Raw genomic sequence first — 57,671 nt, forward strand, 5'->3', positions numbered from 1 at the left:
TTCGACTTCCCGGAAAACGATCTGCGTATGGCGCAGTACTGCACCGGAAAAGTGGCGGAAATTGCTAAAACCATGAATCCGCGCCAGATCGTTTCCAAGCCGACCAGCGGCCATTGGAACAGCGTGCCCTATCAGTCTTCCCACGTTTGCGGCGGCTTTGTAATGGGTGCCGATCCGTCGAACAGCTCGGTGAACAAGCATCTGCAGGTCTGGGACGTGCCGAATCTGTTTGTAGTCGGTGCGTCTGCCTTCCCGCAAAACCCGGGATATAACCCTACTGGCACCGTCGGCGCGTTGGCCTTTAAGGCCGCGCACGACATTCGCCAGTACTATCTGAAACGTCCAGGGGAGATGATTACCGCATGAAAAAGCGCACGCTTTTCGCACTGGCTGCGATCTCACTCGCGGTGCTCGGCGTTTCTGAAGCCTGGGCACAGCCGGAATACGATCAGATTGAACGTGGCCGCTACATCGCCACGCTGGGTGACTGTACCGCCTGCCATACCGTCGATCCGAAAAAACCGTTCGCCGGTGGCGTTGGCCTGAACACGCCTTTCGGTAAACTGGTTGGTGCCAACATTACTCCCGATCGTGAAACCGGTATCGGCAACTGGAGTTTTGATGACTTCCAGCGCGCCATGTCCGAAGGGATTGGCCACGGTGGCAAGCGGCTATACGGCGCCATGCCGTTCACCGCCTATACCAAAGTCTCCCGCCAGGATAACGCTGACCTGTGGGCGTATTTGCAGAGCCTGCAACCTATCCATCAGGAAATTGAGTCCAACCAGCTGCCCTTTCCGTTTAACGTCCGTACCAGTCTGATTGTCTGGAACTGGATGAACTTCGATAAGGGCGAATTCAAGCCGGATATGAGCAAATCGGCGGAGTGGAACCGTGGCGCTTACCTGGTTGAAGGGTTAGGCCACTGCGGAACCTGCCATACGCCGAAAAACATCCTCGGCGGTGACAAGAACAGCGCGTTCCTGTCCGGCGCGGTGGTCGAAGGCTGGTGGGCACCGAATCTGACCAGCGATGAGCATGCCGGTTTAGGCAAATGGACGCAGGAAGATATCGTCAGCTATCTGCGTACCGGCGTAAACCGGTATGACATCGCGTCCGGGCCGATGGCGGATGCGGTGAAGAACTCGACGCAATACTGGCGCGACGAGGATCTGAAAGCGGTCGCCACCTACCTGAAAGCCACGCCAAAACAGGGCGATGACAAGCCGAGAGCACTGGCCGCAGACGACAGTCGGATGAAAACCGGTGCAACGATTTATGAAGCGAAATGTTCTGCCTGCCATGCGCCTCAGGGCCAGGGCGGTAAGAATATCTTCCCTCAGCTGGCCAATAACCCGCTGGTGAATGCGCCGAACGCCACCTCGCTGATCCATGTGGTGGTTGCGGGCAGCCGTGGCGTGGATACGGATACCCGTCCAACCGCGCCAGCGATGCCTTCGTTTGCCGGCACCCTAAGCAATGAGGAAATGGCCGATGTCATTACCTACGTTCGCAACAGCTGGGGTAATGCCGCATCACCGGTCAGCGCTGGCGATGTGGAGGACCTGAAGGAAGAACTGCGTAAATAGCGTGCCCCGGATGCTTGCTGCAGGGTTAAAACCTGCACGGTAAACCGGCTAAGCCGATTGCAGGGTTCGCAATAAGAGCAGCGTGAGTGATTGCGCTGCTCTTTCATTTTTATTCCGCTTTGCTGACCGGAATATAGAGCTCGATATCCCATTCGCCGCTCTGCGAACCGTCGTTCAGGTAGTGATCAAAACAGGGCCCTTCCGCCATCACATACCCGCTGTCCGGCAGCCACTCATCAAAGAAGGCATACCAGGGTTTGGTGAAATCACCGTCGTTCACATGCACCAGATTCATCGCATAGGTTCCGGCGGGAATGATGCTGAGCCTGGCGCCCTCACTCCCTTCAGGCAGCTCGAAGTCGGTCGGCACGCCGATCACCGTTTCAATTTTCAGCTCTTCCGCTGGCACCGCCCGCGGATTACCGTGATACACGCCCATCCATGGGCCCATCACATTATGCTTGCTGGTCCAGGCCACCAGTTTGTCAAAGCCTTCGGGCGCGGTGACTTCCCACGGGCCCACAAGATGAAAACCGGCTGTTTTGCTCTCTTCACGCTCAACGATTTCAACATTCATCTTCTTGTTCCTCATTAGGATAACTGGTTAAACATACAGTCAGAAGTGTAGATGATCGAGCAAAAAAGCCGCTGAAATGTTGTTTTGCGAGCCAGCCAGCAAAAGACTTTAGTCGGGCCGGGTCAGGCTGAAATCCTGCCACTGCTGGGCGAGCGCCTCGCGCAGATAGTCGACAAACAGCCGCACGCGCGGAGGCTGTTGCTTGCCATTCAACCAGATCGCATGCAGTGGCGCGGCGGGAAGAGGATGGTCAGTGAGAACCTGCACCAGCTTGCCGGATTTGAGGTCGTCTGCCACATCCCAGACAGATTTCACCACGATCCCGGCACCGTGCAGTGCCAGGCCGTGTGCAGCCTCACCGGTATTGACGTGAAAACGGGCGTTGATCTGTACGCTGCGCTGAGATTCCCCGGCGCCAAAGGTCCACTCGGTGACCGGGTTATCGCCAGAGATAATGCAGCTGTGCGCGCTTAACTCCTCCAGTGACAGAGGCTCACCGGCCTGCTGCAGATACGCAGGAGACGCGCAGAGCACGCGCTGATTTGGCACCAGTTCCCGAGCGACCAGCCGGGAATCCGCCAGCGCGCCGTAGCGTATTGCCAAATCGTAGCCGCTGGCCGCCAGATCGATCACCCTGTCGCTCAGGTGAAGATGCAGTTTGACGCTCTGATGCTGTTGCATAAATCGGGTGACAATCGGCGACAGCCAGCGCTGGCCCATACTGTGCGAAGAGGTAATGCGCAAGGTGCCGCTGGCTTTGCCCTGCCTTGATGAGAGCGCACTCTCAATCGAGTCCAGCTCCTGCTGCAGCCGCAGAGCATGTTCGGTAAACACCAACCCTTCGTCGGTCAGCGAGACATGCCGCGTGGTGCGATGAAACAGACGCACGCCAAGCTGCTGCTCCATTTGCGTCAGCCTTTTGCTGACCACAGCCAGCGATAATCCCAGCTGTCGCCCGGCCGCAGAGAGTGAACCACAGGCGACGATGGCGTTGAATAAGGCGATGTCACGGATATCTTTCAGCATAGCGATTCTCAATGTAGCGGCAACAATCCCTTGCAAGTGTTGCATATTCCGTCAAGAAAGCGAGAGGCATAAGCTTGAGGAAAACCTGAGGAGAAGATGATGACTTTTAAACAACAGCAAGTATTAGTGGTCGGCGGCAGTTCCGGGATCGGTGAAGCCATCGCGGCGGCATTCGTGGCTGAAGGTGCCAGGGTGACCATTGCCTCACGCAGTCTGGATAAGCTGCAGGCAGCCGCAGCACGACTGGGAGAGGTCGAAGTTGCCGTGCTGGATACCGCCGACAATCAGCAGATTGAACAGTTCTTTGCTGCGCATCCGGCCTGGGATCATATTGCGATTTCCGCAGCGCAGACGCCGGGCGGACCGGTGAAAAGTCTGCCGCTGGACAGCGCTTACAGCGCAATGGAAAGTAAGTTTTGGGGAGCCTACAGGGTTGCCCGGGCGGCCAAAATTGCTGAACGCGGCTCGCTGACCTTTGTGTCGGGATTTTTGAGCGTTCGTCCGGGCAAAACGGTGTTGCAGGGCGCCATCAACGCGGCGCTGGAGTCATTAGGACGTGGTCTGGCGCTGGAGCTTTCGCCGGTGCGGGTAAATACCGTTTCCCCTGGCGTGATTGAGACGCCGCTATGGGCTGGCATGGAGGACGTCGCCCGGGAGCAACTCTTTGCCACCCTGCGCGAATCGTTACCCGCCAAAACGCTGGGGCAGCCGGAAGATGTGGCGCGCGCGGTGCTGTTTCTGGCCGGAAATGCCTACACCACCGGTTCAACCGTGCTGGTGGATGGCGGTGGTGCCATCAAGCCTTAAGCAGCAGGCGGCCCATTGCGGGCCGCCTGTTTCACTTACAGCTTCTGTTTGATGTAGTCTTCGATGCGGGTAATGATGCCTGCTTCCTTCACTTCCTGCAGGGCAACCAGCTGATAAGACGCCAGCGTCTTGTCGCCATCAACCAGTTGAATCGAACCCACCTGCTCATGGGCTTTCAGTGGCGCTTCCAGATCTTTGCGATCGATAACGTATTTCGCTTTAATCTTTTTCACTTCATCACGCGGCAGGGCCAGATAAACATCTTTATCGCTGCCGACGGAGACCTGATGCGGATTGCCGTACCAGACGTTTTCGTGACCAATTTCTTTGCCGGCATGGAACAGCTGCACGGTATCGAAATTGTTCTGGCCCCAGGTCAGCAGTTTACGCGCCTGCTCTTCACGCCCTTTGGTACTTTTTCCGCCCATGATCACCGCAATCAGACGACGCTGTCCGTCGACGCTGGAAGCAATGATATTAAAACCGGCGCTTTCGGTGTGACCGGTTTTCAGACCGTCGACGTGCAGGGTTTTATCCCATAACAAACCGTTACGATTCTGCTGGGTGATGCCGTTCCAGGTGAGGGATTTTTCGCCATACATCTGATAAAAATCGGGCTCGCCGGAGATAATCGCCCGGGAAAGCTTCGCCAAATCCCCGGCGGTCGTGAACTGACCTGGCGCATCCAGACCGTGAACGGTTTCGAAATGGGTATTGGTCAGGCCCAGCTTGGTGACGTACTGGTTCATCTGATCAACAAAAGCTGACTGGCTGCCCGCGACATAATCGGCCAGCGCAACACAGGCATCGTTACCGGAGTCAATGATCACGCCACGGCTCAGATCGCGGACGGAGACTTTCTCGCCCGGCTTCAGAAACATTAACGACGATCCTTTAAACACCGGATTGCCCGCGCCCCATGCATCCTGCCCTATCGTTACCATGTCATCACGCGTGATGCGCTTGGCATCAATCGCACGGTCGACCACATATCCCGTCATCAGCTTGGTGAGGCTGGCTGGATTGCGACGCTCATCGGCGTTGCCCTGGGTTAACACCTGGCCGGTAGTGGCATCCATCAATACCCAGGAAGCGGCATCGACAGAAGGAGGCGTCATAGGAAAGGCCAACGGATTGTCATCGGCATGAGCCAGGGAGGCAAAAGCCAAAACCACACTTATACTTGCAAGCTGACGCTTCTTCAACGGAACACCCTCAATAATCTGCTGTGTAAAAAAACCAGCCTGTTTTACGGGATCCTGTGCATCATTGTATGAATAAATTGCAAGAAAATATTAATTTTCAGTCGATTAGATTGGTGATTAGTTGAGCGAAAGTTATCAACGGCACAACCAGCCATTAACAAAAGCCCAGGGATATTCTGATAAATTTTACTTTAGGAACAACAGACCTTGTTTCAGCTGACATGTCCTTTACGCTTGGCTTACGAAAATTTACACAAGTATGAGGATTTACTATGTCTGCCACACGAGGCTGGTCTACAGAACTTGAGGGGCTGCGAGGCATCGCGTCACTCTGGGTTCTGGTTGGTCATATCAGTTTACTGATTCATTGCCATATCACGCTGATCTCCTCACCTGGCATTGGTGTGGATCTCTTTATTCTTCTCTCTGGCTACCTGATGGCCAAAAACTATGTTGAGCGCCAACATAAAGAGCCGTGGCAAAGCGCCAGCACCATCAAGACCTTCTGGACGCGCCGTTTTTTCCGTATCGCCCCGCTCTACTATTTACTGCTGATTATCGCACTGGTATATGGTCCGTGGTTTGGTGAAATGCGCGACACCATCGCCCACTTCTATTCCGGCACGGCAACCGAGTCATCGCGCTACTCGGATCAGTCGCTGGCAAATATCCTGACCCATTTCAGCTTCCTGTTCGGCCTGTTGCCGGCTTACGGCTTTAATACCGTGCTGCCAGACTGGAGTATCGGACTGGAGATGCAGTTCTATCTGTTGTTCCCGTTCATCATGCTGGTGACCATGCGCTTTGGCTACGCCACCTCGCTGATTGGCTTTATGGTGCTGTGCTGCGTGGGCCGCTATGTGCTGGCGGATTACTATGAAGCGTTCGAAATGCCTTCAATGATCCTGATAAAGCTGAATATGTTCCTGTCCGGCATGCTGCTGGCTGAAGCCGTGCGCCGTAAAGCGCTGCTGTATGTCGCCTTTGCGCTGCTGGGTCCGGTTGCCAGTAAGGTGATTGGTCTGGAAGCCATTCCGCTGCAGCTGGTGATGGAAGTGCTGATGATTGTCGGCATGGCTGCGATCCTCTGGCAATACGCCGAAGGCAGCCTGATGACCAAAGTCATTGCCCTGCCCCGCAAACTGTTGAACAACCGCGTCAGCACCTGGTTGGGCGATGTGTCCTTCTCGGTCTATCTGCTGCATCTGTTGATTGTGATCCCAGCCATTGCGCTGCTGCTGACCCACACCGGTCTGGGCGGTAAGAGCGACATTATGCGATTCGTCACGGTCTGTGCCATCTGCATCCCGATTACCTATGCGTTAGGATCGTTGCTCTATCGCTACGTTGAAAAGCCTGGGATTCTGATTGGGAAGAAGGTGCTGGGACAACGGCCTGTGGTGAGGGATGTTGCGGGTTAAATTCTTTCAGTGGGAGAGCCATTCTCCCACTCCCTTCTTCGTTAGCCGACACGAGTTTCGTTGCCTCGGAACCCTCATTCCAACTTAAATTTTCCTTCTCTTCATGATGTTCTGGTTATGGTTTACCATGTAAGTCTGAGTCTGATCCTAAACCAGCCAACCAAGCAGTGGAAAATCCCCAGTGAAAGAGAACAAGCCCCAGCCCACCTTCCTGTTCCATGACTATGAGACCTTCGGCAAAAGCCCGTCGCTGGACCGCCCTGCGCAGTTCGCCGGGATCCGAACCGACATGGACTTCAACATCATCGGTGAGCCTGAGGTGTTCTACTGTCAGCCTGCGGATGACTACCTGCCACAGCCGGAAGCGGTGATGATCACCGGGATTACCCCTCAGTTGGCGAAAGCTAAAGGGATCTCCGAGGCTGCTTTCACCAAACGTATTCATGCGCTGTTCAGCGAGCCTAATACCTGCATCGTTGGCTATAACAATGTGCGGTTTGATGATGAGGTCACGCGCAACCTGCTTTATCGCAACTTTTACGATCCCTATGGCTGGGCCTGGCAGCACGGTAATAGCCGCTGGGATTTGCTGGATGTGATGCGAGCCTGCTACGCATTGCGTCCTGAAGGGATCGCGTGGCCAGAAAATGATGACGGTTTGCCGAGTTTCCGTCTGGAGCATCTCACTAAAGCCAACGGCGTTTCCCATGAGAATGCGCATGATGCGATGTCTGATGTATACGCGACTATCGCTATGGCAAAGCTGGTGAAAGAGAAGCAGCCGCGCCTGTATGACTTCCTGTTCACCCATCGCAATAAGAACAAGATCACTGCGTTGATTGATATTCCGCAGATGAAGCCGCTGGTGCATATCTCCGGAATGTTTGGCGCGTTTCGTGGCAACACCAGCTGGATTGCCCCGCTGGCGTGGCACCCGGTCAATAAAAATGCGTTGATTACCTGTGATTTGGCCGGGGATATCACTCCCCTGCTGGAGTTGGATGCGGATACCCTGCGTGAGCGTTTGTATACCCGCCGTGAGGAACTGGGTGATAACGCGCCGGTGCCGGTCAAGCTAATGCATATCAACAAATGCCCGGTGGTGGCGCCGGCCAATACGCTGCGTCCTGAAGATGCTGAACGTTTGGGGATCGATCGCAAGCGTTGCCTGGATAACCTCGCGATACTGCGTCAGCATCCGGAAGTGCGGGAAAAAGTGGTGGCGTTATTCGCTGAAGCCGAGCCTTTCGCCGGCTCCAGCGACGTAGATGCCCAGCTGTATGACGGCTTCTTCAGCGATGCCGACCGCAATACCATGAACATTATTCAGCAGACACTGCCGGAGAATTTACCGGCGCTGGACCTGACATTTAACGATGCACGCATTGAAAAACTGTTGTTCCGCTTCCGCGCCCGTAACTATCCCGGCACGCTGGATGAAGCCGAACAGACACGCTGGTTGCAGCATCGTCGCGAAGCCTTGAACCCAGAGCGAGTGCAAAGCTATGTGCAGGAGCTGGAAATGCTGTTCAATCAGTATGAAGGTGATATCGGAAAAGAAAAAGATTTAAAAATGTTATTTCAGTATGTCCAAAATCTAACTAGTTAGGGAGGATGAAGTGCGCATAAAGGAATAAAATATCATCAAATAAATTTGAAAATAATGTTAATATACTGTCAAAAAAATGAGTAAACATTCAAGATGGCCGTTATGAATTCGACTTTTATAAAATATGTATTAGTAGGCATTCTTAACACTGCTATCCACTGGTCTGCCATGGGTTGCTGTGTTTATTTATTGAAAATCAATCAGGCAGCGAGTAATTTTATTGGATTTAGCCTTGCCGTGACCTTCAGTTTTTTTGTAAATGCAACATGGACTTTTGAATCGAAGACTTCATTAAAACGTTACTTTCTGTTTGTTGGATTCATGGGATTACTCGCTTATAGTTTCGGATGGATGGGCGACAAGCTTTCTCTTGAACCACTTCTGACAGCCGCTTTCTTCTCGGCATTTAGCTTGGTTTGCGGCTATCTATATTCCAAATTCATTATATTTTCCGTCAAAAACACTTAATCTTGATAAGCTAGACTTAAAGGATCTTGTATGGTTTCAGTAAATGATACACAAATAAGTCATAATGAAAAATTAAAAAATAAACTAATATGTTTATTATTTTTGATCTTCGTAGCATTTTCTTTTTCATGGGTGTTGCATGTTAAGCCCCCCTTTACTTCTCCAGATGAAGTGGCGCATCTTTCCCGCGCTGACGCTTTAAGAAATGGCTACGTTTATCTGGTTTCACCTGATTCGAAGATAAATTCTGGTGGAAATATTGATAAATCATTGGATATATTCAGGACGCAATACGATAGAGTGATTAGAAACCATGATCCTTCTCTTCCTAATGAGTTAAAAAATAAAATGAGATCGCTCCACTGGAGCGGTGAAAATAAATTCTTTTCGATGGCGAATACAGCATTTTATTTCCCACTGGTTTATTCACCTCAAGCATTAGGTTTTAGTCTTGGTCATTTATTTAATTTGAATGTTTTTACCACATATAAATTAGTCAGCGCATTAAACTTAATAACGATCACAATATTAGTTATTTTCGCATGGAGGTTGCATCCTATTCCTGGTCCAGCACTAGTAATTATGTTGCTACCAATGAGTGTGTTTCAATTTTTCTCACCCACCATCGATGGATTAACTTTCGCGTTAGCAGCTTTTCTAATGTCTCTTTTTTGTAATCTTCTAAAAAATGAGAAAAACTCGCATTCATACGCGAAAATGATATTACTTTGCATAACAGCATTTATCCTAAGTAGTAGTCGGGCAAATTTACTACCGCTATTGTTATTTCCTCTGTGGCTATTTATCAAAACTAAAGAACGCTCATATCTATATGGCTTCATAGTTACATCATTATTAGTATTATTCTGGACTTATTTTTCCATTAAAACTGTTCATGATAATGGAATACATCATCCGGGAATTGAACAAATCGATGTACTTAAACATTATATCAAGCATCCGTTGGAAGTGTTTTCAATTATCTGGAATACAATTTCTAATTACGGCACCATAAAATCTTATGTTCTGAGTTTTATTGGGGTTTTGGGATGGCTGGATGCACCACTGACAGACTTTGCATATTGGTATTTTGGTCTTTTCATCTATACAATATTTGTCATTAATATATTTTCGAAAAATATACTGCAGAGAAAATCCGAAACAATTTTACTGGCACTCTTTTCCGTAGCTGTAATCACGTTAACATTCTGCGCGCTGTTAGTACAATGGTCGACCTTCCCTGCTACACGAGTAGACGGTGTGCAGGGACGATACTTTATCATCCCAATGATCATTTTGGGCTACGCGATCATGGACAAGCCCGAACTTAGAAAGTTATCACTTATTTTATCCGCTATCATGGCAGTAGCGTCAGTATATTCAGTGCATTTGGCACTTGAAACACGTTACTTCTGATAAGTATGTTGGAGCTATCAATGAATACACTGTATCGAAACCTAAAAATTGCTGTCATTGTTCCTTGTTACAATGAAGAAATGTCTGTGGCAACCGTTATAAGCCAGTTTCGTCAATACCTACCTGAGGCCGATATTTATATTTTTGATAATAATTCTAAAGATAAAACTGCGTTTATTGCTAAAGAACAGGGAGCACATGTTCATTTAGTACAATTAAAGGGAAAAGGCAACGTGGTTCGCCGGATGTTCTCTGATGTAGAAGCTGATGTATATGTCATGGTCGATGGCGATGCTACCTATGACGCAACTGCGGCGAAAGTCATGATCGATAAACTGGTGGATGACAGGCTGGATATGGTTGTTGGGTGTCGTAAAGAAAATGGTGATGCGGCAACTTATCGACAGGGACATAGGCTGGGAAATAAGATGCTAACTGGCACGGTAACGACCATTTTTAAAGGCCAGTTTACCGATATGCTGTCTGGTTACCGGGCATTTACACGACGCTATGTTAAATCATTCCCGTGTTTGTCTCGCGGATTTGAAATTGAAACAGAATTGACCATACATGCTTTGGAACTTAGAATGCGCTATGGTGAAGTTGAGACCAGTTACGGTGAACGGCCAGAGGGGTCAGTCAGTAAACTGTCAACTTACAAAGATGGCGTTAAAATCCTAAAGACAATTGTAAAGTTGTATATGACCGAAAGGCCATTTTATTTCTTCCTTCTTATTAGCTCATTACTCGTGTTAATTTCATTATTTCTTGGACTACCCATTTTATGGGAATATGAAAATACAGGGTTAGTCCCAAGATTTCCTACAGCAATCCTTTCGTCGGCAGTTATGACTATAGCCATAATCTCATTCGTATGCGGAATTATTTTAGAATCTGTAACTATGGGCAGAAGAGAAATGAAAGCGCTGTTCTATCTCAATGCGGGTAACGGCATAGATAATAATAAATAACCTTAAAATTTGAGCTTGCAGATCAAGCCTGCAAGCTCAAAATTATTTTATTTATAAATCCTCATTGTAAAAGTTCCTTTTATTTTATCGCCATCAACAAATGATAATCCTTCCAGATAGCGATTGCCCTTCAAATCTTGTGGACCATACGCCGTTCCCAAAAATTCAGGATGCTCTTTGAATTCACCCAGCGCCCACCATGTAACAGCATTTCCTGCTTCACTGCCGTCAGCTTTGACTTTTAAGGCGTAAGTCTTACCATGTTCAAGAATAAGGTTATCGAATTTAAAAGACACCCAGCTATTATCACTTATTGAATTTATCTGAATTCTACTATCAGCAAGTAGCTTGGTGTCAGAATATAAATCCATTTGCAGTGTTCCTGAGTTATGTCTTTGATAAGTTCCGATAAAAATATCAATCCGCTTTAAAATATCTGATTGTGCAGTAAATGTTTGTTCAAAAACCCTACCTTTTGTTAGCTCACCATAATTACTGTTAAAAGTATCTTGCCCATAATAGTCTTTAAAAAATGCAGCATAGGATGGATAAAAGGAGAGAAGTAGCGTTAAAGTAAGGAGCGAAAAAACTAAATACCTAAAGAATCTGTTTACTAGACAGTCAACCGCATGGGCAAAGAACACAATAAAAAAAGGTATAAAGCCATAGAAATATCTGGACTGCATAGCTCCTGGATATCCGGTAGCATGATTAAGCGCATGTATCTCACAAAAATATAAGATCATGAAAATCACATAACCGAAAAAGAAGATCAAGAATAACTGCACGAATTTATTATTTTCACTTTTCAACTTAATGAATGAAATCATCAAAAAAACAGGCATCATCACTAATACAAATGCATCAAGCTTTTCTCTTATTAAGATGTCATCAAATATTTGATGACCGTAAGGATCTAGCAAAGTATATACATTAGAATTATAAAATGCGACCAAATGTTCAAGTAACCCCATACGTGGCGCATTGGGAACAGTTAATTTGTACCAAATGCTCGGATTCTCTTGCGCTGAGGGGAAAAAATGCCCAAATTTATAATAGGTGAAAGAATAGTAAATTATGACTATTAAAGCAGCAAGGATAATCCATAACCAGTCATAAAATTTTAATTTACTCAACGTCTGGACAATTTTTTTATTTTGAAAAATTAAGTATACTGAAATGATACATACAATCGCCAGTGCCCCTGTAGCTTTAGTCAGGGCTGTTATTACACATCCCAGAAGAAAATACCTAATGAAATAGGTAAGATTATCATCCTTATCGTAAAAAAGAACAAATGAATAAAAAACCAAAGTGCACCCTAAAATCATCAAAGGATCATTATTATACGAAGCACTCAACATAATAAACATAGGGATACTGAGTAGTGGAAAGAATGCGAAGAATATGGATATCTTCCTCACATTCATCACCAATAATGATTTATAAATATATATAATTGTCAGTGCTGATATAAAGTAATTCACGAGTCGAAATGATTTATAAGATACATCCACCATGAGCAAAGTTAATTTTGAAATATATCCTGTTAAAAGATAGTACAATGCTGGGTGCTCGAGATAGTTTAACTTGTTTGATTCAAATCCATATCCATTTACATAGTCAGGAAAACCAGATTTAATAACATTAATGACGAAGCCAAGATGTTGTGTCTCGTCAGGAAATAATCCTAACCTGGTTGATATGTTATATCCAATGCATAGAAGGAAAAGCAACATCAAGATGCTATACAACCCCGCGTGCGATGTTAAATTAGAATATATAATTTTCTTACCATCTTCACTAACATTCATTATTTAATGCTCTTGAGTTAATTTAAATGATTTATTTAGGTACGCTGATACAAAAAATAATATATCGCCTATAACGGTGACTATTCTTCCTAACAAAACGGCCAATAGCAGCTCTGCATTGGGTATGTACTCACTTAAAAAATAGACTACGACTAATTCTCTAATGCCAATGCCAGCAGGTGCGCCTGGCATCACTAACCCCGCTAACCAGGCAATCGTATAGACACCTAAAGTAGTGCATATCACTGAAATATCTAAAACCCGCCCATGGGCTAAAAGGGTGAGGATAGTGGTAAAAATGAAAGCTGATGAGAGCAAAAATAAGAATTGATAGATAATCGCTTTACTTAAGGATAGACTAAAATAAAATCTGGCAATTAGAATAACCCCAATATAGCTACAGAACAAAAGTGTCAAAGCCATAATCAGGGACAGGTTGGGAAAAAGTACAGAGAGAACAATCCATCCCATCAATGCTCCTCCACACGATATCATAATCAACTCGAGAAGGTTTGACTTCAGTACTAATTTCCCCGGTAAACCTGCAGCCATAGCTAAAGCTTGTCTTCCCGCTATATGGAAAATATTACCTGGTACATACTTTGCTAATTGTGAAATACCATAAGCTTGGAAAGCCCAACGTGATGAAACTCTCATGTTGTAATGTTCAAGTATATTTTTCCATGCAACCACTAAAAATATGTTAGCGCCCGCATAGCAAACACTTAACACACCAATCGCCATCCATGAAATAATACTAACATGGTTGATGCTATCTGCTTGCCAATATTGTTTTAACTTTAGAGAAACAAAAACAACTCCAGCTATCGCAAGCAGGGTCCCAATATAGTTAATGCAGGTTTTTAAAACCTTTATTATCCTGTTTTTCGACGACATAATACCATTGTCCAAGGTAATGGGCTTTTGACTTCTACAACATCAAAGTAAGTTGATACCATTTTAATAAATCCTGGTTTCGACCAATGTTGCAAATGACCTGGAGTATTACCCATATCTAAACAATATTTCCCTCTGGCAAAGTTTAATATGCGCCATAGCGGTTCCCTGGGTACGCTGAGAAGGATATAATTTTGAGTGACTCTCTGCAGAGCGCGCAGGCCTTCTTCAGGATCCTCTAAATGTTCAAGTACTTCACAACAAACAATAAGGTCAGCTGCATCTTCCTCTGCGTCAAGGTCATAGATACTCCTGGTGCTGAACTGTTCGATTGAAACGCCAACCTGTTTAGCATTGTCTCGCGCAATTTCAATCACTTGATGAGAGAAATCACACCCACGAGCTTCAATGCCGCTCTGATTCCATTTAGTCACCCAATACCCTTCACCACATCCTATTTCATGTATAGTGCAAGGGTTAGCTTTGGAAGACAAAGTCATCAGTGACTCCTCAAAGCCTTTCATCATCCATCTCACGATAGGATTACGTGCGCCATATTTATCATAGGTGTTACCCACAACAATGCCGTCTTCAGTCTTGCCACCTGCAATTTTCATACTCATTTAATCATCTCAAATGTTCATCAATTGTGTTATAGCTATCTTCAACTTTTTTAATTACAGAGCTCTGAATAAGCTTATTTATTTTTTCCATTTTCTTGTGCAGATTTGAACCTTAGATCTTCCAACAACTTTCTGTTTGCTGAAAGCAAATCTGCAATGAAGGCTATTAATATTGTTTGAAAGCCCATACCCAAGAGCACAGATGCCAAAATCAGGGATTGAATATGCCCAGTCCCTTCACCATTAATATAATTAAAAACAAATCTCAGGCCTATTAAAAAACCCGCAGAAAATAGCACTAGCCCAATCGTGCCGAAAAAACGGAATGGGCGATAAATGACAAAAATCCTGATTATAGTTATTATACTTCGATTGATGTATGAAAAAATACTTTTCACTAACTTAGAGGGCCTAAGATCTTCATTAACTCGAATTGGGACAGAAGTGATCGCGATATTTTTTTGTCCAGCCTGAATAATCGTTTCTAATGTGTAAGTATAGTCACTGAAAACAATTAGCTTCTGAGCTGTTTCCCTGCTCATAGCCCGAAAGCCACTTGGTGCATCTGGAATATCGGTTTTACTGGCTAAGCGCACAACCCAACTACCCAGCCTTTGTAAAACTTTCTTAACCGGTGAGAAATGCTCAATAGTTTGTACTGGACGTGCACCGATAACGAATTCAGCTCTACCATTCAGAATTGGCTGTGTGAGCGAAGGGATATCGTCAGCTTCGTATTGGTTATCTGCATCCGTATTGACAATGACATCAGCGCCTGCGTCAAGACAGGCATTAACTCCGGTCATGAACGCTCTGGCAAGCCCCTTATTGACGGGATGCTTAACAATATGGTCAACACCACAAGCTTGAGCCACTGCTACAGTGTTGTCGCTACTGCCATCGTCGATAATTAACCATTCAACTTTTTCAAATCCTTCTACGCTACGCGGTAGAGCCTGTAGGGCAATAGCGAGTGTTTGACCTTCATTAAAGCAGGGTATTTGTATGATTAGTTTCACTACAAAAGCTCTCAATGTTATCTAGTTTCTACTCAGAAACAGATGCTGTGCCAACCTGCATTTTAAAGGACTTTTTACAGGACATTAACAGCAATACTAACAAATTATGCTAATAGTAAAAGAGAAGTATTTCAAAAGACTCAAATGTTATTAATCTATTAAAGAAAAGGGCGCCGAAGCGCCCTTTCCTTTTGCAACATCGCCAGAAATTACATCGGCTCTTCAGTGCACTGCGGCACCGGGTTGCGGAAGCTGCGGGTGACGAAGGCCAGATAAATCAGACCAATCGTGCCCCACACCAGACCCAGAATCATCGAGCTCTCTTCCAGGTTGATCCACAACGCACCTACCGTTAACGCACCGCACAGCGGCAACAGCAGGAAGTTGACGTTATCTTTCAGCGTCTTGTTACGGCCTTCGCGGATCCAGAACTGCGAAATCACCGACAGGTTAACAAAGGTAAACGCCACCAGCGCACCAAAGTTAATCAACGCCGTCGCGGTCACCAAATCAAAGGTGATAGACGACAGGGCGATTGCGCCAACCAGCAGCACGTTCAACGCCGGGGTACGCCATTTCGGATGGATATAACCGAAGAAGCGCTCCGGGAAGACGCCGTCACGGCCCATCACATACATCAGGCGGGATACGCCAGCATGTGCCGCCATACCGGACGCCAGAACGGTGACACAGGAGAAGATCAGAATGCCGAACTGGAAGGCCTTGCCTGCCACGTAAAGCATGATCTCTGGCTGTGACGCATCAGGATCCTTGAAGCGTGAAATGTCCGGGAAGTAAAGTTGCAGGAAGTACGACACCACCACAAAAATCACCCCACCGATCAGTGCCGTCAGGAAGATGGCTTTAGGGATGACGCGCTCTGCATCTTTGGTCTCTTCAGACAGCGAACTGATGCCGTCGAAGCCCAGGAACGAGAAGCACAATATGGTCGCACCGGTGATCATCGGTACCACGTGCGCATTCTCAGACCAGAATGGTTTGCTGCTGACCAGCGTGCCGGCACCTTCGCCGTGCGCTACGCCATACACCACCATTGCCATAATGGCGACCATCACCACCACCTGCAGCACCACGATCACGCTGTTGAAGTTGGCGACGGTTTTGATGCCTTTCAGGTTGGAAAGGGTCATAAAGCCGACCAGCATCACCACGAAGATCCATGACGGGATACCCGGCACCAGGGCTTCGAAGTAAATTTTAGCCAGCAGAATGTTGATCATCGGCATGAACAGGTAGTCCAGCAGCGATGACCAGCCCACCATAAAACCGACGTGTGGGCTGATAGCTTTCTGAGCGTAGGTATAGGCCGAACCCGCGGATGGGAAGCGACGGACCAACTTGCCATAGCTCAGCGCTGTAAACAGAATGGCGATTAACGCGAACGCGTAAGCCGTGGCCACGTGACCATCGGTCAGGCCAGAGACAATGCCGAAGGTATCAAACAGGGTCATTGGCTGCATATAGGCCAACCCCATCATTACCACAGGCAATAATGTCAGCGTTTTTTTCAGTTGTGGACGGGACGTTTGAGGATTAAGCGACATGATTCAGCCTCCCCATAGCATCAACCGTTCTGGGTTGAACCACAGGGAAACTTCGCGCATTGCGAGAGCTGTTCTTACATTGGGAAACGGACTGGCAGGAGTGGGTGAAAGTGGTGCCTGCCGCGGCGCCGTAGTCATCACGCTGGCGAATACCGGCGTGAACTGGAGTAATAAAGTGTAGCCCCATCAATCTTATCCTCAACATAGCACGTCCGTGCGTGCTAAAAGCGACTATCTATCCGGTTCTGGACCGGCCTCTTAAATGCGAATGTGTTTTCTGCAAAAAAATAACCGGCGCATAAGCGTCGGTTATAGATTCATTTTGCAGGGCGCATATTCTGCACCAGACGGAGGCAGGATGACAAGAGGTTAAGGCCTTCAGTGACAATTTCTTTGCTTGTGGGTGGTTTGCGTCATCTTAGTGGCTCTCCCGTCAGGCGTTTTTCAGCATCCAGTCAATTTCCGTTGACGTAATCAGGCGCTCGAAGTGCATTAGTTCATGGTGTTTGCAGCTGTGCCAGACAAACCCAAAGCGCTCACCCAGCAACTTTTGCAGCGGAGTGCTTTGTTCAAACTCATACAACGCGTCGCTCTGGCGGATTGGCAACGGATTGCCGTCGGCTTCGTGACCATTTCCGGTGATCGCCGGCGGTAATGGCAGCTGATTATCAATACCGTGCAGCATACCGGCCAGAATCGCCGCCATTACCAGATAGGGATTGGCGTCCGCCCCGGCAACACGGTATTCAATACGGTGGCTATCGATATCTCCGCAGGGAATACGCAGCGCAACGGTGCGATTGTTATGGCCCCAGGAAGCCTGCAACGGCACAAAGGCATCGGGCAGAAAACGGCGATAGGCATTGACGTTCGGCGCTAACAGCGCCATTGAGGCGGGCATCAGGTCGATCATTCCGGCCAGCGCACGCTTCAATAGCGGCGAGTTGCTGCCGTCATCGCAGGCGAAGGCATTATGATCGGCGGCATCCAGCACGCTGATATGCACATGCATCCCGCTGCCGGCGTATTCCTCATAAGGCTTGGCCATAAAGGTGGCGGTCATACCGTGGTTTTCAGCCACCTGGCGCACCAGGCGTTTCAGCTGAACCGCATGATCGCAGGCACTGAGCACATTGCGCGTATGATGAAGATTGATCTCGAACTGGCCTGGAGAGGCTTCGGCCAGCGCGCCATCGGCGGGGATCCCCTGCTGTTTTGCAATCGTATCGATTTCGCTTAACACCTCGGAGAAGTGATCGAGGTTATCAACTGAGTACACCTGGCTTTGCATATTCCGCTCGTCGCTGCCCGGCGCGCACGGTGGCTGAATAAAGCCTTCCGCATCACGCTTTTTGTCGACCAGATAGAACTCCAGCTCTACCGCTACCACAGGAAACAGACCTCGATTACGCAACTGTTGCCAGAGGTGATTGAGAACGTTCCGGGGTTCAACGTCAAAGGGAGTACCATCTTGATTGCGCATGGTCAGAAGCACCTGCGCCAGATGTTGAGGATCGGCAGCTGAGGGGATTAACGTGCCTTCTACGGGAATACAAATGTTGTCCGGTTCACCGAGTGCCTGACCCAGACCGGCTTCTTCTACGGTGTTGCCGAGGATGTCCATCGCGAAAACGGAAGCGGGGAAGTAACAGCCTTTCTCGAGTTTGGTCAGATTAGCGAAGGGGATCCGCTTACCGCGAAAGACACCGTTGAGATCGTTGAGAAGAATATCGACGTACTGCGTTTCAGGGTGGCGTTCCAGATAAGCATGCACTTCATTCTGGAACGCGCTGGTTCGTTTCTGTTCACTGTGTCTCGTGAAGTCTTCTACTTCGACAATATTTGTCATAGTCCTGCCCGCCTTTGTCTGGTTAGTGTTGAGCGTTGCTCAAAATAACAGCCACATTTCTAACATAGCGCCAACACAAAAAGTGTGCAAATGTTACATTCAAGTTTATTTTGCCGCCAAATCAGTTTGAATATTGTGCAGTCGGTTGCTAGATTGAAAATATATTGTACAAATTTGCGGCTAACGCGCCTTTTCCGGTAGATATATTGAACAGCTTCGCGAGGGGAAAGATGGGCATTATATTTAACAAGCCATTGATTGGCGTAGTGATGTGCCAGATTGACAAGGGCGGTCATCCCACCCAGATGGTGCATAACAAATATCTCGAAGCCGTACTGCAGGCGGGCGGAGTTCCGCTGGCTTTACCGCAGGGATTGATGTCTTCTCCCGATCTATTAGAAATTGCTATGGCTCCGCTGTCTGGCCTGCTGCTGACCGGCAGCCCAAGCAATATCGAACCTCACCACTATGGCGAATCCGGCACCGAAGATTATGCCGATCCGGGTCGCGACCAGCTGGCCTTTGCCTTAATTAACGCGGCAACGACTCAACGCCTGCCGGTTCTGGCTATCTGTCGTGGATTGCAGGAACTGGTGGTGGCGACCGGTGGCAGCCTGCACCGCCAGCTGCATACGGTTCCAGGCTTCCAGGAACATCGGGAAGATGAAGCCTTAACGCTGGACGAACAATATGCGCCGGCACATGAAGTTTACGTTGAGCCGGACGGCCTGCTTTCCCCACTGGTGGAAGGCTGCGAGAAGTTCTGGGTCAATTCGCTACATCAACAGGGGATCAGCACCTTGGGTGCCCCACTGCGCATCGAGGCGCGTGCCGCCGATGGCCTGATTGAGGCCGTCAGCCTGCGTGACCATCCTTTTGCTCTTGCGGTGCAATGGCATCCGGAATGGCAAAGCGAGACGTCGACGTTATCCCGCCTGTTGTTCGATGGATTTATTCACGCCTGCCAACGGCATCAGGAGGAAAAAAGGTTATGAGCGAAGCCACTGTGGCACCGGGACGACGTCTATCGGAAATCCGCCAACAGATGGGAATGTCACAACGGCGCGTCGCCGAACTCTCCGGCCTGACGCATAGCGCCATCAGTACGATCGAACAGGACAAAGTCAGCCCTGCGGTCAGCACGCTGCAGAAGTTATTAAAGGTATACGGTCTGTCCCTTTCCGAATTTTTCTCCGAACCGGTAAAGGATGAGGCACCGAAAGTGGTGATTGATGCCCATGAGCTGATCGATATTGGCAGTCAGGGCGTGTCATTAAAGTTAATCCACAATGGCAACCCGGAACGCACGCTGGGCATGCTGTTGGAAACGTACGAGCCCGGTGCCACCACCGGCGAGAAAATCCGTCATCAGGGAGAAGAGACCGGCACGCTGCTGGAAGGGCAAATTGTCCTGACCATCAGTGGCCAGAGCTATTCGCTGCACGCCGGGCAGAGCTACGTCATTAATACCGGCCTGCCCCACAGTTTTACCAATTCATTCGCACAGCCTTGTCGGATTGTCAGTGCGCATACCCCAGCGACGTTCTGAGCCGGGAACTTAATCAGAAAAGGAGGGAGTTATGGACCATGTGAAGAGTTACTATGCCGCAACGGCCAATCCTCACGCTCCCTGGCCACAGCTTGAAAACAGTATTCAGTGTGATGTTTGTGTGATTGGCGGCGGCTTTACCGGGCTGTCTTCCGCCCTGTTCCTCACCGAGGCCGGTTATGACGTGGTGTTGCTGGAAGCGGCTAAAGTTGGATTTGGCGCCAGCGGGCGCAATGGCGGCCAGGTAGTGAATTCTTACAGCCGCGACGTGGACGTTATTGAACAACGTTACGGCAAAGAGAGTGCCCGCTTGCTGGGCAGCATGATGTTTGAAGGCGCCAGCGTGGTCCGCGATCGCATCAAGCGTTATGATATTGCCTGCGACTATCGCCAGGGCGGAATATTCGCTGCGTTGAATAAACGTCAGCTGCACCATCTGCAGGATCAGCACAAACGTTGGAAACAGTACGGTAATAATGCATTACAGATGCTGGATGAAACCGGTATCCGCCGGGAAATTGCCAGCGAGCGCTACGTCGGTGGTTTGCTGGATAACAACGGTGGCCATATTCATCCGCTGAATCTGGCACTGGGTGAAGCTGAAGCTATTCGGAATCACGGCGGCCGCATTTATGAAGAGTCCGAAGTGATCTCGGTGGACTACGGCAATCCCCATCAGATCAAAACCGCTAAAGGCCAGGTCACTGCTAAATTCGTAATTTTTGCCGGAAATGCCTACCTGGCCCCGCATCTTGAGCCCCGATTAACGCGTTTGAGCATTCCCTGCGGTTCCCAGATTGTGGCCACCGAACCTCTTTCCGCTGATAAGGCGCTGGCGCTATTGCCCAATAATCGCTGCGTGGAAGACTGTAACTATCTGCTGGATTACTATCGGCTGACTGCCGATAACCGTTTGTTATACGGTGGCGGCGTGGTTTATGGCGCACGCGAACCGGACGATATTGATGCGTTGATCCGGCCTAAGTTACTGAAGACCTTCCCACAACTGGCGGGGATTAAGTTTGATTACCGCTGGAGCGGAAATTTCCTGCTGACGCTTTCCCGCATGCCGCAGGTCGGTCGTCTGGATAACGGCGTGTTCTATATTCAGGGCGACAGCGGACATGGCGTCACCTTTACGCATCTGGCAGGGAAACTGGTAAGTGAAGCGCTGTGCGGCCAGCCACAGCGCTTTGATGCCTTTGCCAAACTCCCCCATCTGCCCTTCCCCGGCGGCCATCGCTTCCGCGTGCCGCTAACGGCGATTGGCGCGGCCTGGTACTCGCTGAGGGATCGGTTGGGGGTTTAATACTATCAATTAACTAAGCCCGTCCACTGGTTAAGATACTGTTTGATACCCTTGCCAGGAGGACAGCGTGGTGGCAAGATCGGCCTCTTTATTTTTAGGGTGCAGTAATGCTTAAGCTATTCGCCAGATATGCCTCTGTTGGCGTTCTAAACACCCTTATCCACTGGGCCGTATTCACTGCGCTGTATGCTCACGGTTCAAGTCAGTCGCTGTCTAATTTCACCGCCTTTTGCGTGGCCGTCACCTTCTCATTTTTCGTAAATGCTAAGTGGACATTCAATCAAGAAGCCACCACGACACGTTATCTTCTTTACGTGGTCTTTATGGGGGCCATGGCGGGTGCGATTGGCTGGTCAGCAGATAAAATGCATATCCCTGCACTTATTACGTTAATTGCTTTCTCGGCAATCAGTCTGATTTGTGGCTTTGCCTACTCAAAACTGTTCATATTCAGGGATAAGCGATGAAAATTTCTTTAATTGTTCCAGTATATAATGAAGAGGAAGCCATTCCTTTATTCTATTCGGCTGTTCGCGGTTATGCAGTATTAGAACAATATGACGTTGAGATTGTTTTTATCAACGATGGAAGTCGTGACAGAACGGAATCCGTTTTAGCTGAAATTGAGTCTGATGACCCGCTGGTTAAAAACCTTTCTTTTACGCGAAACTTTGGTAAGGAACCCGCCTTATTTGCCGGGCTTGAGGCTGCAACGGGCGATGCCATCATTCCAATTGATGTCGATCTGCAGGATCCCATCGAGGTAATCCCTGCGCTCATTGAGCAGTGGCTGATTGGCGCAGAAATTGTGCTGGCAAAAAGAATTGACAGAAGCTCTGATGGCCATATAAAGCGGAAAACCGCGGAGTGGTTCTACAAGTTGCATAATAAAATCAGCTCACCAAAAATTGAATCAAACGTTGGTGATTTTCGATTAATGTCTCGTAATGTAGTTGAAAATATCAAGCAACTTTAGGAAAGAAATCTCTTTATGAAGGGAATTCTAAGCTGGGTCGGCGGACAGACTGCGGTTGTTGAGTATGTTCGCGCCAACCGTGTAGCTGGTGACAGCAAATTTAATGGCTGGAAGTTATGGAACCTGGCTCTTGAAGGGATTACTTCTTTTTCGACATTTCCCCTAAGAATCTGGACTTATCTTGGATTGTTTGTCGCTGGATTATCGTTCCTCTATGCGGGTTGGATGATCATAGATAAAATCATCTGGGGAAACCCAGTAGCTGGCTACCCTTCATTGTTGGTCTCAATCCTGTTTCTGGGTGGGATTCAGTTGGTTGGCATTGGTGTCCTTGGTGAATACATTGGTAGAATATACACTGAGACTAAACGCAGACCAAGGTTCATACTCAAGAAGAAATAGTACTATTTACTTATTTGAAGTAATAAATTTAATTAGCAGATGCATTTATCTATTGTATTTATAGTAATATTTATCAGACGCTATTCCAAGTCAAGGTTAATGAATTTTTTCAAAGTACGAGATAATCACAGCAGCATATGGAAATCCACATCCGTAAATAAATTTCAAGACTCATTTAATCGATAGTAGTGGAATTCTTGCCTGATAGCTTTCATGTGGAAGACTCTTTTATTTTTTGGGTTAATATCATATGTAGTGCCGGGATGATTTTTCTGCATACGTGCCTAAGTGGCCGCAACTTTTGCGGACCACTTAGGCTACAGATGTAGATTTTTATTCATCAGAGGACACAGAAAGGGTTAATTCTCCGCATCGCAGTAATTGCCAGTCTATTTTAACTCAGGGATTCGCTGTCATTTTATAACTTTCTAAAATCATGTTTTTTCCTTCAGCAAAGGCTTTACGCTTGTCTTCAGGAAGAGCAAACTCAGGATACACATTCTGCTGATCACTAATAAAATAGCTGTCGCCATATGCTTCCATGTTTGTTTTAGTAAGACAATTACTCTCAAACAATGAGCATCCTAAAAAGAAGTTTTCACCCTTTTTGTAGCGCAGTATATTCATAATTGTTGGTGCAAGATTAATTGTATTAGAACCTCTTGCATTTATTTTTGTTGGTACCACCCCTCCCCAATAAATAAGAAGTGGTATTTTGTCAATAAAATAACGTTTCGGTGTTTCAATAAAATCAGTAAACTCAGGAGCAGGAAAGGATGCATGATCCGTAGTAAATATTAATACGGTATTCTTATCCATTCCACTTTCATGGAAATAATCCATAAACCGTCCAAATTGAGCATCAATGTTATGAAATCTGTTCAAAACATTGCTTCTTCCATCTTGATATTTAATATCTGGACTGTCGATGGTTAAATGTGTGCCAAAATTGTAAAGCCCAATAAAGAAGGGACTTTTTAGTTGGTTGACGTTTTTTTTCAGGAAGTCTATTAGTTCACGATCGGTCATTGGTGACTGGAGATTCCCCTTAGCATCGGGATTATCTGCACGAGTGAACACCTTGTCAAACCCTAAAGTTTCAAGAGAAGTGTTAAGATTAGCCCCCTGATAATGCGGACTAATAAAATAACTGCGGTAGCCTTTACCCCTGAGTATATTTGGAAGAGTAGAGAATTTTACTAATGAATTTTCAATCAATTCATTCTTAGAAATCTGGTCGTAACCCTTATTTTGAGAATCACTCCCTCCTCTATACTGATAACTTGAAGATAATTGACCTCTTAAACCTCTAAATGTTGCAGCAGTATGGTTATAATAATTGGTTACCATTATTGATTTTTCAGATAGGGTATCTAAATTCGGTGTTAAGTCACCGTATTTCCCTCCATAGGAATCGATAATATTGGCAGACATGCCCTCTATGAAAAAGACTATAACATTTGGCCTCTTAGGCGCGTTAGAAAGGAGATGTGTAAAATTAGAATCATCTCCATAATACTCATTCTTTTTGAACCTGTTTAGTGCATTGTCTTTCTCGACTTGACTGACAGAGTCTTTTTTTGACTTATTGACCATATGATGGTACTTAAAATAAGTAATTATCGCCGAAGACAGTGGGGAGCGATACTTGTAGTCAATCTTATTAACGGAGGCGGAATTGAAAACAATTAAAGCATAACTTAAAAAAACCACTACATAAGCTATTAAACTTTTTTTACTTAAAGTGTATAGGTGTGCTGGAATAAATGTAAATAATACAAAAAATATAATAAAAGGTATAAACTCCTGGTAAGGCATAGTAATAAAACTTGCTGAGTCAGCGTTCCATAATGCCAACTCGGAAACATAATCCCCTGAAGTGAAAACGAACTGAACCTGTAGTAAAACTGGAAGCATTAAAACATAACAAATAAAACCAAATAAAGCGAAAGGAATTCGCAAATAAGTTAAAACAAGCGACGCAAATAAATACACCGCTATCAATTCAAATACAGTTGGAAAAATATATTCTTGTAGGCCATTTGTATAGAATGAGAAAGAAGAATAGCATAACAGCAATACCCATGGTAAAAGAAAAACATTTTTCTTTAAAAAATTTAACTGCACTGTAATATCCCCGTAATAAAGTTGTGATTTTCTTTGAATTTTACCACGAGTCGGAGATAAAAACCATTTCTAAGCAATGCGTTAAGCTAACATGTCTGTCCAATTCTGCAGTTTGACATGTTAGCTTATTAAGACAAATAAGCATTCTTTCCAAAAACGATTATTTACTGATTTAGTAACCTATAAATAGCTACTTCAGCGGCATCTTCGCCGGATCCGGATAGCTATATTCAAACCCTAACTCGCTGCAGATTTTACTGCCGTCGATCAACTTACCAGCGTCTCCGCCTTCTTGCTGGCGGAAGGTCGGTGGCGTCAGGCCAAGCTGCCTTGCCACGGCGGGATAGAACACGTTACGGGCAGGATGCTTCGGCGCGCTCAGGTTATAGATGTGGCCACCCTTCGGCGTTTTCAGCAGTAAAGAAATCGCTGCAACCACATCTTCAAGATGCACCAGATTGACGCCATGGCTACCATCGGTCAGATCGGTTTTCCCTGCCAGGAAGCGGCCCGGATGACGTTCCGGCCCCACCAGCCCGGACAAACGCAGGATATCGACCGAGGTATTCGGCAAATGATGCAGCCAGTCCTCTAACTCCTTCAGCGTTTTACCGGCTACCGTCTGTGGCTCAAGCGGCGAACTTTCTTTCATCACCCCGGAACCGCTGCCATAGACAGAGGTTGAGCTGGTGAAAATGATTCGCGGAATCGATCGGGCCAGCGCGCTATCGACAATTTGCTGCACCGCTAACAGATAGTTTTCGCCGCCTTCGGCTGTCCGACTGGCTGGCAAGGTGATCACCAGCGCATCCACGCTCAGCAGCGCGTCTAAATCATCGGGATCGCAGATAAGTTCGGGCGTCAGCTCCAGTAAATAGCTTTCAATGCCGCACATCCGCGCAGCTTCAACCCCATCCAGCGTGGTTTTACTGCCGGTAACCTGCCAGCCGTGAGCGGTGAGCGACAGCCCCAACGGCATCCCCAACCAACCCAGACCAATAATGGCAACTTTTTTCATCCTCTGACTCCTGTAGTGAGGCCTGCTCAATACCCTAAACCTACGCCAGCCGAGTGTCAGTGACAATGCACAGATGATGAGAGAATCTTTCATCATTGACAAAAAAGGGTTGCGCCTCGCTATCTCCTGCGTTAGGTTATTTGTCACGAAATGAATATCCATTCATCCAAGAGAATTTTATGACACGCGTTCAGTTCAACCACCATCATCACCATCACCCTGACTAGTCTTTCAGGCGATGTGTGCTGGAAGACGAGTAGGATCTTCCAGTGGTGCAGAACGCAAGAGAAGCCCCCGGAAGATCACCTTCCGGGGGCTTTTTTTTGGGCCATGCCCTGGCCAGGATGGACGAACTGCCAATAATCTCAGGTCGAAGCAGACAGGAAATAAGGAAAGGTACCGATGTTAGATAACACCCGTTTACGCATAGCTATGCAGAAATCAGGCCGTTTAAGCGATGATTCACGCGAATTGCTCTCCCGCTGCGGCATCAAAATCAATCTGCAGCAGCAGCGTCTGATTGCCTTCGCCGAGAACATGCCGATCGATATTCTGCGTGTCCGTGATGACGATATTCCGGGCCTGGTCATGGATGGCGTAGTTGACCTTGGTATCATTGGCGAGAACGTGCTGGAAGAAGAGCTGCTGAACCGTCGTGCTCAGGGCGAAGACCCGCGTTATTTCACCCTACGTCGTCTGGATTTCGGCGGTTGCCGTCTGTCACTGGCGATGTCCGTTGATGATGAATATACCGGTCCGCAGTGTTTACAAAACTCCCGTATCGCCACCTCTTATCCGCACCTGCTGAAGCAATATCTGGACAAACAGGGCGTGGCGTTCAAATCCTGCCTGCTGAATGGTTCAGTCGAAGTGGCCCCGCGTGCCGGTCTGGCGGATGCCATTTGTGACCTGGTGTCTACCGGCGCCACGCTGGAAGCCAACGGCCTGCGTGAAGTTGAAGTGATTTACCGTTCTAAAGCCTGTCTGATCCAGCGTGACGGCGAAATGCCAGGCGCCAAGCAGGAACTGATCGACAAACTGATGACCCGTATCCAGGGCGTTATTCAGGCCCGCGAATCCAAATACATCATGCTGCACGCGCCAAGCGAAAAGCTGGAAGATATTATCTCCCTGCTGCCGGGTGCCGAGCGCCCTACCGTATTGCCACTGGCGGGCGACAAGAGCCGCGTCGCTATGCATATGGTCAGCAGCGAAACCCTGTTTTGGGAAACGATGGAAAAGCTGAAAGCGCTGGGCGCCAGCTCCATTCTGGTATTGCCAATTGAGAAGATGATGGAGTAACCGATGGCAAACTTCGCGACCCCCATCGACTGGCAGACTTGTGATGACGCGCAGCAACACGCGCTTCTGACTCGCCCGGCGATTTCAGCATCAGAGAATATCAGCCTTACCGTGCGCGGCATCCTGGATAGGGTCAAAGCGGAAGGCGACGCGGCACTGCGTTTCTACAGCGCGGCTTTCGATAAGACCCAGGTTGATGCATTGCGTGTCACCGCAGAGGAAATTGACGCGGCCGCCGCCCGTCTGGGTGATGACATAAAGCAGGCGATGGCCATGGCCGTAGGCAACATTGAAATCTTCCACGTGGCGCAAACCTTGCCACCGGTTGATATCGAAACGCAGCCAGGCGTACGCTGCCAGCAGATCACCCGTCCGGTGGCCTCGGTGGGTCTGTATATTCCGGGCGGCACCGCCCCGCTGTTCTCGACCGTATTGATGCTGGCCACCCCGGCCCGCATCGCCGGATGCCAGCGCGTGGTGCTGTGTTCGCCGCCGCCGATTGCCGACGAAATCCTCTATGCCGCCAAACTCTGTGGTGTGAAGGAAGTGTTCCAGGTTGGCGGCGCGCAGGCAATTGCCGCGCTGGCGCTGGGCACGGAATCGGTGCCGAAAGTCGACAAGATTTTTGGACCGGGTAACGCGTATGTGACCGAGGCGAAGCGCCAGGTCAGCCAGCGCCTTGATGGGGCCGCGATTGATATGCCCGCCGGACCTTCTGAAGTGCTGGTCATTGCCGATGCGGAAGCGACGCCGGCGTTTGTCGCTTCCGACCTGCTTTCCCAGGCTGAACACGGTCCGGACTCTCAGGTTATTTTACTGACGCCGTCATTACAGATGGCGCAAGAAGTGGCTGCAGCGATAGAAACTCAGCTGGCCGAATTGCCACGCGCAGAAACTGCACGGAAGGCGCTGGAAAGCAGCCGTCTGATTGTCACCAGGGATCTGCAGCAGTGCATTGAAATCAGCAACCGCTATGGGCCGGAGCACCTGATTATCCAGACGCGTCAGGCGCGTGATTGGGTAGACAGCATCACCAGCGCTGGGTCGGTTTTCCTGGGTGACTGGTCACCGGAATCTGCCGGCGACTATGCGTCCGGCACCAACCACGTGCTGCCGACCTACGGTTATACCGCAACCTGTTCAAGCCTCGGTCTGGCGGATTTCCAGAAGCGTATGACCGTGCAGGAGCTGACGCCGCAAGGCTTTTTGAACCTCGCACCGACCATCGAGATTCTGGCAGCCGCCGAACAGCTCACCGCACACAAAAATGCCGTCACCCTGCGCGTTGCCGCGCTTAAGGAGAAGCCATGAGCACTAAGATTGAAGAGTTGGCGAGGGCTAACGTCCGCGCCCTCACGCCTTATCAGTCTGCCCGCCGTCTGGGTGGCAACGGTGATGTCTGGCTGAACGCCAATGAATATCCGCTGGCCGTGCCCTTTGAGCTGTCGCAGCAAACCCTCAACCGTTACCCGGAATGTCAGCCTGCGCTGGTGATTGAGCGTTATGCCGCTTACGCCGGTCTGACCAAAGAGCAGGTTCTGGTTAGCCGGGGTGCCGATGAGGGTATCGAACTGCTGATCCGCGCATTCTGTGAACCGGGTAAAGATGCGGTGCTGTTCTGCCCACCGACTTACGGCATGTACAGCGTCAGCGCTGAAACCATCGGCGTGGAATATCGCACCGTGGAAGCCGGTGAGGGTTGGCAACTGAACCTTCCAGCCATTGCTGAACAACTGGATGGCGTGAAGCTGGTCTACATTTGCAGCCCGAACAACCCGACCGGTAATCTGGTTAATCCTGACGATATTCGTCAGCTACTGGAAATGACGCGTGGCAAAGCACTGGTGGTTGCGGATGAAGCTTACATCGAATTCTGCCCGCAGGCGTCGTTGACCGGCTGGCTGCAAGCCTATCCCCATCTGGTGATCCTGCGGACGCTGTCGAAAGCCTTTGCGCTGGCGGGATTACGCTGTGGCTTCACCCTGGCGAATGCTGAGGTGATTGCCCTGTTGATGAAGGTTATCGCACCCTATCCTCTCTCCACGCCGGTCGCCGACATTGCAGCCCAGGCGCTGAGCGACCATGGCATTGCAATAATGAAATCCCACGTCAGCGAGTTGGTTGCCACCCGTGAACAGCTGATTGCCGCCTTGCAGCAATGTGACTGCGTGGAGCAGGTGTTCCCAAGCGAGACAAACTACGTTCTGGCGCGCTTTACCGCCTCCAGCCAGGTCTTTAAAACGCTGTGGGATCAAGGCATTATTCTGCGTGACCAGAACAAACAGCCGGGGCTGTCGGGATGCCTGCGCATCTCCGTCGGCACCCGTGAAGAGTGTAACCGCGCCATTTTGGCGTTGAAAACCTTACCCGGCGCGTCCGATACCAGGGAGCAAGCATGAGCCAGAAAGTCCTTTTTATCGATCGTGACGGCACGATCATCTCCGAGCCGCCGACCGACTTCCAGGTGGATCGCATGGACAAGCTGGCCTTTGAGCCAGACGTGATCCCGGTGCTGCTGTCACTGCAGAAAGCCGGCTTTAAACTGGTGATGATCACCAATCAGGATGGCCTGGGCAGCGACAGCTTCCCGCAGGCTGATTTCGATGGCCCGCACAACCTGATGATGCAAATCCTTTCCTCACAGGGTGTGCAGTTTGATGATGTGCTGATTTGCCCGCATCTGCCTGCTGACAACTGCGACTGCCGCAAGCCGAAAACCAAAATGGTTGAAAGCTGGCTGGCCGCTGGCGTGCTGGATACCGCCAACAGCTACGTGATTGGTGACCGCGCGACGGACGTGCAGCTGGCCAGCAACATGGGCATTACCGGCCTGCTCTACTCGCGCAACGACCTTAACTGGCTGGCGATTGAACAGCAGCTGACCAAACGCGATCGTCATGCGCTGGTGAAGCGTAATACTAAAGAAACGCAGATCAGCGTTGAAGTCTGGCTGGATCGTGAAGGCAACAGCAAGTTCAACACCGGCGTCGGCTTCTTTGACCATATGCTCGATCAGATTGCCACCCACGGCGGTTTCCGGATGAACATCGATGTGAAGGGTGACCTGTATATCGACGATCACCACACCGTGGAAGACACCGGCCTGGCGCTGGGCGAAGCCTTACTGAAAGCGCTGGGTGACAAACGTGGCATCGGCCGCTTTGGCTTTGTGCTGCCAATGGACGAATGCCTGGCACGCTGCGCGCTGGATATCTCCGGCCGCCCGCACCTCGAATATAAAGCCGAGTTCAGCTATCAGCGCGTAGGCGACCTGAGCACCGAGATGGTTGAACACTTCTTCAGCTCGCTCTCTTACACCATGGCGAGCACCCTGCACCTGAAAACCAAGGGCAAAAACGACCATCACCGCGTTGAAAGCCTGTTCAAAGCCTTTGGCCGTACGCTGCGTCAGGCCATTCGCGTTGAGGGCAACACGCTGCCCAGCTCGAAAGGAGTGCTGTAATGAACGTGGTGATCCTGGATACAGGCTGCGCCAACCTCTCATCGGTAAAGTGGGCCGTGCAACGTCTGGGCTACGATCCGATCGTGAGCCGTGATGCCGATACGGTGTTACAGGCAGATAAACTGCTGCTGCCAGGCGTGGGTACCGCGCAGGCGGCGATGGATCAGCTGCGCGAGCGTGAGCTTATTCAGCTGATCAAAGCCTGTACTCAACCGGTGTTGGGCATCTGTCTTGGCATGCAGCTATTGGGTTCTGAAAGCGATGAAAGCGGCGGCGTGAAAACCCTCGGCATCATCGAGCAACCGGTTTTGAAGATGGTCGACCTGGGTCTCCCGCTGCCGCATATGGGCTGGAACCAGATCACCTCACAGGCGGGTAATCACCTGTTCCGCGGCATTCCTGATGGATCCTACTTCTACTTCGTGCACAGCTATGCCATGCCGGTAAACGAGTACACCATCGCCCAATGCAGCTACGGTGAAGCCTTTACCGCTGCGGTGCAGAAAGATAACTTCTTCGGCGTGCAGTTCCACCCGGAGCGTTCCGGTGCCGCTGGCGCGCAGCTGCTGAAAAACTTCCTGGAGATGTAACGGGCATGATTATCCCCGCGTTAGATTTAATAGAAGGCAAAGTGGTCCGTCTGCATCAGGGCGACTATGGCCAGCAGCGTGATTACGGCAGCGATCCGCTGCCACGTTTACAGGATTATGAAGCTCAGGGCGCGGAAGTGCTGCACCTGGTGGATTTAACCGGTGCCAAAGATCCGGCGGCGCGCCAGATCCCGCTGCTGACCACGTTGCTCGCAGGCGTTAATGTGCCGGTGCAGGTGGGTGGCGGTATCCGCACCCGTGACGATGTGGAAGCGCTGCTGAACGCCGGTGCCACCCGCGTGGTGGTCGGATCAACGGCGGTAAAAGATCCTGAAGAAGTGAAAAGCTGGTTTAAGCAGTACGGCCCGGATGCCATTGTGCTGGCACTGGACGTGCGTATTGATGCCAACAACCGCAAGGAAGTGGCGATCAGCGGCTGGCAGGAAGCCGCCGGCGTGACGCTGGAAGAAGTGATTGAGCAGTTCCTGCCGGTCGGCCTGAAGCATGTGCTGTGCACCGATATCTCCCGCGATGGCACGCTCAGCGGTTCCAATGTTGAGCTGTATCGCGAAGTGTCCGCCCGCTTCCCAAACATCGCCTTCCAGTCCTCGGGTGGCATTGGTTCGCTGGATGACGTTGCGGCGCTGAACGGCTGCGGTGCAAAAGGCGTGATCGTCGGTCGCGCCCTGTTGGAAGGTAAATTCACCGTTGCGGAGGCAATCTCATGCTGGCAAAAAGGATAATACCCTGTCTGGACGTCCGCGACGGTCAGGTAGTGAAAGGCGTACAGTTCCGTAATCACGAAATTATTGGCGACATCGTGCCACTGGCCCAGCGTTATGCCCAGGAAGGCGCGGATGAACTGGTGTTTTACGACATCACCGCTTCGTCAGATGGCCGCGTCGTCGATAAAAGCTGGGTTTCCCGCGTGGCTGAAGTGATCGATATCCCCTTCTGCGTCGCGGGCGGGATCAAGTCGGCGGAAGATGCCGCCCAGATCCTGTCATTTGGTGCCGATAAGATTTCAATCAACTCGCCGGCGCTGGCCGATCCCGAGCTGATCACCCGCCTTGCCGACCGGTTTGGCGTGCAGTGCATCGTGGTTGGCATTGATACCTGGTACGACAGCGAAACCGGCAAGTATCACGTCAATCAATATACCGGCGATGAAAGCCGTACCAAGGTTACCACCTGGGAAACGCTGGACTGGGTGCAGGAAGTGCAGAAGCGTGGCGCGGGCGAAATCGTGCTGAATATGATGAATCAGGACGGCGTGCGCAACGGCTACGACCTGATCCAACTGCAGAAGATGCGTGAGGTTTGCAAGGTGCCGCTGATTGCCTCTGGCGGCGCGGGCACCATGGAACACTTCCACGAAGCCTTCCGGGATGCCGATGTCGACGGTGCGCTGGCCGCTTCCGTCTTCCATAAGCAGATTATTAATATCGGGGAACTGAAAGCGTTCCTGATTGAAAAAGGTGTGGAGATCCGCGCGTGTTAACAGAACAACAGCTGGCCCAGCTAGATTGGGTAAAAACTGACGGCATGATGCCGGCCATCGTCCAACACGCGGTGTCGGGTGAAGTGCTGATGCATGGCTACATGAATCAGGAAGCGCTGGCTAAGACGCTGGAAATTGGCAAAGTGACCCTGTGGTCGCGCACCAAACAGCGTCTGTGGACCAAAGGCGAGACCTCTGAAAACTTCCTCAACGTGGTCAGCATCACACCGGATTGTGATAACGACACCTTGCTGATTCTGGCGAACCCGATTGGCCCCACCTGCCATCTGGGTACCTCGAGCTGCTTCTCTCCGGCCGCCCCTGACTGGACGTTCCTCTACCAGTTGGAGCAACTGCTGGCTGAACGTAAGCACGCGGATCCAAAAAGCTCTTATACCGCCAGCCTGTACGCCAGCGGCACCAAGCGTATCGCGCAGAAAGTGGGTGAGGAAGGTGTGGAAACCGCACTGGCGGCGACCGTTAACGATCGCCATGAACTGACTAACGAAGCCTCCGATTTAATCTATCACCTGCTGGTCCTTCTGCAGGATCAGGATTTGAATCTGAGCACCATCATCAACAACCTGCGTGAACGTCACAAGTAGTTCTCAGCACTGTTGCTAAGGCCGGGAAACCGGCTTTTTTTTACAATTAAAAATTCACACCACCGGCAGCAGCAGTTACTCTGAATGCTTGTGTAAAGTTATTGAGATGTAATAAATAATGGCTAAAGCTTTGATGTCTTCTGTGCTGCGTAAGGCAGCGATTGCCTCGTTGATGGCAGGCTGCGCTTTTGGCGCTCAGGCCAAAATCGACCGGGTTCGCTTCGCGGTGGACCCAACCTATCCTCCTTTTGAGTCCAAAACCCCGCAGGGCAAACTGGTCGGTTTTGATATCGATTTGGGTAACGCACTCTGTACTCAGATGCAGGCGAAATGCGTATGGGTGGAAAGCCAGTTCGACGGCATGATCCCGGCCCTGAAAGCGCGTAAATTCGATGCCATTCTGTCGGACATGGGCGTTACCGAAGAACGCCTCAAGCAGATCGACTTTACCGAGCCGATGTATGACACCAAAACCCAGCTGATTGCCCGCAAAGGCTCCGGTCTGCTGCCAACCCCGGAATCGCTGAAAGGCAAAACCGTCGGCGTTGAACAGGGTACCGTGCAGGAGCGCTATGCGCTGGCGAAATGGCAGCCGGCTGGGGTGAACGTCGTTCCTTACGGCGATCAGGCTCAGGTTGAGAGCGATCTGGTTTCCGGCCGCCTTGATGCGGTGTTTACCGATGCGGCACAGGCGGCTATCGGCTTCCTGAAGCATCCTCAGGGCAAAGATTTCGAACTGGCCGGCCCGATTGTGCAGGATCCGATTATCGGCCCTGGCACCGCGATTGGCCTGCGTAAAGGCGATGCAGAGCTGAAAACCGCGCTGGACAACGCTTTCGCGGAAATCAAGAAAAACGGCACCTTTGATAAGATTCAGAAGCAGTATTTCGCGACCGATATCTCCATTCAAAAATAGTGTCTGAGTCGCGTCTGCGGGCGCGACACTCTTCCCCCTTTCAAGTGATCTGACCATGCAACAACGCCATCATCCCCTGCTCAGCGCCTCGCTGGGAACGCAACGCGAAATCATCAGCTGTCACTTTGGCGAACCTTCTCCTCGTCAGGTCTATATTCAGGCGGGCTTACACGGCGATGAACTGCCTGGCGTAGCCGTTGCCTGGTATTTGAAGCAAAAGCTGAAGACCTTAGAGTCTGAAGGACGCCTGGCCGCCGCTATCACCCTGGTTCCGGTTGCCAACCCGATTGCGTTGGGTCAGCACTGGCACGGTACGCATTTAGGGCGATTCGAAACTGCCTCCGGGCAGGATTTCAATCGGCAGTTCCCCGCGTTGGGCCCGGCGCTGGCGGAACGGCTGGCTGGCAAATTGACCCAGGATGCTGAGTCTAATCGTGAACTGATTCGCGCAGCGATTAACGACTACTTTGACGGCGCAACGGTGGTGACAGAGCTGACGTCGCAACGCCACACGTTGATGAGAATGGCCTGTCAGGCCGATCTGATGATTGATATTCACTGCGACTGGGAAGCGGTCACGCATCTCTACACAATGCCGCACGCGTGGCAGGCGATTGAGCCGCTGGCGCGATACATTGGCAGCGATGTGCAGCTTATTGCCGACATCTCCGGCGGTGAACCGTTTGATGAAGCCTGCTGTGAACCCTGGCTGTATTTGCAGCGTAAATTTGGCGACAGCTTCCCAATGCCGCAGCCGCTGCTGCCGGTGACGCTTGAGTTGCGTGGCGTAAGAGATGTCAGCCATGCGCAGGCAGAAACAGATGCCGACGCCATTATCAATGCTTTGATTCACGCGGGTTACATCATTGGTGAAGCGCCTCCCCTACCAGAATTGCATAATGAAGCCGTACCGCTGGCGGGTTGTGAATACATCACCACGCCGCATTCAGGGGTGATCCTGCATCGCCGCGAGATTGGTGAGTGGATTGAAGCTGGAGAAGTCGTCGCCGACATTCTGGACCCGTTAACCGACAGGCTGACGCCATTGGTGGCTGAACACGGTGGATTGCTGTATGCGAGGCACTGGGTAAGGTTTGCAACGGCGGGAATGTTGGTGACGAGGCTTGCCGGGAAAGACGCGATTCGTGACGGGGATTTGCTGGTTCCGTGAGTGTGCATGAAACAAAAAAAAGGCTTCCCGAAGGAAGCCTTTTTTAATAGCGGAGGATGTTATTCCATCCACTCGGTGTGGAACACACCTTCTTTATCGGTACGCTTGTAGGTGTGTGCGCCGAAGTAGTCACGCTGCGCCTGAATCAGGTTCGCTGGCAGTACCGCTGAACGGTAGCTGTCGTAGTAAGCGATAGCAGCTGAGAAGGTTGGTGTCGGGATACCGTTCTGTACAGCGTACGCCACAACATCGCGCAGCGCCTGCTGGTATTCATCAGCGATGTTTTTGAAGTACGGCGCCAGCAGCAGGTTAGCAATGTTGGAATCGTCTGCGTAAGCATCGGTAATCTTCTGCAGGAACTGAGCACGGATGATGCAACCAGCGCGGAAGATTTTAGCAATCTCGCCGTAATGCAGATCCCATTTGTTTTCGTCAGAAGCGGCTTTCAGCTGAGAGAAGCCCTGAGCGTAAGAAACGATTTTACCCAGGTACAGAGCGCGGCGAACTTTCTCAACGAACTCGGCTTTATCACCAGAGATAGTCTGCACGGTTGGACCGCTCAGTACTTTGGACGCTGCAACACGCTGCGTTTTCAGCGAGGACAGGTAACGCGCAAACACCGACTCGGTGATCAGTGACAGTGGCTCGCCCAGGTCCAGAGAGCTCTGGCTGGTCCACTTACCGGTACCTTTGTTCGCTGCTTCATCCAGAATCACATCAACCAGGTATTTACCGTCTTCATCTTTTTTGGTGAAGATGTCTTTGGTGATGTCGATCAGGTAGCTGCTCAGCTCGCCTTCATTCCACTCGCTGAAGGTTTTCGCCAGGTCATCATTGCTCAGGTTCAGGGCATTTTTCAGCAGGGAGTAAGCTTCTGCAATCAGCTGCATGTCGCCGTACTCGATACCGTTGTGCACCATTTTGACATAGTGACCCGCGCCATCCGGACCCATGTAGGCTACACAAGCTTCGCCTTCTGCACGCGCAGCAATCTCATTCAGGATTGGGGCAACCAGCTCGTAAGCTTCTTTCTGGCCGCCAGGCATGATGGATGGGCCCTTCAGTGCGCCCTCTTCACCACCGGAAACACCGGTACCGATGAAGTTGAAGCCCTGGTCAGACAGTTCGCGGTTACGGCGAATGGTGTCTTTATAGAAGGTGTTACCACCGTCGATCAGGATATCGCCCTTATCAAGGTGCGGAGTCAGAGAGGCGATAGTCCTGTCAGTCGCTTCGCCTGCCTGAACCATCAGCAGGATACGACGTGGCTTCTCAAGGGAATCAACAAACTCTTCGATGGTGTAGTAAGGCGCCAGTTTTTTGCCTTCGTTCTCTGCGATGACTTCTTCTGTCTTCTCGCGTGAACGGTTAAAGATGGACACGGTATAACCGCGGCTCTCGATGTTGAGAGCCAGGTTGCGGCCCATTACTGCCATACCTACAACGCCGATCTGTTGCTTGGACATTACATACTCCTGTCTTGGGATAACGTAGGCTGTTAGCTTGTATGCGGAACATATTAACTGATGTTAGGTGATTGAGGGTAGCAATAGGTGTTATAGGTTTAAAAAGCTTTAATTATTTTTTTGTATCCCCCCAAAGATAGTGTGTTAAAACAATTTCCAACCGTTTTTATTAAAAAACTTAATCATTGAGCTGGTAAATAATGAGATATGTTTCAAACCTTTTCTTGAAGCATTACCACCATGGTGAACAACTTCAACAGTAGGAACATAGGCTATCTTTGTGAGCTTAGCAGCACGGTAACTAAGATCGGTGTCTTCAAAATAAAGGAAATAACGCGGATCAAAACCCTTCAAATCCAGTAGTACGCTATTACGAAATAACATGAAACAACCACTAACAATGGGAGGTTGCCAAAATACCTTGTCGTCAGAAATTTCGTCCACCATGCTATATTTTCGAAGACGTGATTTTAAGAATTTCCTTACGAAGTTAGGCGCAAAACCCCGTACTAATAATGTGAAAGCATCTGGGTAATTTTTGCACAGGTATTGCTGCTCACCATTTCGCCACCTAGCCAGGGGAGTGACAAGACCACAATCATGATGCAACGACATAAATTCGATGGCATTGACTAAAGAATACTCAGAAAGGATTATATCCGGGTTAAGAATGAGGTGATAATCAGCATTTTCTGTAAGAGTAAGGTTATGCGCTTTTCCATAACCAATATTAGCACCGGTTATAATAACCTGACAAAATGAATATTTTTCTTCGATCTGGATGTGATGAGTATTCTTTGTTTTAAAACCATTCTCGACAATAATCACTTCTAACTTAGTATTTGAGATATTTTTAGCTGATAATACAATGGACTCTAATAAGCGGTCAATATCATCATCAATATAAAAAGTAACTACAGAAATACGAAGGCAAGTCCGTAAATCTTGAAATGAAGAGTCGTCATTCAATGAAGTTTCTTTCATTTTAATACGTACTTTCCCGATTTATTAGAAAAACCATGAAAAATGCCATAAAGAATCGCTTTGAAAACTTTGATGCGTCCCGGTGACAACATTAACAATAATGTTAACTTAGCTGCTAATTTAAATGCATCAACAAGTTTCCAGCTTTTAGAAATATATGGCCGCTTATAAAGTAGAAGTGCATTCCGGACCATGTAATAATACCTTTGAGGAGAATGCACAGCAATTTTACGCCTTAACACATTTAAATGAGCATCACCTAAGGTATGAAACATACGGGCTGAGAAAAGCCCATAGGATCGAAATCCCATAGAGCGTGCACGTAATGCCCATTCGATATCGACATAATCAATAAATAATGATTCATCCATGAAGCCCACTCTGGATAGATGCTGGATGGGAATGAGTGAACCAGATGCAATGAGATGATCGACCTCAACGAGATTTGGGCTATCACTGGATGACATTTTGACAATTTTGAGTCGTTCCAGACGTATGAAACGAGACCGGGTTTTATGTTCATCATCAATAAAGTTAGGACCAATTGCAGCCGCATCAGGAAGTTCATTGAGAGCTTCCAACAATTTATAAACCATATTACTTTCTGGTAAGCTATCCTGGTCCATAAGAAGAACATATTGGAAATTCTGCTGAATGGCGATTTCAATACCCCGATTTTGTGCATAAGCAATACCGAAGTTATTTTCAAGTTTCATCAGCGTAACTCGAGTGCCATACTCACGCAGTCCTATACTTAAATCTTCACTATTTACCGAACCATTATCAATAACTAATACATCTACATTCTCATCCAGAAGTCGATCTACTTGTCGGCAGACCTGGCTTACCAAGGGTTTCCATGTAACGGTTATGGCTAATATTTTCCCATTCACTAAATTCAATCCTTAAAAAAGGGCCAAAGGCCCTTTTATCAGTGAGTTGAAAGATATATATCAGCTAACTCTTCATATTGTTCGTCAAATGAACGAATGTGTGAGTGCGGGAGAAGAACAGATTCGTCTTTAGGCATCAGCTTGAAATGTTCAATAGTTTCAAGAATTGCTTTCTTTAAATTTTCAGCATCGTTATCGAAGGGTATGATCAATCCATTTTGGCCAGGCATGATATCCTCAGGCGCACCGCCAGCATCTGATGTAATAACCCAAACATTCCTGATAAGCGCTTCACGGACCGTTAGGCCAAAGCTCTCTTTAGATTGCGTTGGATAAAGCAGCACGTCTATGCCGTCATAAAAATCGTCCATAGTTTCTTGCGTGAACGCAGGAATGACCTTATGGTTTTTGAAATTAACAAGATCGTGATTATTGAAGGATGCATAACCAAGATTTAAAGTATTATCAACAATAGTTATCTGCGCACTTTCAGCTGGGATTGATTTAAAAGCGGATTTAATCAAATGGAAGCCTTTGATATCAGTGTTTCCCCCTACATATCCAAAGCGGACTATGGACGGGGCCTTCCTTTTTATTTCAGCTTTAGGTAAATTGACACCATTCTTATTCAATATTGCCTTTGCGAAGCCTTCATTTTTATATAACCCTTCGGTGAAAACACTTGGAGTTAATATTTTCGAAGCTAATAATAACGCTTTTCTTTTTTTCATCACATAGTAACTGTTACTATGCTCATCCGGTGAAGAATTTGAAAGAGCATGGTTAAATATCCCACGTGTCTTATGCTTATTGTCATAGCTAAGTATAAATTGGTGATCATACAGCCACCAATAGTCGTGAGCTGTAACGCTAATTTCTATGTTTTGCTGGGCACAAATTTCCAGCATTGAAATACCCAAGCCTTGAATAGAATGGAAATGAACCAAATCTGGTTTAACAATTTTCAAAATCTCAATGAATGCTTCATCAATATTATTGTTAATTACCTGGTTTTGTTCAGGAAGATAATTCGGTAAGCCAATTCCATAACATTCATGACCTAAGACACCATAACGACGCACTTGATAAGGTGTCGCATATTCTTCTGAAAGCGAAGTTAAGACATGGATATTTATTTTTTGATTGTCATCAAAACGTTTATTCATTTCTTCAGCAACAATTGTCGCACCGCCAAAAGACCGTGGATTATAGAAGCAGTTTACTGATAGTACATTTTTAACTGTTGATTCATTATGTAAACGTTCAAAACCACCAACTATCTTCTTAACCTGGTCATTTGCAACACTTTCAGGGGAATAATGATTCATTACAGAAGTTTTGGCGCTTTCGCCTATCAACTTACGTAAGTCAGAATTGTTAATTAATTCTGACAAAGCAGCAAACCATTCATTATCTGATTCGCATAGGAAACCATTCTTTCCATGTTCGATGACACGGCTGAATGTAGGCCTTGGGGAGCATATGCTTGGAATTGCGAGAATGGAAGCTTCTATAAATTTGATATTACTTTTTGAGTAGTTAAATACATAGTCTTCCAGAGGGGCAAGGCTAATATCGCACTCGGCAAGTACTTTAAGGTAATCTTTATAAGCACACAATCCGACACGTTCAATTTGTGAATGAACTTCATCGAAGCTTTCTGGGAGGTCTAACATACCTACCAAACGGAAATGAACGTTTTTATTTTGTTTGAGAATACTCAATATTGCATCAGAGGCTTCAAGAAAATCTATATTATGTGTCGTCGTTCCAGATCCATAAACGATACGAATGATACCATCTTCATCGCTTTTTCGACCCGGTAGGATTTCTTGAGCAGTTATTATTGTTTCAGGATCGAGCGCGTTTTCAACAACATAGGCATGCTTAGCTCCTGCCGCAACCATCGCCTCAGCAAGATCTTGGGTTGAGGCAATAGCCCCAGAACATTTCAACATGGCGCGCTTATAAAGTTCGGCACCTTCTAGTAAGGCTTTATAAGTATGCTCGTCAAGAGCCTGCAAGGTTTTACTTTCGCGTAGAATGTCAGCATCGAAGATAAGATCATCTACCTCCCAAAGAGTAGTGAGATTCAATCGTTCACATTCATCAAATACAGGGTCAACACTATCATAACCTGGCACACGGTAAAAAATCACAAGTGAGTGTGTTTGCAATGCTTCAATACACTCGTTTTGATGTGTCCAGTCCATAACAGTCGCGGATATACCCAGTTTTTTGAATAGCTCAACCTTTTGGTCTACCCTATACTTGCGACATTGCGGTATTGATAACTCGGCAATAATCAGGACCTTTGGTACAAGAATTTTTTCAGCAATAACACTCACTGCCTGAAGATTTTTACGCTCAACGATTATTGAAGCTTGATGCAATTTATTGACATATTTTAGTTTACTAACTATCCCATGAATACCATTACTTTGATAAATCACTTTTGCCCGTTGAAAACTGCGGCTAAAACCATAATTTTTATACACTCGGGTGGCGACTTCGATACCCTTCCTGACATATCTTAACTGGGAGATTAATTTACGTATAGGAGATGTAATTTTCCAACTGGATGAAGTAAGTAACGCATGATTATCATGAGACAAACGATGAATTAGATGGTCATTATCAGCTATTTTTTTATAATTTTGGTCAAGTTCTTTTCTCAAAATATCTTCAATACTTTTGAAGTATAAAACATCACGATTTAGTTTTTCAATTGATGCTTCGAGATTTTTCCTTTCATTAATGTGCAGTATATTACTTTCATTAAGACGTGCCCATTCCATTTCAGGAAAGGTAGGTAAATCACTGTATGGATTATTAATTTGATTTTGTGGGATATTCAGCGTGCCATTAATTTCCTTATGGCCTTGAACAACTAAATCCTCTTCTCCAGACACAACTCTTTTACCAAGAACATTTTCATCCTTAATCATTTTTCGAATTATACATAAAGAATTTACGAACTGAACAGAATGGATTTGGCTATAATCGACTTGATCAAATTCAGAGCAATCATAATGTTCATAAAAAGGCTTTAAATACGTACTTTCTGACTTTTGAATTCCCCAATGTTCATAATTAGGAATGTCTGCGAGTTTTTTCAGGAAAGACATCGAGGAGTATGGGTCGTAAAGACCACCTTCAAAATTTTCCCAATAACTACAGTGCAAATCCTCTATAATATAATAGCCATTCTCTTCTATCATAGGGAAATAAAGTAAAAATGACTTAATGATATCAGAAGAGTTATGTGAACCATCGTCAATGATTACGTTGAAACTCGATGAAATATCAGCTATTTTATTTTTTGCATTTTGAGTAGATGAGTCATCGATAACCACTTTGATTTTATCATTATTATATTCAAGCAATGCGCACTTCTCATTAATATCGCATCCAACGATATTCCTGGCATTAGGAAAATATTTATCCCAGATCTCAAGAGAGCCGCCGTTCTGAACACCAATTTCTAAAAAATTAATAGCCGACGATTGGAGATGTGACAGTGTTTCATGATAGGTTTCAAGATAGATGGACCACTTATCAGAAGATTTCCCTACATGCTCATCATAAAGTTCAAATAAAGTTTTCATTGAATTCCCAACTTTACATCATTAAATTTAATACCAACCAGTCCCCAGCGAACATCACTTGAAGAAACATTTATTATTACTGCATCGTGAAGCCAGTGATGTTGAACATGATTATTTATGTCACCATCTGCTAGTGAGATCATCATGGCGTATTCGCCATTTGGAAGCATCGGCAGCACAAAGTTGTATTCGGCATAAAAATGACTTCCCGCCGCTACCTCAGTTGGATAGTCATTAGTATAAGGCAATGTATTCTCGCCAAATAGCACTTGCCCAAGTCGATCTTTCACCAAAAAGCCTATGATTGGAGACGAAAGCGTTTGGTGAGCAAGGGCGTCAATCCGTAGTTTTACTCTCTCTCCACCTTTAAACACATGGATACTCTCTCCAGACTTTTCGTCTATGAAAGATGTGGCAACAATCTCACCATGTCCAGTTTTCCAGCCATTGGCCATGGACAAATTATTTTCAATTCCATATTGTGAATGATAATTTATGTGGTCACTGTTGTCCTGTATCTCTGCGGCATCTTCACTGTTTTCAGCTTCAATTACTTCATTTCTAACGCTCTCTAACTTGGTATCGTCACCATAGGTTTCCTGCAATGTATACTGCAGATATTTCTCAGCAATATCTTTTGCTTTTCCAGAGGTAACCATTTCACCTTTATGGAGCCAAATAGCTTTATCGCATAGATTTATTACCGAGTTCGCATCATGGCTGACGAAAAGCAGAGTGCCATTTTCTTTGAACTTGCGTATAAAACGCATACATTTCTGTGTGAAAACAGCATCGCCTACGGCTAAAGCTTCATCAACAACAAGAATATCTGCGTCTACATGCGCAATGACAGCAAAGGCAAGACGCACATACATTCCGCTGGAATATGTTTTAACAGGCTGGTCAATGTAATCACCAATATCTGCAAACTCTAAAATACTTTGATAGCGAGATCGAATTTGTTCATTGTTAAGTCCATACAAAGACGCTGCCATAAAGATATTTTCATGGCCCGTAAATTCAGGATTAAAACCCGCGCCCAATTCTAATAAAGCCGCAATTTTACCCTTGACTTTAACTTCACCATCTGTCGGTGTCAGCGTTCCGCAAATCATCTGTAATAAAGTTGATTTACCAGAACCATTTCGTCCAATAATACCTACCGTTTCACCTTTTTTCAGGCTGAAAGAAACTTGTTTTAATGCCCAAAACTCTCGATAGAGTTTTCGCCGGCCACGGTAAAACATTTGAAATAGACGATCTTTTGGCGTGTTGTAAATCTGGTAACATTTACTCAGCCCTGTGATTTCAATGATATTATCAGATGACATCTGCAAACCCCTTGCGAGTTCTCTGGAACCAGTAGAAACCAAACCAGCAAACCACACTACTAAGAACCATTCCTTTGATCCAAGGATAGATTTCCGGGATTCGTCCCCAATACATCACTTCCCTAGTCTGCTCAATAAAATGCGCTAAAGGATTAAGTAAAAGTAACGAGCGTGCTTCAGGAGGCAGAGCAGAGGTAGGGAAAAATATGGGTGAAAGGAACATAAGTACCATGGTGATAATACCTACTAATTGACTAACATCCCTCAAATAGACACCCAATGAAGCAAGTAACCAGCTCATTCCCATTGTCATTAATATCAACGGTAACAGAACAAAAGGCAGAAGAAGCAATGTTACATGGGGCATTCCAACTTCAAAAATATAAAAAACCAACCATACAATGCAACTAATCAAAAAATGAAAAAGTGCAGCCCCCATGTTGACCCATGGTAATATCTCCAATGGAAATATCACTTTTTTTACATAATTTGAATTTGCTATGATTGTAGAAGGTGCTTTGTTTATGCATTCTGAAAACAAGTTGAAGATAATCAAACCCGAGAATAAAACTAAAGCAAAAGCTGACTTAGAAGTGTGACCTTCACTCCATTTGGCCTGAAATACCACACTAAATACAAATGTATAAACAACTAACATTAAGATCGGTGTGAAAAAAGACCATAATAGACCAAATACAGATCCTCTATAACGACTAATGACCTCACGCTTCGTTAACGTATAAATTAAACGCTTGTTTTTATATGCACTCGATAATAAATCAACTGACGTTTTCACTAAAACACTCATTCGAAAACCTCAGCATTTTTAAACTCTGATGCTAGTAGGTCCTTATCGGAAAGCAGCACATCTTCAGTTTTCCAATCGATACCGATTTCAGGATCATTCCAAAGAATAGATCTTTCACTATTCTTAGCATAATAATTTGTTGTTTTATAAACAAACTCTGCTGTATCACTCAACGTCACGAAGCCATGAGCAAAACCTTCAGGAATCCATAACTGCCGCTTATTTTCAGCATTTAAAATCACACCTACCCATTTGCCAAAACTAGATGAGCTTTTGCGTATGTCTACTGCAATATCAAGCACTTCCCCTTGAACACAACGGACCAACTTACCCTGAGCATCTGGGTCTAATTGATAGTGGAGCCCACGGAGTACGCCCTTAGCCGATTTGGAATGGTTATCCTGCACAAAATTGACGTGACGACCAACCGATTCATCAAAAAATCGCTGGCTGAAGCTTTCAAAAAAGAACCCACGCGTATCACCAAATACAGTAGGTTCAAAAATCAGGACATCAGTTAGTGATGTTGTGATAACTTTCATATAATTACCCTTCAAAAAGCAAGCAGGAGTTTATTTTTTAATTAACCCTAAGATATATTTACCATAACCATTTTTTGCATAAGGTTTGGCTAATATTTCCAACTGCTCAGTGCTTATGAATTTTTGCCGCCATGCAATTTCTTCCAGGCACGCAATTTTCAACCCTTGACGATGCTCGATTGTTTGAATGAAATTACCTGCTTCAATCAAGCTTTCATGAGTCCCAGTATCAAGCCACGCAAAGCCTCTACCCATAGTTACTACAGATAGCTTTCCTTTTTCGAGATAGGCCTGATTTACATCTGTAATCTCAAGTTCACCCCGCGGGGAGGGTTTCAAATTTTTTGCGATTTCGACAACGCTATTGTCATAGAAATAAAGCCCAGTAACAGCATAATTACTCTTTGGCTTAGCCGGTTTCTCTTCAAGAGAAATTGCTGTTCCTTCACCATCAAACTCTACTACCCCATAACGCTCAGGGTCCGTTACGTGATATGCAAATACTGTTGCACCATCTGTTTTCTTTTTAGCTGCATCAAGTTGAGGAAAGAGATCGTGACCATAGAAGATATTATCACCAAGTATCAATGCGCAGTTATCTTCTCCAATGAACTCTTCACCCAGAATGAAAGCCTGAGCTAATCCGTCAGGACTTGGCTGTACTTTGTATTCAATGGTTATGCCCCATTGTGATCCGTCACCCAACAGGCTTTCGAAGCGAGGCGTATCCTGTGGTGTGCTGATGATTAGAATATCACGGATCCCCGCAAGCATTAGTGTACTCAGCGGGTAATAAATCATTGGCTTATCATAGATAGGCAGCAATTGCTTACTCACAGCCATAGTTACCGGATAAAGCCTTGTTCCGGAACCGCCCGCTAAGATAATGCCTTTATTCTTCGTCATAATGCTTTGCACCAATTTAACAGCATCTTCTGATGCCGGTTTTTTAGAATTTATCCGATGATTTCCGTGAGCATCCGCTCTACGCCGTCATGCCAGTCAGGAAGCGTTAAGCCAAAACTCTGCTGGAATTTAGCCGTATCCAGTCTGGAATTGGCTGGTCGCTTAGCCGGGGTAGGAAATGCCGAAGTGGCCACTGGATTGATTTTGTTGACCTTCAACCCCAGTCCTTTCTCACGCCCGGTAGTAATAACAAATGAAGCGTAGTCATGCCAGGTGGTCGTGCCGCTGGCAATCAGATGATAAATGCCTGAAAGCTGTGGCTCCCCTTTCGCTTTGCGAATAGCGTGCGCCGTGCAATCTGCAATCAAGTCTGCGCCGGTTGGGGCACCAAACTGATCGTTGATGACCGAAAGCTCTTCTCTGTCCTTAGCCAGCTTAAGCATCGTTTTGGCAAAGTTGTTGCCCTTAGCGGCATACACCCAACTGGTGCGGAATATCAAATAGTTGCTACAAGCCGCTGCAATGGCTTCTTCACCATCACGCTTGGTTTTACCATAAACACTGAGCGGTTCGGTCACGTCGGCTTCTGTCCAGGGTTGCTCACCCTGGCCATTAAAGACATAGTCTGTCGAATAATGTACCAATAACGCCCCAACTTCTTCCGCCGCGGCAGCCATTGCAGCTACGGATGAGGTGTTAAGCACAGCAGCAACTTCAGGTTCAGACTCGGCCTTATCAACCGCGGTGTGTGCGGCTGCGTTGACGATCACGTCCGGTTTAATCGCTAAAATGGTGGCGGCGATGCCTTCGGCATTGGAGAGATCGCCACAATAGGTCGTTGAGTGACGATCCAGAGCGATAAGCGTGCCCAGCGGTGCTAAGGCTCGCTGTAACTCCCAGCCAACCTGACCATTTTTACCGAGTAGAAGAATCTTCATTAATCACGCTTCTCGTAGTTTTGTTCAATCCAACTCTGATAGGCACCGCTTTTGATGTTATCGATCCATTCATTATTGGTCAGATACCACTGGACGGTTTTACGCAGACCACTTTCGAAGGTTTCCTGCGGTTTCCAGCCAAGATCCTTCTGGATTTTGCTGGAGTCGATAGCATAGCGGCGGTCATGACCTGGACGATCGTTCACATAGGTGATCAAATCGGCATAGCGACCTTCAGTTGGCTGAAGCTCGTCCAGCAGCGCGCACACAGTCTGAACCACTTCGAGATTCTGTTTTTCATTATGGCCACCAATATTATAGGTGGTGCCCACTTCGGCTTCAGTGACCACTTTGTACAGCGCGCGCGCATGATCTTCAACATACAGCCAGTCACGGATCTGGTCGCCTTTACCGTAGACAGGCAATGGCTTTTTCTCCAGCGCATTGATGATAATCAGCGGGATTAATTTTTCCGGGAAATGGTAAGGACCGTAGTTGTTAGAGCAGTTGGTGATGATCACCGGCAGCTTATAAGTGCGTCCCCAGGCTCTGACCAGATGATCGCTGGCCGCTTTGGTTGAGGAGTACGGGCTGCTTGGTGCATAAGGCGTGGTTTCCGTAAACAACGGCAGCTCACCGCTCATCTCATCGGGATGAGGTAAATCGCCATACACTTCATCGGTGGAAATATGGTGGAAACGGAAAGCCTGTTTTTTCTCATCGCTAAGCGTGTTCCAGTACTGACGGGTTGCTTCCAGCAAGGTATAGGTGCCTACCACGTTGGTCTGAACAAAGTCAGCAGGTCCGGTGATGGAGCGGTCAACATGGCTTTCCGCAGCCAGATGCATAATGGCATCCGGCTGGGTTTCGTTCATCACTTTGCTCAATCCGGCGCCGTCACAGATATCCAACTGGAAGAACTGGTAACGCTCACTGTCGCTGACATCTTTAATGGATTCAAGATTGCCCGCATAGGTCAACTTATCCACGTTGATTACGGAATCCTGCGTATCTTGAATGATATGCCTTACAACTGCTGAACCAATAAAGCCAGCGCCACCAGTGATCAAAATCTTCATAGCAAGTCTCTAAACGGAAGTGATATGGAACAATAACCGTAGATTATTGAGTTTATCTGTACATGTAAGCTGGAAGAAATTTGGGCACGCTACCGCCCCTGGGTAAGCAGCCCCAGTGTGCAATCGGCATTTTCTAGTGCATTCCATGCTGGTTTGATCGTAAACCGTGCAAGCGATGAGGAAACTCACCACCTAAATCGCTGAAAAAACGTCCTTTTTTTAAGCAATCCAGCTCTGACATGACACAGAGATACAACCCGTAATTGTATCATTCAGTAATTATGAAAACTAACTAAAATGAGAACAATCCGTACAGCTTACAGGCGATTAATCAATCGCCAGCGCGATTTGAACCTATCAAAAGTTCTAAGATTAATAAGTCACCTAAATGGCGGATATCCGTTCATATCTCTACCGTCCGCCTTATCTCCAGGGTTGAATTGTAGACAACACATCGACTGAACTGCTGCATTTCTCTGCCGATATTTTCTCAGGGACCAGACAGACAAAAGCCCAGCATTAGCTGGGCTTATCATCAACGCGTCAGAGGCGCTTATTTATAACCGTTCGGATTCTGGCTCTGCCAGTTCCAGGTATCGCGCATCATCGCATCGATACCGCGGGAGACACGCCAGTCCAGCTCTTTATCTGCCAGTGAGGCGTCAGCCCAGAACGCGGCGAGGTCGCCGGCACGGCGTGGTGAGATCTGGTATGGGATCTCGCGGTCGGCCGCTTTCTCAAACGCCTTCACCATTTCCAGCACCGAGTACCCTACTCCGGCACCCAAATTGTAGGCTTTATAACCTTCAACCTGGCCGATATGATCCAGCGCTTTCAGGTGACCTTCGGCCAAATCCATCACGTGGATGTAGTCGCGTTCACCGGTGCCGTCTTTGGTTGGGTAATCACCGCCAAAGATGCCGAGCTTCTCCAGACGGCCAATAGCCACCTGCGCGATGTAAGGCAGCAGGTTGTTAGGAATGCCGTTTGGATCTTCGCCAATCTGGCCAGATTCATGTGCACCGACCGGGTTAAAGTAACGCAGTGCGATGGTTTTGAAATCCGGGTTAGCTTTCGCGTAGTCACGCAGAATGAACTCAACCATCAGCTTCGACGTGCCATAAGGGCTGGTCGTGCCGCCGATTGGCGTGGTTTCGACGTAAGGTACGGGGGCATCGGCGCCGTAAACGGTGGCGGAAGAGCTGAAGATAAACTGGTTTACGCCAGCAGCACGCATCTCTTCCAACAGGACCAGGGTCCCGGTGACGTTATTCTGGTAATACTCCAGCGGCATACGCGTGGATTCACCTACCGCTTTCAGGCCGGCAAAGTGAATGACTGCGGTGATGTCATGCTGGGCGAACAGGTCGCGCAGGCAGGCACGATCCAGAATGTCGCCTTCACAAAATGTTGCCGTCTTCCCTGCCAGTTTTTCAACCCGGTTGACAGATTCACGTGAAGCATTGCTCAGGTTATCCAGTACTACAACGTCGTCGCCACGCTGCAGCAGCGTAAGCACCGTGTGGGAACCGATGTAACCAGCGCCGCCCGTTACTAAAATAGCCATGTTGACTCCTTGCAACCACGCCAGAGCGTGGCCACGTTCAGATTGCGGATTACTTCGCCAGGATTGCTTTGATTGATTCGCGGAACTCACGTCCCTGCGCATTGTTTCTCAGACCCCAGGATACGAAGGCTTTCATATATCCCAGTTTACGGCCGCAGTCAAAGCTGGTGCCGGAAAGCTGATGCGCATCAACAGGCTGCTTTTTAGCGAGGTTAGCGATGGCGTCGGTCAGCTGGTAACGTCCCCATGCACCTGGCTCCAGGTTTTCCAGCTCGGTCCAGATATCCGCGGACAGCACGTAACGGCCTACCGCGGCCAGATCGGAATCCAGCGCCTGTGGATGTTCTGGTTTTTCAACGAAGTCGACAATCTGGCTGACCTGTCCTGGGTGATCCAGCGTCTCTTTGGTTTTAATAACCGAGTACTCAGACAGATCGGCTGCTGGCATATGGTGAACCAGAACCTGGCTGCGTTTGGTCTCTTCAAACTGCGCAACCATTGCGGCCAAGTTGTAACGCAGGGGATCGGCTGTTGAGTCATCCAACAGGATGTCTGGCAGCACAACCACGAAAGCTTCATCGTGCAGCATCGGACGCGCGCACAGGATGGAGTTAGCCAGGCCCAGCGGCTGTGGCTGGCGCACGTTCATAATCGTTACGCCCGGAGGACAGATCGATTTTACTTCGCTCAGAAGCGAACGCTTAACGCGGGCTTCCAGCAGCGCTTCCAGTTCGTAGGAAGTGTCAAAATGGTTTTCAACCGCATTCTTGGACGCGTGGGTGACCAGTACAATTTCCTTGATCCCTGCTGCAACGCACTCATCGATGATGTACTGAATCATCGGCTTGTCGACGATTGGCAACATTTCTTTAGGAATGGCTTTTGTAGCAGGGAGCATGTGCATACCCAGACCCGCAACGGGGATAACTGCTTTAAGCTTGGTCATATTTTTTCCATATAAATGAAGTAAAAAACGTATAACGATTATGCATTAAAGAGATGATTCACAAGTATAATCTTAATCTGAAAATTAAGCAGCGGCTGCTTCACAAATCTGCCAGCCATTTTTAGAGCGCATCCGGCTGTTCCTGCTGAGCTTTTAAAATAAAAAAGGCGACTGCCGAAGCGGTCGCCTTGATATCTACTGCGTCTTTTCAGATTAAAGCCAGCCAACAAACCATTCGGGTTGTACAAATAGATTGAAATAGCTGACCAGCGCCATAATGCCGACAAACACCACCGCTACCGACATCCACTGCCGGGCATACGGCATAAACGGAATGCCAATCACCGGCTTGATGAAGAACGGATGCGCAAAGGCAGAAATCAACACCTGCGAGATCGACAGCGTCAGCGCTACGTACCAGACATTTGGATAGATCCACGTCGTTGCCAGTACCGCGACCACAATGATACTGGCCACAATGTTCCAGTAAAACTCGACGTTAGTCCGGCCATTGGCCTGCGATATCGCGCCGGTCAGGCCGCCCATCGGACGCAGCATGCCAAACAGCAGCATCAGTGGGATCAGATGTCCGACCGCTTCATGCGCCGGGCCGTAAAGCAGGCGCACAATCACCGGTGACAGGATACCAATCGCCAGGTACATCAGGCTGCTGAACAGCATGATCATGAAGGTGCCCTTCAGGAACAGCTTCTGCAACTGCGCGGGCTCATGCTGCGTTTCCGCAAAACGCGGCAGCGCCAGACGGTTGATCACCGGCGTCACCAGCTTCAGCGGTTGCAACACCAGCTCTTTCGCCAGCGAGTAAATCCCCAGCATGTCCGCACCCATCACTTTACCGACAATCAGTGAGTCAGCCTGGGTACGTAACTGGTTAATGGTCTGCGAGCCGAGCTGATAAACGCCGTACTTCATTGAGCTGAAGAAGGTGGCTTTATCGAACTCAAACGTTGGCCGCCAGGATTTTTCACCAAACCAGATCATGCACGCAATGCGCATGGCGGCATTAGCGAATAAGCCGAGAATAACCGCAGCCACATTTAACGAGCTGTAATACAACATCGCTACGGTCAGCGCAAAAGCAAGAAACTTAGTGACCATTTCTATTTTAGCCAGCAACACCATCTTCTTGGCTTTAATAAAATGCGCCTGATATTGCGACAGCGAACCTAACACCAGGAAGTTTAAGCTGGTCAGCATAATCAGCCCGGTCAGTTGCGGTAAGTGATAGAAATACGCAATCGGCCAGGCGATGGCGATCAGCAACAGTCCGGTCAACAGGCTGAGCAACACGTTTACCCAGTAAATGGTGCTTTGCTCTTTGCGGGTAATGTTCTGGCGATGCACGATATAGCTGCTCATCCCCATATCCTGCAGCACCATCGCCACCGCGAGGATGGCATTGATAATCGCCAGAATCCCCAACTCATGCGTTTCAAGCTTTCGGGCCAGTACGCCTAACTGGACGACTTGTAGCACCGCAGCAAAACAGGTGCCTCCAAACAGCCATGCGGCCTGGTTTTTTAAACTACTCACGCAAGTTGCTCCAACAATTGTGCCAGCTCACGATAGGCAATGTGTTGGTTGAATTCCGTTTCGACTTTCTCCCTGGCCGCCGCAATCACCGGCGCTACGTCCACATCACCTTTCGCCAGCTTCAATAAAATCTCACTCAAGGCTTTCGCGTCGCCTTCTGGTGCCAGCCAGCCAGAAACGTTATTTTCAATCAGCTCCGGGATGCCGCTGTGGTCAGTCGACACCACCGGCAGGCCAACCGCCATCGCTTCCATCAGCGCGACGGGAATCCCTTCCATATCGCCATCGGCAGCGGTCAGCGAAGGCAGCAGGAAAATATCGGCTTCATCGAGGTAACGCTTAATCTCTTCCTGTGGCTTGAAGCCCACCATCTTCACGCAATCTTCCAGACTGGCGCTGCGAATGGTGTTGCGTAACTCATCTTCCATATCACCGTTGCCGATGATGGTGTATTCAAAGTTCGCGCCTTGCGCCTTCAGGTATTTGCAGGCTTCAACCGCCACGCCCAACCCTTTCTTCTCGGTCAGGCGGGCAACAGAAACGATGCGTAATGGCGTGTGCAGCGCCTCACGGACTTTCATATTGAATTTTTCAGGTTCAATGCCCATGCGGGTCACATGAATCTTCTCCGGCGGACAGCCCATGGAGATCAGCTTGTTCTCCCACAAATGGCTGATTGGCAGCAGCAGTTCTGTCTGACGGAAAAGATTGGTGTAGTCCAGCTTATGCTCTTCCAGAATATGGCGGCGGGAGATATCCGCGCCATGGAACACCGTCGCCTGTTTGCCTTTCAACACGTTCAGCTCACGCAGTTTGTTGGCCAGCGCACCGGCATAGCCAAAGTGCACCAGGAAAACATCCGCGGTGAAGGTCTGCTTAGCATGGGCAACAATCGCCGGCAGCAGCAGCTTGCTGGACTGGGCGCCGTAGCGCCCAACGTTGAAGGATTTGAGCGTGGTCAGGCTGAGGATTTTTGGCAGCACAATCTGCAAACGCTGCTTCAGCTTTTCCGCGTTAGTTACCTTCTCTTCCGGCAGAAGATAATGGGTTTTCTCCGCCAGATTGTAGCGATCGAACGCACCGTGCCGGTTTACCAGGTCGCCAGGAAACACCGAGATGATCTCAACGTCATAGCCACTGTCGATAAAGTGGGTGACCTGGTTCAGCACGAATGTTTCCGACGAGACCGGAAAACGCATTGTGAAAAAAGTTAGTTTCATCGGTTCACCCTAAAATCTTGACGACGTCTTCGGTGATTTTATTCCCCAAAACCCTCTCCTGCTCTACCGCGCTATCAACCTGCTGTTTGACCACATCATAGTTATCGAGAATGCCGTTAACTTTCGTGATGATGCTGCCATCCATCAGACTCTTCACATCGGTAGCCATTTCTGGCAGGCCGAGCTGGTTCATCACGCCGAGCGATTTGTGTTCATAGTTAATCGCCACGGCTGGGGTGCCGAAGTTCATGGAAATGATTGCAGAGTGCAGACGAGTGCCGATTGTTAAGTGGCTACGTCCTAAAAGGATACCCAATTCAAGGTCATTAAATTCGTCCATGATGACATGGTACTTATCTTTCTGAACGACGTGGTCGCGCAAGGTCATCGCCACCATACGGTCGTCTTTATTGTAACTGTCGATACCGGTACAGGTAGACAATGCCACTACCTGATAACCTTTGTCGATCATTGCATTGATCACCTTACCAAACGCCATCTCATACTCCTGCTGGGTGACGCCAAGACGTTTGTCAAATGGCGCCAGCTCACGCACGGTAATCGCGATGGTTTTTGTTGAGGAGATCAGCTGCTGCCAGTGCAGCAGGTTATGGCTTGGTTCTTCAACTTCACGGGCACGCACCAGGAAGGCGGTATCGGCACCTTTGACCACTTTTTCGGTGGTGATGCTACCCTGCTTCATCATGTCCAGGCTGACGCTTTCACGCAGCACAAGGCTGTTGACGCGCGAGAAGACAAAGTTAGCAATCTCGTTGAATCTTTCTTTCTGGAAAGGCCCAACGCTGTGGCCGATCATATAGATAGGCTTTTTAGCCAGTAATGCACACAGCGAATGCTCAAACTGCAGCGGACCATACAGGTCAACGAAGAACGAGCCGCCGACCTGAATAATGGCATCGTACTGCTTCAGCTTGTTGGTAAAGTCCTGCAGGTACTTGGGTACCGCCATTGACTTAAACAGTCCACTTCCGCTGATGTGCGCCATCATGATTTTTGGCATCAGACGACGTTTAACTTTGTCCATAAACTTGTTTTTCCCTTTCTTGGTTTCAAGAAAGAGTTCATCCGGCATGATCTCCTGCTGCAGCAGATAGCCTGAGCTGGTTGGATAGCGACTGATTACATCAATTTCCAGATCGGTCCTTGCGAGGTTAAGCGAATCAATGAGCCCGCGTAAAATAGCGCCATCACCACGATTACCACACGTATGATTGCCAACTAATAAGATCTTCATAAAAACTCCAGAAATAAAATTTTTGTAATTTTACAGGCTATCACTAACCATAAGTGGTTAATTAATAAGTATTATTGTTCGAAACCCCGAACGCTCATCAATACAGCTGTACCACCTAATGCCCGCTGAGCCCCTCCCTGTCAGAAAGGCGGACAACGGGCAGTGACGGCAGATTGTTTTCCGCCGTATCCTTGATTATTTAAGGGCAAAGTAAGGCATGGCGACTTGCTTACCGTTAATCACCATTGAGACATAACCTTCCGGTTGTGCCGTGTTCACCTCATCTGCTTTCAGCAGACGAGATTCCAGTAAAACATCGCCTTGTTCATTGGCACCGATACCCGCTTTGCCGTTGTGAAGCGTAAAACGCTGCACCGCATGGTGAGCATCAGCACCGGTCGGCGCTTTGGCAAACTGCATCTCGCTATCGAAGCGGGCGCATTTGCCGGTCATAAAGCGGTCTTTGGCAGTGGACTTCATCAGCACGCCGGCTGACGCCAGCCAACCCGCTAACTTCACGAAAACGCGCGTGTCGGTGTCATACGGCGTAACGTACATCACGTCGACGATCGGGCTGGCCCCTTCGGCATGCCAGCTGGCCTCAAATTTATGCGTCTTACGCTGCAAACTGATGATCGCTTTGCCGCCGGTGCTTTTGCCGTCCACCACCTGGGTGAGCACGCTTTTATCGGTGCCGTTGCTGAACGACGCCTGACCAAAGATTTCGATTTCCCAGTTATCACCGACATCAGGCGAATAGATATTGCCCAACTCATACCATTTTTCCTGATTGGTATTGTTGATGATGCGGAAGCGCGAGGTCAGGTAGTTGTATTTCATGCTGCCGTCGACGGCGACGCCGTAAGACTCAACGCGCGTCGAACCCCGCTCCCAGGCACCGAGCAACTCTTTACCCTGCTGCGAGTTATCAATCCAGCTGCCGGACTGCAGGCTGGTCTGACGCATGTTCAGACGGGCAAAGTGGGCAATCAGCGGGTTTTTACAGGCTTCCAGACTCAGCGCATCGATAATCCACTGGCCGTTAGAGATGTTGCCTGGGTTCTCGGTATGTTCGATCCAGCCGTTATGGATGATCGACTGACCGCAACGCTCCAGATTCAGCACCATCCCTTCGGTGCAATACTGCGCATTGAAGTTAGACAGCTCGATGGCCGTGCTGTGGTCCCACTTGCCCTGCGGCAGATTTGACCAGATGGATTTGATCACATCGCCGGTACAGTGGGTGGCATACCACTGATCGATTTTACAATCGAGGGTATCCATCAGGCTAAGTGAGGTGCCGCCCATGCGCACAAAGCGTAAGGAGGCGCCACGGAAGAACTGGCCACCCTTACATTCGTTGAGGAAGAAGCCCTGCTTGTTAGGCTGCGTGTCGGTGCGACCATTGACGTTCAGGTTGCTGATTTCCACCCAACGGGTGTTCACTTTGAAAATAAAGTCCGATTTCCCGTCGGAAACGATATTGGTCGCCGGGAAGTAACCGAAATTGACCATTGCCCCGGACACGCGGAAGAAGCGGGTCTGTTCGCCGGAGAAGTCACAGCCACTGACAAAGAAGGTTCCGGCCGGGAACTGTACGCAAATCTGCTGGTTCGCCTGTTGCGACCAGTTGTACATCGCTTTGATCGCCGGTGCCGCATCGGTTTTGCCATCATCGATAGCGCCGAAATCAAACAGCGTCAGACGGTTAAAATCTTCAACAACACGACGCCAGTGATAACCCGGACCGGAGAAAATCACCCCGCCATCGTCACGGCCCGCTTCGAAGGTGCCGACGAACTCACCGCCGCCCTCTTCCAGACCGTCGTGCCAGCTGCTGAGTTTGACTTTCGCCCCTTCAAACAGCGGACGCGTTTTACGCAGCTCATCAACCGACGGGATTTCGCCAATCAACTGATAGCCCGCAGGCTGTGCCAGACGCTGGCTGAAATTGTTGGCACCCGGACGGGAAACATCGGGAATGTTAAACAGCGATTTACCGCTGTCATCAACCACCGCCATCGAGTGCGCCGGATCGGCGATCAGCGCGGCATTGTCATCAATAAACTGCTGGAAGTTACCCTTATTGAGCGCAATCGGCTGCTCAATTTTAGACAACTTGCCGTTGGCATTTTTCAGAAAAACATCAATCAGATTACCTGCCTGAGTCGGGTCCGTACCGGCTTTACCGATATAGAGCTTACCGCTGAAGGTTTTCCAGAAGCGGTCAGGCATGGTGTAAATATTTTCAGGCGTCAGGACCGGCACATCCTGCTTCGGCACATCTCCCGGGGAGACATCTTTCAGCGAAACAGAGGCCTTTTTATCAGCGGCCTGACTGGAAAACGAGCTCACAGAGAGGGCTGCAAGAATCGATGAGAAGCCGGTAATTAATTCTCTTCTTTTCATTCAAGTAATCCCATAGTCAACAGACATTATTGAGGTGTGGCGTGAATTTGATTTCCAGAGGCAGTTCTTCACAGGCCGGCCTCAGGCTAGCCTGTGAAGGTGCTTAACAGTTAAACCAGAGAGAGCCAGCTTTCTTTAATCACCTTGCCATCAAACTTCAGCGAGGTGGTTTTGGTCTTCTCACTCATGGCGTAGAACAGCTCGTCGTTGTGTGCAAGCTGGTTCATTTTTGCAATAAAGGTTGCACGGTCGTTCATTGGCACCAGGAAGCCATCGACGTTGTCGTTGATGATTTCCTGCGGCCCGGTTGGGCAGTCATAGGCGACTACCGGCATTGACCAGGATTTCGCTTCCAGCAGGACCAGCGGCAGGCCTTCGTA

At 48.4% G+C, this 57,671-nt stretch carries 51 protein-coding genes, 1 pseudogene and 1 other annotated feature (2 of these 53 running past the window's edge); of the genes and pseudogenes, 24 read left to right on the forward strand and 28 right to left on the reverse strand.

Annotation, left to right across the window (positions count from 1 at the left end; translation table 11 throughout):
* On the forward strand, positions 1-366 hold the final stretch of the coding sequence (locus EBC_RS16150; protein WP_013202902.1) for a GMC family oxidoreductase. It extends 1,401 nt beyond the left edge of the window; only the last 366 of its 1,767 coding nucleotides appear in the window; the start codon falls outside the window, past its left edge; it ends in the stop codon at positions 364-366.
* The gene (locus EBC_RS16155) at positions 363-1,589 is read left to right on the forward strand and encodes a cytochrome c (RefSeq protein WP_013202903.1); all 1,227 of its coding nucleotides are present in this window, start codon (positions 363-365) and stop codon (positions 1,587-1,589) included. The genes EBC_RS16150 and EBC_RS16155 overlap by 4 nt, the downstream gene beginning before the upstream one ends.
* A 109-nt stretch (positions 1,590-1,698) precedes the next feature.
* Here the strand turns inward: EBC_RS16155 and sbmC are convergent, their stop codons facing one another.
* Both sbmC and EBC_RS16165 read right to left on the reverse strand, forming a co-directional pair.
* A complete protein-coding gene (gene sbmC / locus EBC_RS16160; protein WP_013202904.1) occupies positions 1,699-2,166 on the reverse strand; it encodes a DNA gyrase inhibitor SbmC in 468 nt (155 codons plus the stop codon).
* A gap of 108 nt (positions 2,167-2,274) precedes the next feature.
* Positions 2,275-3,192, reverse strand: coding sequence for a LysR family transcriptional regulator (locus tag EBC_RS16165; protein ID WP_013202905.1), 918 nt, complete (start codon positions 3,190-3,192; stop codon positions 2,275-2,277).
* A gap of 99 nt (positions 3,193-3,291) precedes the next feature.
* Between EBC_RS16165 and EBC_RS16170 the strand changes: the two genes are divergently transcribed.
* Positions 3,292-3,999, forward strand: a complete 708-nt coding sequence (locus tag EBC_RS16170) for an SDR family oxidoreductase (RefSeq protein WP_013202906.1) — start codon at positions 3,292-3,294, stop codon at positions 3,997-3,999.
* Positions 4,000-4,034: 35 nt separating this feature from the next.
* Here the strand turns inward: EBC_RS16170 and dacD are convergent, their stop codons facing one another.
* Complete coding sequence (dacD, locus tag EBC_RS16175; protein ID WP_041692060.1) at positions 4,035-5,204, reverse strand: serine-type D-Ala-D-Ala carboxypeptidase DacD; 1,170 nt, start codon at positions 5,202-5,204, stop codon at positions 4,035-4,037.
* Positions 5,205-5,476: 272 nt separating this feature from the next.
* Here dacD and EBC_RS16180 point away from each other — a divergent pair, with 272 nt between their 5' ends.
* The 5 genes from EBC_RS16180 to EBC_RS16200 all read left to right on the forward strand — a co-directional run bounded on the left by EBC_RS16180 (position 5,477) and on the right by EBC_RS16200 (position 11,089).
* Positions 5,477-6,625 carry an acyltransferase family protein gene (locus EBC_RS16180; protein WP_013202908.1) on the forward strand — a complete coding sequence of 383 codons (1,149 nt, stop codon included), beginning with the start codon at positions 5,477-5,479 and terminating at the stop codon, positions 6,623-6,625.
* 181 nt (positions 6,626-6,806) lie between these two features.
* Entirely contained in the window at positions 6,807-8,234 is a 1,428-nt protein-coding gene (sbcB, locus tag EBC_RS16185) for an exodeoxyribonuclease I (RefSeq protein WP_013202909.1), read from the forward strand.
* Positions 8,235-8,336: 102 nt separating this feature from the next.
* Complete coding sequence (locus tag EBC_RS16190; RefSeq protein WP_041692358.1) at positions 8,337-8,702, forward strand: GtrA family protein; 366 nt, start codon at positions 8,337-8,339, stop codon at positions 8,700-8,702.
* A 30-nt stretch (positions 8,703-8,732) separates the two neighbouring features.
* A complete protein-coding gene (locus EBC_RS25180; RefSeq protein ID WP_013202911.1) occupies positions 8,733-10,118 on the forward strand; it encodes a DUF2142 domain-containing protein in 1,386 nt (461 codons plus the stop codon).
* Positions 10,119-10,138: 20 nt separating this feature from the next.
* Positions 10,139-11,089, forward strand: coding sequence for a glycosyltransferase (locus tag EBC_RS16200; RefSeq protein ID WP_013202912.1), 951 nt, complete (start codon positions 10,139-10,141; stop codon positions 11,087-11,089).
* Between the two features lie 47 nt (positions 11,090-11,136).
* On the opposite strand, the gene EBC_RS16205 is transcribed toward EBC_RS16200, so the two are convergent.
* The 6 genes from EBC_RS16205 to EBC_RS16230 form a co-directional block, all read right to left on the reverse strand.
* Complete coding sequence (locus EBC_RS16205; protein ID WP_013202913.1) at positions 11,137-12,903, reverse strand: ArnT family glycosyltransferase; 1,767 nt, start codon at positions 12,901-12,903, stop codon at positions 11,137-11,139.
* A gap of 3 nt (positions 12,904-12,906) precedes the next feature.
* Positions 12,907-13,800: a lysylphosphatidylglycerol synthase domain-containing protein gene (locus EBC_RS16210; RefSeq protein WP_013202914.1), complete on the reverse strand. Its 894-nt coding sequence runs from the start codon at positions 13,798-13,800 to the stop codon at positions 12,907-12,909.
* A complete protein-coding gene (locus tag EBC_RS16215; protein WP_231853667.1) occupies positions 13,779-14,423 on the reverse strand; it encodes a class I SAM-dependent methyltransferase in 645 nt (214 codons plus the stop codon). Before EBC_RS16215 ends, EBC_RS16210 begins: the two co-directional genes overlap by 22 nt.
* A 74-nt stretch (positions 14,424-14,497) precedes the next feature.
* The gene (locus EBC_RS16220; RefSeq protein ID WP_013202915.1) at positions 14,498-15,442 is read right to left on the reverse strand and encodes a glycosyltransferase family 2 protein; all 945 of its coding nucleotides are present in this window, start codon (positions 15,440-15,442) and stop codon (positions 14,498-14,500) included.
* 209 nt (positions 15,443-15,651) lie between these two features.
* Positions 15,652-17,007: an APC family permease gene (locus EBC_RS16225; RefSeq protein WP_013202916.1), complete on the reverse strand. Its 1,356-nt coding sequence runs from the start codon at positions 17,005-17,007 to the stop codon at positions 15,652-15,654.
* Between the two features lie 433 nt (positions 17,008-17,440).
* On the reverse strand, positions 17,441-18,856 hold the full coding sequence (locus tag EBC_RS16230; RefSeq protein WP_013202917.1) for a glutamine synthetase family protein: 1,416 nt from the start codon (positions 18,854-18,856) through the stop codon (positions 17,441-17,443).
* A gap of 230 nt (positions 18,857-19,086) precedes the next feature.
* On the opposite strand from EBC_RS16230, the gene puuD reads away from it, so the two are divergent.
* The 5 genes and pseudogenes from puuD to EBC_RS16255 all read left to right on the forward strand — a co-directional run bounded on the left by puuD (position 19,087) and on the right by EBC_RS16255 (position 23,092).
* Complete coding sequence (gene puuD, locus EBC_RS16235) at positions 19,087-19,851, forward strand: gamma-glutamyl-gamma-aminobutyrate hydrolase (protein WP_013202918.1); 765 nt, start codon at positions 19,087-19,089, stop codon at positions 19,849-19,851.
* Positions 19,848-20,405, forward strand: coding sequence for an HTH-type transcriptional regulator PuuR (gene puuR, locus EBC_RS16240; protein ID WP_013202919.1), 558 nt, complete (start codon positions 19,848-19,850; stop codon positions 20,403-20,405). Before puuD ends, puuR begins: the two co-directional genes overlap by 4 nt.
* A 31-nt stretch (positions 20,406-20,436) precedes the next feature.
* Positions 20,437-21,714 carry an NAD(P)/FAD-dependent oxidoreductase gene (locus EBC_RS16245; RefSeq protein ID WP_013202920.1) on the forward strand — a complete coding sequence of 426 codons (1,278 nt, stop codon included), beginning with the start codon at positions 20,437-20,439 and terminating at the stop codon, positions 21,712-21,714.
* Between the two features lie 107 nt (positions 21,715-21,821).
* Positions 21,822-22,181, forward strand: coding sequence for a GtrA family protein (locus EBC_RS16250; protein ID WP_013202921.1), 360 nt, complete (start codon positions 21,822-21,824; stop codon positions 22,179-22,181).
* Positions 22,178-23,092, forward strand: a pseudogene (locus EBC_RS16255) (glycosyltransferase family 2 protein). Before EBC_RS16250 ends, EBC_RS16255 begins: the two are co-directional and overlap by 4 nt.
* Before the next feature lie 399 nt (positions 23,093-23,491).
* Here the strand turns inward: EBC_RS16255 and EBC_RS16260 are convergent.
* Positions 23,492-25,219: an LTA synthase family protein gene (locus tag EBC_RS16260; protein WP_013202923.1), complete on the reverse strand. Its 1,728-nt coding sequence runs from the start codon at positions 25,217-25,219 to the stop codon at positions 23,492-23,494.
* Between the two features lie 190 nt (positions 25,220-25,409).
* Positions 25,410-26,237 carry an SDR family oxidoreductase gene (locus EBC_RS16265; protein ID WP_013202924.1) on the reverse strand — a complete coding sequence of 276 codons (828 nt, stop codon included), beginning with the start codon at positions 26,235-26,237 and terminating at the stop codon, positions 25,410-25,412.
* Between the two features lie 179 nt (positions 26,238-26,416).
* On the opposite strand from EBC_RS16265, the gene hisL reads away from it, so the two are divergent.
* From hisL to EBC_RS16315, 11 genes are all read left to right on the forward strand, one after another.
* A complete protein-coding gene (hisL, locus tag EBC_RS25810; RefSeq protein ID WP_100396937.1) occupies positions 26,417-26,464 on the forward strand; it encodes a his operon leader peptide in 48 nt (15 codons plus the stop codon).
* Positions 26,440-26,562 (forward strand) — a sequence feature (His leader region). Its footprint overlaps the gene before it by 25 nt.
* 77 nt (positions 26,563-26,639) lie before the next feature.
* Positions 26,640-27,539, forward strand: a complete 900-nt coding sequence (hisG, locus tag EBC_RS16270) for an ATP phosphoribosyltransferase (RefSeq protein ID WP_013202925.1) — start codon at positions 26,640-26,642, stop codon at positions 27,537-27,539.
* A 3-nt stretch (positions 27,540-27,542) separates the two neighbouring features.
* Positions 27,543-28,850, forward strand: coding sequence for a histidinol dehydrogenase (gene hisD, locus EBC_RS16275; RefSeq protein ID WP_013202926.1), 1,308 nt, complete (start codon positions 27,543-27,545; stop codon positions 28,848-28,850).
* Complete coding sequence (gene hisC / locus EBC_RS16280; RefSeq protein WP_013202927.1) at positions 28,847-29,938, forward strand: histidinol-phosphate transaminase; 1,092 nt, start codon at positions 28,847-28,849, stop codon at positions 29,936-29,938. The genes hisD and hisC overlap by 4 nt, the downstream gene beginning before the upstream one ends.
* Positions 29,935-31,002: a bifunctional histidinol-phosphatase/imidazoleglycerol-phosphate dehydratase HisB gene (gene hisB / locus EBC_RS16285; protein WP_013202928.1), complete on the forward strand. Its 1,068-nt coding sequence runs from the start codon at positions 29,935-29,937 to the stop codon at positions 31,000-31,002. The genes hisC and hisB overlap by 4 nt, the downstream gene beginning before the upstream one ends.
* Positions 31,002-31,592, forward strand: coding sequence for an imidazole glycerol phosphate synthase subunit HisH (gene hisH, locus EBC_RS16290; RefSeq protein WP_013202929.1), 591 nt, complete (start codon positions 31,002-31,004; stop codon positions 31,590-31,592). The genes hisB and hisH overlap by 1 nt, the downstream gene beginning before the upstream one ends.
* A gap of 5 nt (positions 31,593-31,597) precedes the next feature.
* A complete protein-coding gene (gene hisA / locus EBC_RS16295; protein WP_013202930.1) occupies positions 31,598-32,335 on the forward strand; it encodes a 1-(5-phosphoribosyl)-5-[(5-phosphoribosylamino)methylideneamino]imidazole-4-carboxamide isomerase in 738 nt (245 codons plus the stop codon).
* Entirely contained in the window at positions 32,317-33,093 is a 777-nt protein-coding gene (gene hisF / locus EBC_RS16300) for an imidazole glycerol phosphate synthase subunit HisF (protein ID WP_041692061.1), read from the forward strand. Before hisA ends, hisF begins: the two co-directional genes overlap by 19 nt.
* The gene (hisIE, locus tag EBC_RS16305; RefSeq protein WP_013202932.1) at positions 33,087-33,698 is read left to right on the forward strand and encodes a bifunctional phosphoribosyl-AMP cyclohydrolase/phosphoribosyl-ATP diphosphatase HisIE; all 612 of its coding nucleotides are present in this window, start codon (positions 33,087-33,089) and stop codon (positions 33,696-33,698) included. Before hisF ends, hisIE begins: the two co-directional genes overlap by 7 nt.
* A gap of 118 nt (positions 33,699-33,816) precedes the next feature.
* On the forward strand, positions 33,817-34,614 hold the full coding sequence (locus EBC_RS16310) for an ABC transporter substrate-binding protein (RefSeq protein ID WP_013202933.1): 798 nt from the start codon (positions 33,817-33,819) through the stop codon (positions 34,612-34,614).
* Positions 34,615-34,669: 55 nt separating this feature from the next.
* The gene (locus tag EBC_RS16315) at positions 34,670-35,785 is read left to right on the forward strand and encodes a succinylglutamate desuccinylase/aspartoacylase family protein (RefSeq protein ID WP_013202934.1); all 1,116 of its coding nucleotides are present in this window, start codon (positions 34,670-34,672) and stop codon (positions 35,783-35,785) included.
* A 59-nt stretch (positions 35,786-35,844) separates the two neighbouring features.
* Here the strand turns inward: EBC_RS16315 and gndA are convergent, their stop codons facing one another.
* From gndA to EBC_RS16405, 17 genes are all read right to left on the reverse strand, one after another.
* On the reverse strand, positions 35,845-37,251 hold the full coding sequence (gene gndA / locus EBC_RS16320; protein WP_013202935.1) for an NADP-dependent phosphogluconate dehydrogenase: 1,407 nt from the start codon (positions 37,249-37,251) through the stop codon (positions 35,845-35,847).
* 144 nt (positions 37,252-37,395) lie between these two features.
* On the reverse strand, positions 37,396-38,235 hold the full coding sequence (locus EBC_RS16325) for a glycosyltransferase (RefSeq protein WP_013202936.1): 840 nt from the start codon (positions 38,233-38,235) through the stop codon (positions 37,396-37,398).
* Entirely contained in the window at positions 38,232-39,128 is an 897-nt protein-coding gene (locus EBC_RS16330; protein WP_013202937.1) for a glycosyltransferase family 2 protein, read from the reverse strand. The genes EBC_RS16325 and EBC_RS16330 overlap by 4 nt, the downstream gene beginning before the upstream one ends.
* 38 nt (positions 39,129-39,166) lie before the next feature.
* Complete coding sequence (locus tag EBC_RS16335; RefSeq protein ID WP_013202938.1) at positions 39,167-42,736, reverse strand: glycosyltransferase; 3,570 nt, start codon at positions 42,734-42,736, stop codon at positions 39,167-39,169.
* Positions 42,733-44,067: an ABC transporter ATP-binding protein gene (locus tag EBC_RS16345; RefSeq protein WP_013202939.1), complete on the reverse strand. Its 1,335-nt coding sequence runs from the start codon at positions 44,065-44,067 to the stop codon at positions 42,733-42,735. Before EBC_RS16345 ends, EBC_RS16335 begins: the two co-directional genes overlap by 4 nt.
* Positions 44,057-44,875, reverse strand: a complete 819-nt coding sequence (locus EBC_RS16350) for an ABC transporter permease (RefSeq protein ID WP_013202940.1) — start codon at positions 44,873-44,875, stop codon at positions 44,057-44,059. The genes EBC_RS16345 and EBC_RS16350 overlap by 11 nt, the downstream gene beginning before the upstream one ends.
* On the reverse strand, positions 44,872-45,417 hold the full coding sequence (gene rfbC / locus EBC_RS16355; RefSeq protein ID WP_013202941.1) for a dTDP-4-dehydrorhamnose 3,5-epimerase: 546 nt from the start codon (positions 45,415-45,417) through the stop codon (positions 44,872-44,874). Before rfbC ends, EBC_RS16350 begins: the two co-directional genes overlap by 4 nt.
* Positions 45,418-45,447: 30 nt before the next feature.
* Positions 45,448-46,323, reverse strand: coding sequence for a glucose-1-phosphate thymidylyltransferase RfbA (gene rfbA, locus EBC_RS16360; RefSeq protein ID WP_013202942.1), 876 nt, complete (start codon positions 46,321-46,323; stop codon positions 45,448-45,450).
* A gap of 50 nt (positions 46,324-46,373) precedes the next feature.
* Positions 46,374-47,261, reverse strand: a complete 888-nt coding sequence (gene rfbD, locus EBC_RS16365; RefSeq protein ID WP_013202943.1) for a dTDP-4-dehydrorhamnose reductase — start codon at positions 47,259-47,261, stop codon at positions 46,374-46,376.
* Positions 47,261-48,340 (reverse strand): dTDP-glucose 4,6-dehydratase, encoded by a 1,080-nt coding sequence (gene rfbB / locus EBC_RS16370; RefSeq protein ID WP_013202944.1) that lies wholly within the window; start codon positions 48,338-48,340, stop codon positions 47,261-47,263. Before rfbB ends, rfbD begins: the two co-directional genes overlap by 1 nt.
* Before the next feature lie 553 nt (positions 48,341-48,893).
* Positions 48,894-49,907, reverse strand: a complete 1,014-nt coding sequence (galE, locus tag EBC_RS16375; protein ID WP_013202945.1) for a UDP-glucose 4-epimerase GalE — start codon at positions 49,905-49,907, stop codon at positions 48,894-48,896.
* Between the two features lie 49 nt (positions 49,908-49,956).
* Positions 49,957-50,853, reverse strand: a complete 897-nt coding sequence (gene galF, locus EBC_RS16380) for a UTP--glucose-1-phosphate uridylyltransferase GalF (RefSeq protein WP_013202946.1) — start codon at positions 50,851-50,853, stop codon at positions 49,957-49,959.
* A gap of 213 nt (positions 50,854-51,066) precedes the next feature.
* Positions 51,067-52,407, reverse strand: a complete 1,341-nt coding sequence (locus tag EBC_RS16385) for a lipopolysaccharide biosynthesis protein (protein ID WP_013202947.1) — start codon at positions 52,405-52,407, stop codon at positions 51,067-51,069.
* Positions 52,404-53,627 (reverse strand): glycosyltransferase, encoded by a 1,224-nt coding sequence (locus EBC_RS16390; protein WP_013202948.1) that lies wholly within the window; start codon positions 53,625-53,627, stop codon positions 52,404-52,406. The genes EBC_RS16385 and EBC_RS16390 overlap by 4 nt, the downstream gene beginning before the upstream one ends.
* Positions 53,628-53,631: 4 nt before the next feature.
* Positions 53,632-54,882: a colanic acid biosynthesis pyruvyl transferase WcaK gene (gene wcaK, locus EBC_RS16395; protein WP_013202949.1), complete on the reverse strand. Its 1,251-nt coding sequence runs from the start codon at positions 54,880-54,882 to the stop codon at positions 53,632-53,634.
* Positions 54,883-55,077: 195 nt separating this feature from the next.
* On the reverse strand, positions 55,078-57,291 hold the full coding sequence (locus tag EBC_RS16400) for a phage tailspike protein (protein ID WP_013202950.1): 2,214 nt from the start codon (positions 57,289-57,291) through the stop codon (positions 55,078-55,080).
* A gap of 110 nt (positions 57,292-57,401) precedes the next feature.
* On the reverse strand, positions 57,402-57,671 hold the 3' portion of the coding sequence (locus tag EBC_RS16405; RefSeq protein ID WP_013202951.1) for a glycosyltransferase family 4 protein. 765 nt of this gene lie beyond the right edge of the window; the window shows 270 of its 1,035 coding nt (coding positions 766-1,035); the start codon falls outside the window, past its right edge — the gene reads right to left on this strand; the stop codon is at positions 57,402-57,404.

This window comes from Erwinia billingiae Eb661 (genome assembly GCF_000196615.1).
GTDB lineage: Bacteria > Pseudomonadota > Gammaproteobacteria > Enterobacterales > Enterobacteriaceae > Erwinia > Erwinia billingiae.

Coding starts and splice junctions, on each gene's coding strand:
- EBC_RS16215 (WP_231853667.1), bottom strand. CDS start 14,423: ATGAGTATGAAAATTGCAGGTGGCAAGACTGAAGACGGCATTGTTGTG.
- EBC_RS16265 (WP_013202924.1), bottom strand. CDS start 26,237: ATGAAAAAAGTTGCCATTATTGGTCTGGGTTGGTTGGGGATGCCGTTG.
- EBC_RS16245 (WP_013202920.1), top strand. CDS start 20,437: ATGGACCATGTGAAGAGTTACTATGCCGCAACGGCCAATCCTCACGCT.
- hisC (WP_013202927.1), top strand. CDS start 28,847: ATGAGCACTAAGATTGAAGAGTTGGCGAGGGCTAACGTCCGCGCCCTC.
- EBC_RS16310 (WP_013202933.1), top strand. CDS start 33,817: ATGGCTAAAGCTTTGATGTCTTCTGTGCTGCGTAAGGCAGCGATTGCC.
- EBC_RS16315 (WP_013202934.1), top strand. CDS start 34,670: ATGCAACAACGCCATCATCCCCTGCTCAGCGCCTCGCTGGGAACGCAA.
- EBC_RS16210 (WP_013202914.1), bottom strand. CDS start 13,800: ATGTCGTCGAAAAACAGGATAATAAAGGTTTTAAAAACCTGCATTAAC.
- puuR (WP_013202919.1), top strand. CDS start 19,848: ATGAGCGAAGCCACTGTGGCACCGGGACGACGTCTATCGGAAATCCGC.
- EBC_RS16250 (WP_013202921.1), top strand. CDS start 21,822: ATGCTTAAGCTATTCGCCAGATATGCCTCTGTTGGCGTTCTAAACACC.
- EBC_RS16170 (WP_013202906.1), top strand. CDS start 3,292: ATGACTTTTAAACAACAGCAAGTATTAGTGGTCGGCGGCAGTTCCGGG.
- puuD (WP_013202918.1), top strand. CDS start 19,087: ATGGGCATTATATTTAACAAGCCATTGATTGGCGTAGTGATGTGCCAG.
- galE (WP_013202945.1), bottom strand. CDS start 49,907: ATGGCTATTTTAGTAACGGGCGGCGCTGGTTACATCGGTTCCCACACG.
- hisD (WP_013202926.1), top strand. CDS start 27,543: ATGGCAAACTTCGCGACCCCCATCGACTGGCAGACTTGTGATGACGCG.
- EBC_RS16200 (WP_013202912.1), top strand. CDS start 10,139: ATGAATACACTGTATCGAAACCTAAAAATTGCTGTCATTGTTCCTTGT.
- hisA (WP_013202930.1), top strand. CDS start 31,598: ATGATTATCCCCGCGTTAGATTTAATAGAAGGCAAAGTGGTCCGTCTG.
- wcaK (WP_013202949.1), bottom strand. CDS start 54,882: ATGAAGATCTTATTAGTTGGCAATCATACGTGTGGTAATCGTGGTGAT.
- EBC_RS16390 (WP_013202948.1), bottom strand. CDS start 53,627: ATGAAACTAACTTTTTTCACAATGCGTTTTCCGGTCTCGTCGGAAACA.
- rfbB (WP_013202944.1), bottom strand. CDS start 48,340: ATGAAGATTTTGATCACTGGTGGCGCTGGCTTTATTGGTTCAGCAGTT.
- EBC_RS16350 (WP_013202940.1), bottom strand. CDS start 44,875: ATGAGTGTTTTAGTGAAAACGTCAGTTGATTTATTATCGAGTGCATAT.
- hisH (WP_013202929.1), top strand. CDS start 31,002: ATGAACGTGGTGATCCTGGATACAGGCTGCGCCAACCTCTCATCGGTA.
- sbmC (WP_013202904.1), bottom strand. CDS start 2,166: ATGAATGTTGAAATCGTTGAGCGTGAAGAGAGCAAAACAGCCGGTTTT.
- galF (WP_013202946.1), bottom strand. CDS start 50,853: ATGACCAAGCTTAAAGCAGTTATCCCCGTTGCGGGTCTGGGTATGCAC.
- EBC_RS16155 (WP_013202903.1), top strand. CDS start 363: ATGAAAAAGCGCACGCTTTTCGCACTGGCTGCGATCTCACTCGCGGTG.
- EBC_RS16230 (WP_013202917.1), bottom strand. CDS start 18,856: ATGACAAATATTGTCGAAGTAGAAGACTTCACGAGACACAGTGAACAG.
- EBC_RS16190 (WP_041692358.1), top strand. CDS start 8,337: ATGAATTCGACTTTTATAAAATATGTATTAGTAGGCATTCTTAACACT.
- EBC_RS16165 (WP_013202905.1), bottom strand. CDS start 3,192: ATGCTGAAAGATATCCGTGACATCGCCTTATTCAACGCCATCGTCGCC.
- EBC_RS16205 (WP_013202913.1), bottom strand. CDS start 12,903: ATGAATGTTAGTGAAGATGGTAAGAAAATTATATATTCTAATTTAACA.
- hisB (WP_013202928.1), top strand. CDS start 29,935: ATGAGCCAGAAAGTCCTTTTTATCGATCGTGACGGCACGATCATCTCC.
- rfbA (WP_013202942.1), bottom strand. CDS start 46,323: ATGACGAAGAATAAAGGCATTATCTTAGCGGGCGGTTCCGGAACAAGG.
- EBC_RS16325 (WP_013202936.1), bottom strand. CDS start 38,235: ATGAAAGAAACTTCATTGAATGACGACTCTTCATTTCAAGATTTACGG.
- gndA (WP_013202935.1), bottom strand. CDS start 37,251: ATGTCCAAGCAACAGATCGGCGTTGTAGGTATGGCAGTAATGGGCCGC.
- EBC_RS16225 (WP_013202916.1), bottom strand. CDS start 17,007: ATGTCGCTTAATCCTCAAACGTCCCGTCCACAACTGAAAAAAACGCTG.
- EBC_RS16345 (WP_013202939.1), bottom strand. CDS start 44,067: ATGTCATCTGATAATATCATTGAAATCACAGGGCTGAGTAAATGTTAC.
- hisF (WP_041692061.1), top strand. CDS start 32,317: ATGCTGGCAAAAAGGATAATACCCTGTCTGGACGTCCGCGACGGTCAG.
- rfbD (WP_013202943.1), bottom strand. CDS start 47,261: ATGAAGATTCTTCTACTCGGTAAAAATGGTCAGGTTGGCTGGGAGTTA.
- EBC_RS16335 (WP_013202938.1), bottom strand. CDS start 42,736: ATGAAAACTTTATTTGAACTTTATGATGAGCATGTAGGGAAATCTTCT.
- EBC_RS16180 (WP_013202908.1), top strand. CDS start 5,477: ATGTCTGCCACACGAGGCTGGTCTACAGAACTTGAGGGGCTGCGAGGC.
- EBC_RS25180 (WP_013202911.1), top strand. CDS start 8,733: ATGGTTTCAGTAAATGATACACAAATAAGTCATAATGAAAAATTAAAA.
- rfbC (WP_013202941.1), bottom strand. CDS start 45,417: ATGAAAGTTATCACAACATCACTAACTGATGTCCTGATTTTTGAACCT.
- EBC_RS16400 (WP_013202950.1), bottom strand. CDS start 57,291: ATGAAAAGAAGAGAATTAATTACCGGCTTCTCATCGATTCTTGCAGCC.
- hisG (WP_013202925.1), top strand. CDS start 26,640: ATGTTAGATAACACCCGTTTACGCATAGCTATGCAGAAATCAGGCCGT.